This window comes from uncultured Maricaulis sp., from assembly GCF_947259345.1.
Lineage (GTDB): Bacteria > Pseudomonadota > Alphaproteobacteria > Caulobacterales > Maricaulaceae > Maricaulis.
On record NZ_CAMYLS010000007.1, the window covers coordinates 114631 to 168829 of the forward strand.

A 54199-nucleotide genomic window follows, 5' to 3' on the forward strand; every position below is an offset into this window, starting at 1 on the left:
TCGGCTCCTTGGTTACATCCACACCCGCAAAGACGCGGGCGCTTTCGGAAATGCCGGGCAGGCGCTCGGCCAGGATGTCCGGATCGAGGTGATCGAGGTGAAGGTGGATATGGTCGCCATTGGCGCCAACACCCCGGCCTTCGCGAATTTCCATCGTCATCGAGCGTGAAACGACGTCGCGGGAGGCTAGGTCCTTGGCGGACGGGGCATAGCGCTCCATGAAACGCTCGCCATTGGAATTGGTCAGATAGCCGCCTTCACCGCGGGCACCCTCGGTGATCAGGCAGCCGGCGCCGTAAATCCCGGTCGGGTGGAATTGCACGAATTCCATGTCCTGCAGCGGCAGGCCGGCGCGCAGCACCATGGCATTGCCGTCACCAGTACAGGTGTGAGCCGAGGTGGCGGAGAAATAGGCGCGGCCATAACCACCGGTCGCCAGGACGACCGTCTGGGCGCGGAAACGGTGCAGCGTGCCATCGTCCAGCTTCCAGGCGGTGATACCGCGGCAGACACCGTCATCATCCATGATCAGGTCGAGCGCGAAATACTCGATGAAGAATTCGGTCTCATTGCGGACCGACTGGCCATAGAGCGTGTGCAGGATGGCGTGACCGGTCCGGTCGGCGGCGGCACAGGTCCGCTGGACCGGGCCTTCGCCGTAATTCTTGGTCATGCCGCCAAAGGCGCGCTGATAGATCTTGCCGTCCTCGGTGCGCGAGAAGGGCACGCCCCAGTGCTCGAGCTCGTAAACAGCGTCTGGCGCGTTGCGGCAGAGATATTCAATCGCATCCTGATCGCCCAGCCAGTCCGACCCCTTGACAGTGTCATACATGTGCCAGCGCCAGTCATCCTCGCCCATATTGCCCAGCGAGGCGGAAATCCCGCCCTGGGCCGCAACCGTGTGCGAGCGGGTCGGGAAGACCTTGGTGATGCAGGCGGTCTTCAGACCAGCCTGGGAAGCTCCGAGTGCCGCGCGGAGGCCCGAGCCCCCGGCGCCGACGACGACCACGTCATAGGTGTGATCGATCCAGTTGTATTCGGCCATGTGGTGCGTCCGTTAAAGCGCGAGTTTGAGCAGGGCGAAGGCGGTGACGAGCCACAGCCCCAGCGTCAGGAAGGTATTGCCCAGCATGAGCACCATCTTGGTACCCGACTTGTGGATATAGTCCTCGATGATCACCTGCATACCCAGGCGCATGTGCGACAAACCGGCCGTCAGCGTGAGCAGGGTGATGATCGCTCCGGCCGGGCTGGCAAAGAAGGCGGTGGCATTCGCCGGCGCGCCGGACTTGGCCAGCATCCAGACGAAGACCGGGGCCAGGAAAAAGAGGGCAATCGAGGTCACCCGATGGGTGATCCAGTGACCGGCCGCGTGGCCGGAAGCACCGAGGCCGCGAACCTTGGCGGCAGGCGTGCGATAATCGCTCATGTTCAGATCCCCAGCTCGATCCAGACCAGTGCGGTCGGAATGACAGCGCCGACAATGATCAGCACGGAACGCAGGTTGGAGCCCGCCGGATCATAGCCCTTGCCGGCGTCCCAGACGAGGTGACGCAAACCGTTGAGCCAGTGATAGCTGACCGCATAGGTCAGGGCGATCAGGCCCAGCTGCGTCACCCAGGCCATCCAGCCTTCAAAGAGAAAGCCGACGGCGCCCTCAGCTTCAAAAGCCAGCAGGATCACCCAGACGCTGATCGCGACAGCGCCGATGTAATTCGCCACGCCGGTGGCACGATGCAGAATGGATGACGCCATCGTCGCGTGCCAGCGCCAGACCTGAAGGTGTGGCGACAACGGACGCGGATCAGACCAGTCGGAAGCCATGAGGCAGCCTTTCGCTCTTTTGTCCGGAACCCACGCGGCAGCCCCGCCGACGCGGAAAGTCAGTGTCGAGGCAGCACAATAGGCCTGATGGTGTCAGGGTCAACGCAGGGCGAAGCGCACCGCTGACAACATCCAGACACTTTTTCAGGGATTCGGTACGCGATCCCGTTTGAGAAAGGCCGCGCACGCCCTAGGTTAGGCGTGTCCATCAGGGAGATCGACATGAGCCAAGTCCAGCCCTCCGCCGTCGTGACCGGAGCCTCCACAGGGATCGGCGCCGCCTGCGCCAAACGTCTTGTCGATGAAGGCTGGCGGGTTTTTGCCGGAGTGCGCAAGCCGGAAGATGGCGAGCGCCTGAAAGGTGAGCTGGGCGCGAACCTGGTTCCCGTCATCATCGACGTCACCGACACAACGAGCGTGAATGCCGCCGCCAAGACGGTCCGCGCGGCGCTCGACGGGCAGACGCTGAAGGGCCTGGTCAATAATGCCGGCATCGCGGTGGCCGGCCCGATGCTGGAATTGCCGCTGGAGGACTTCCAGAACCAGATGGACGTCAATGTGACCGGAATTGTCCGCGTCACCCAGGCCTTCGGTCCGCTTCTGGGCGTCGACGAGAGCCTGAAAGGCGAGCCGGGCCGCATCGTCATGATGTCGTCTGTCGCCGGCGAGATGGGCGCACCCTTCCTGGGCCCCTATGCCGCTTCCAAACATGCCGTTGAAGGCATCAGCAAGTCGCTGCGCCGTGAGCTCATGTTATATGGCATCGAGGTCGTCGTGATCGGGCCGGGCGCGGTCGCCACGCCGATCTGGTCCAAGGCCGAAGAGATCGATACGATACCCTATGAAAACAGCCCCTTCTTTGAAGCCATGACCCGCATCCAGGGCTGGATGGCCAAGAACGGGCCCGCCGGTTTCCCACCCTCGAAGATTGCCGATCGTGTCTTCCGGGCCTTCACTGACGCCAAGCCGCGTTTCCGCTATGCCATTGTGCCCCAGCGGCTGACCAATTGGTCGCTGCCCAAGATTCTGCCCGAGCGCCTGGTCAACAACATGGTCGCCAAGCGCGTCGGGCTGGAACGCAAGCACCGCTGACACCGTCTGTCGGCTTGTTAATTTGATCGCTCATCCCGATTGCGCATGAATGCCCCCACTCGGGGAGACAGACATGCTGACGAAATTATTGGGCGCCGCCGGCGCTCTGGCGCTCCAGGCCACGGCCGACACTGACCAACTGGACTACACGCTCGAGATGTCCAGCGAAGTCGGTATGACCTATGTCACGATCGCGCTCACCCTGACCGGCGAAGCGGACGGAGAAACCGGCATCATCCTGCCCGGTAATTGGGGCGGCCAGGATGCGCTCTGGGGTGCCGTCGAGGATATTTCCGTCACCAGCGAAGACGGCACAGTTGCCGTCCTGATCACCGACGACCCATCGCGCCTGACGCTCACCCATGAGCCGGGTGCGGCCCTCACCCTGAGCTATTCGATCACACCGGAACGAACCGGAGAACCGCAGGCATCGGCGGGGGACTACTATCGGCCCTATGTTGAACCGGACTGGGTTCACCTGATCGGTCACACCGTTTTCGCTGTCCCCGATTCCGATGCCGAGTTCGAGGTCTCCATGGCGCTTGATGCGCCGCCGGGCTGGACCCTCGCCTCGGACCTCGAGCAAGGCGAACTGGACGTTGAAGCACTCCTCACCAGCATCACGGTTGCCGGTGATTTCCGTATCCAGGAACAAAGGGTCGATGGCGCGCCTCAGCGGGTGGCCATTCGCGGTGATCATGCCTTCACGGATGCCGACATGGCGCAATCGGTCCAACAAGTCCTGGCCGCCAATGAAGCCTATTGGGGCGCCGAGCCGGAACCCTTCCTCGTGACCGTCCTGCCACTGGAGGCGGAACCGGGGCATATGAGCGTTGGCGGCACCAATCTGGGCGACGCTTTTGCCTTCTTCACCACCAATAATGCGGAAGCCGGCATCCTCCTTCGTATTCTCACTCACGAGCATGTTCACACCTGGATCCCCGGCCGTGTTGGCGGCCCCATCTCAGGCGAGAACGAACCGGCCGGCTACTGGTTTTCCGAAGGCTTCACCGATTTCCTGACCCAGCGCGCCGCGGTCAGGGCTGGCCTGTGGCCAGCGGAAGCCGCGATCACGGCCTGGAATGAAGCGTTGCTGGAGGACTTCAATTCACCGGTACGCGATGCGCCGAACGACGCCATCATCGCCGGCTTCTGGACCGATCCGGATTTTCAGCGCCTGCCCTATCATCGCGGCATGATCTTCGCGGCGCTCGTCGACCACACGATCCGCGCTGAAACCGGCGGCCGACTGGATCTCGACGACGTTTTCGCCGCCATGCGGGACGAACCGCCCGTCGAGCCCGCGCCGCTGGTCTTCGCAGAGATCGTGTTGGACATCACCAATGTCGACATCACGGACCTTTACGAGCGCCACATCATCAATGGCGAACCGATCAGCCTGCCGGCCGAAACCTTTGGTGACTGCGGGCCGGTCGAAACCATCAGCGAACCGGTCTTCGTCTATGGCATGTCCGGCCAACGCGATGAGGCGGGCCGCTTCGAGATCACCGCCGTCGATCCGGACGGGCCGGCCGCACCCGCCGGCTTCCAGCCGGGCATGATCATTCTGGAACGCCTTGAAGGGTCGGTGGGTGACGCCAGGGTCGACAGTGTCCTGCGCGTCCAGACGCCGGAGGGCGAAACCCTGGACCTGCGCTATCGCCCCACCAATGGCGAGATGCAGACCTATCCGCGCATCGCGATAGCGTCGGGTGATCTGGCATCCAATGGCTGTGCGGCACGACTGGCAGGCCTGCCTGAAACCCGCACGGACTGATCGGACCGGCAGGGTGACGGCCCGGCTTGCGGGGCGCTGCCTGCCGGGCCATCCTCTGGCCAACAGGGGAGAGACACATGCCTTTTCAACGACCCACACGCCTTCTTGCCGGCGCCTCGCTGCTCGTTCTGGGTCTGACAGCACCCGCCGCGCTCGCCATGCCGATCGCCTTCCAAACCGCCAAGGCGGGTCTGACCGTCCAGGATGAAACGGCCGCCAGCGCCTTTGCCCAGCTGGTCGAGGACTTCGAAGCCTTCGAGCACGAGAACAGCCCCGGCGCCCGGGCGCGCGACGGGGACCTGGAAGCGGCCGGTGAATGGTTTGATGTCTCACCGGAGAGCCTTGCCGCCCAGGCTGAAGCCGAAGCGGCCTTCTTGGAACGCCTGGAGGCCATCGACGAGAGCGCGCTCGACGCGAATGACGCGACGTCCTACGCCGTGCTCGACTATCTCCTGCGCTTCCGCGTCGAGCTCGCGCCCTTCGACGAGATGCGGGCGCCCTTCCGGAATGATAGCGGCTTCTTCTCGGCCCCCTCCTATGCCTCGTCTTCGACCCGCCCGCGCACGATCGCGCGTGCTGAAGCCTGGGTCACACGCATCAACGCCATCCCGGATTATTTTGACGCCAATATTGCCTGGATGCGACAGGGCCTTGAAGACGGTTTCACCCAGCCGCGCCTGATCGCCGAGCTGGCGGCCTCCCAGGTCGAAGCGTTGAGCGATCCGGACACGCTGACGGAACTCCTGATCGCACCGATCGACCGTTTGCCCGAAGGTCTGCCGCAAGACGAGCGAGACCGCGTCCGCGCCGAGGCGGAGGCCGCGATCCGCGACGCCGCCATCCCGGCTTATGAAAACCTGCTGGCCTTCTTCCAGGACGAATACATTCCGCAAACCCGCGAGAGTCTCGGAATTTCAGAGGTTTCGGCGGGGCGCGAATATTACCAGACCCTGGTCCGCTATCACACGACGCTGGATACCTCGCCGGAAGAGGTCCATCAGCGCGGTCTCAATGAAGTCGCCCGTATCCGTGCTGAAATGGATGAGGTGATCTCCCGGACTGGGTTTGACGGCACATTCGCCGAATTCCTCCACTTCCTGCGCACCGACCCGCAATTCTACGCTGAAACGCCGGAAGAATTGCTGATGCATGCGGCCTGGATTTCCAAGCGTGCTGACGACGCCATGCCACGCTTCTTCGGCAATCTGCCGCGCCTGCCCTATGGCGTGCGCCCCGTGCCGGACACGATGGCGCCGACCTATACAACGGGCCGCTACTGGCCGGGCGATCTCGAGAACGGAGTGGCGGGCGGCTATATGGTCAACACTTACGACCTGACCCAACGTCCGCTCTACACCCTGCCCGCCCTGACCGTGCACGAGGCAGTTCCGGGCCACCACCACCAGATTTCGATCGCCGCCGAACTCGAGGACGTGCCCGAGTTCCGCCGCGACAATTACATCACCGCCTTCGGCGAGGGATGGGGCCTCTATACCGAGACCCTGGCCACCGATATGGGCCTGTATACGACGCCCTATGAAGAGTTCGGCCGCCTGACCTATGAGATGTGGCGCGCCTGCCGGCTCGTGGTTGATACCGGCATCCACTATATGGGCTGGACCCAGGCTCAGGCTGAGGCCTGCCTGCTCGAGAATTCCGCCCTGGCGCCGCACAATGTGCGCACCGAAGTCCAGCGCTACATTTCCTGGCCGGGTCAGGCCCTGGCCTACAAGTCCGGCGAGTTGCTGATGCGTGACCTGCGCGCCCAGGCGGAAGCCCGGCTTGGCGCGGACTTCGACATCCGGGCCTTCCATGACCGCCTTCTGGACGATGGCGCCATGCCGCTGTCAGCGCTGGAAGCCAAGATGCTGGCCTGGATCGACGAGCAGGAAGCGGAGCTGGCGGAGGCGGGCGAATGATTGCCTTTGCCCTGACCGACGCCCTGGTCACGATCGGCGCCATTCTCGGCATCTATCTGCTGTGGCCGCACCGGCGTGACGGCAAGGTGCGCATGATCCGGCTTGGTCTCGGCCTGATGGGCTTTGCGGCCCTGGTCGGGGCCATTCGCTTCGCCTCCGGCCAGGTCGATGACCTCGCCGAGATCCACAGCCTCACCAGTCAGTTTGCGGCGGCGGCGGGCCTGTTGCTGATCGCGATCGGCCTGTTGCTGAAAGCCAATGATGCTCGGCTTGATCCGGGCATTACGCGCTATGTGCGCTACGGCATTCCGATGCTGGTCATCTTCCTGATGATCTTCCCGGGCACGGGCGGCGTTCTCGGCTTCCTGCCGACCCTGGCCTTCATTCTCGGACTGGTCGGCAGCGGCATGCTGATCATGCACGGCCAGCGACCGGCTGGCCTGGCCTGGCTGGCCAGCTTCCTGGTGCTGGGCGTGGCCTCCATCCTGATCGGGGGCAGCCGGACCGAAGCGACATTCGGGATCACCAACTGGCATCTTTACCACGCCCTGCTCGGCATCTGGGCGGTCATGGTGGGGGAAGCGACCAAACGCGTGATGGCCCGGTCCTGACGCTGGAATGACGGAGTGGTTGCCCGCGCCGCTTGACGATGGGCGGCCACTCCACCACTTATCCGCACTCCATGAGTGCGCATGATGACAATCCGGCCGCTTCCGGTGCCGACACCCCGCCGACACGGCCGGTCGGCACCGAAGCCGGGCTCGACATTTTGACCTTTGGCTGCCGGCTCAATGCCTGGGAGAGCGAGGTCATGCGCAAGCATGCGCGCGAGCAGGGCCTGACCAATACCATTCTGGTCAATACCTGCGCCGTGACCAATGAAGCCGTGCGTCAGGCACGTCAGCACATTCGCCGCGCCCGCCGCGACAATCCCGACGCCCAGATCATCGTCACCGGCTGCGCCGCCCAGGTCGATCCGGACATGTTCGGCAAGATGCCGGAAGTGAGCCGCGTCATCGGCAATGACGAGAAGCTCAAGGCGGAGACCTATCGGCCGGCTGACCTGCTGGGCGGTACGGAGAAGGTGCGCGTCAACGACATCATGAGCGTGACCGAAACGGCGGGCCATCTGGTCGAGGGCATGGAGGGCCGGGCCCGCGCCTATGTCCAGGTCCAGAATGGCTGCGACCATCGCTGCACTTTCTGCATCATCCCCTATGGCCGCGGCAATTCGCGTTCGGTCGGCGCCGGCGAAGTGGTCGACCAGATCAAGACACTCGTCGACAGCGGCCATAGCGAAGTCGTCCTGACGGGTGTCGATCTCACCTCCTGGGGTGATGACCTGCCTGGCACGCCGCCGCTGGGCCGACTGGTCCAGTCCATCCTCAAACATGTGCCGGACCTGCCGCGCCTGCGCCTGTCCTCGATCGACGCCATCGAGATCGACGACGCCCTGTTCGAAGCGGTGACGGGTGAAGAGCGGATCGCGCCCTATCTTCACCTGTCGCTTCAGGCCGGTGATGACATGATCCTCAAACGCATGAAGCGGCGCCATCTGCGCGACGACGCCATCGCCTTGTGTGACCGCCTGAAATCCGCCCGGCCGGAGATTGCCTTCGGCGCCGACATGATTGCCGGCTTTCCGACCGAGACCGAGGCCATGTTCGAGAACTCGATCCGGCTCGTCGACGAGTGCCGGCTCGCCTATCTGCACGTCTTCCCCTATTCGCCGCGCCCCGGCACGCCGGCAGCGCGCATGCCGCAGCTCGAACGGTCCGTGATCAAGGAGCGCGCCACCCAGCTGAGGGCCAAGGCTGACGAGGCGCTTGCCGCCCATCTCGACGGCATGATTGGGATTGAGAAGGCCGCCCTGGTTGAAAAGCCCGGCTTTGCACGGGCCGGTAATTTCGCCAGCATCCGCATCCCCGAGGCCGACATCCCGCGGCCCGGTGCGCTTGTCGATATCGCCATATCCGGGCATGACGGACGCGAACTTCAGGGGGTCATCACCGGATGAGCGAAAAGAAACCGGGCTTCTTTTCCCGGCTTGCGCAGGGGCTGAAACGCTCCTCGACCAAGCTCGGCGACAGTGTCAGCGCGATTTTCACCAAGCGAAAGCTCGACCGCGACGCTCTGGACGAGCTGGAAGATGTCCTCATCGCGGCCGATCTCGGCGCGGCGGCGGCCATGCGGGTCACCGACCGTCTGGCCAAGGATCGCTTCGACAAGGAAGTCACGGACGAGGAAGTCCGCGAAGCCCTCGCCGAGGTCGTGGCAGAAACCCTCACTCCGCTGGAACAGGCGCTCGATCTGAGCGGTGCCAAGCCGCAAGTCGTGCTCTTTGTCGGGGTCAATGGCTCCGGCAAGACCACCACGCTGGGCAAGATTGCCGTCAAGCTGAAGCGCGAGGGCCGCAATCCGATCCTGGCTGCCGGCGACACCTTCCGCGCCGCCGCCATCGAACAGGTCACGATCTGGGGCGAGCGGGCCAAATCCCCGGTCATCAAACGCGAAATCGGGGCGGATGCTGCCGGACTGGCCTTTGACGCCATCGACCAGGCCGATCGCGACGGCCATGACGTCGTGCTGATCGACACCGCCGGCCGGCTGCAAAACAAGACCGAATTGATGGACGAGCTGAAAAAAGTCGTGCGCGTCATCAAGAAGCGCATGCCGGACGCACCCCATCATGTCGTGCTGGTGCTCGACGGCACCGTCGGGTCCAATGCCGTCTCCCAGGCCCAGGCCTTCCTGGAAGCCTCGGAAGTCACCGGTGTGGTGATGACCAAGCTGGACGGGACTGCAAAGGGTGGCGCGCTGGTGCAGGTGGCCGAGAAATTCCAGCTGCCCATCCACTATATCGGGATTGGCGAGGGCGAGGCCGACCTCCAGCCCTTCTCGGCCCGGGACTTCTCGCGCGCGCTGGCCGGTCTGGACGACTGACGCGTGGATAACACGCTCGTCCTTGCCACCCTGGCCATGCTGGGTTCGGCGCTGGCGCACGCCATCATGACCCTGCTGACCAAGAAGGCGAATGACCGACTGGTCTTTCGCGGTCTGACCCAGGGCTTCCTGGCCGTTCTCATCCTGCCCTGGCTGCTCTTTCAGCCCATCCCGCCCTGGGAGGTCTGGCGTTTCCTGCTCGCCGGTGCGGTCGTCATCTGGGCCTTCAACATGTTGCTGGTCGCCGCCTTCAACGAGGGCGAGATGAATCTGGCCTATCCGGTGATGCGCGGCGCCGCGCCGGCGTTGGCCGCGATTGCCGCCTTTGTTTTCCTGCGGGAGACCGTCAGCCCTGGGCAAATGGCGGGTCTCGGTGTTGCCACCGCCGCGCTGATCGGTTTTGCCTGGCCGGAGAAGAATGGTCGCCCCAAGCTGAAACTCATCCTGCTGGCCCTCGCGGCCGCCAGCATGACCGCCAGCTATACCGTCATCGACGCGGCGGGTGTGCGCACCTCCGGCCAGCTCTTCATCTATCTGGGCTGGTTCTTCGTCCTGTCCGGCGTGACCATCCTGCCGACAGCCATCGCACGGCGCGGCGGCCGCTTCCTGACCATTGCCCAGCGAGAGACCAAACCGGCCCTGATGTGCATGGGTTTCAACCTCGCCACTTACGGCCTCGCGCTTTATGCCTACGCCAACGCACCGGTTGCGCCAATGGCGGCCTTGCGCGAGCTGTCCATCGTCCTGGGAGCGCTGCTCGCCGCGCTCGTACTGAAGGAACCCTTCGGCGGACGGCGCATCGCACTTGCAATCTGCCTTGCTGCCGGGCTCGTATTGCTTCAGGTGATGTAAACCGCAAACGGAGTGCCGATCTTGGCCCAGACCCAGAACACGTCCGAGCAGAGCTCGCGCCTCCTCATCGATGCCGGCCCCATCGGGGTGTGGATTGTCGTCTACAATGTCGCCCGCATGTTTGCCGCCGATCAGGCGATCTATATCGGTACCGGCGCCTACATGATCGCGGCGACCATTGCGCTGGTGATGTCGATCCGGATCGAAAAACGCATTCCGCCCATGCTGGTCTTCACGACGATCATTGTGCTTTTCTTCGGTGCGCTGGGGATCTTCCTGCAGGACCCCATCTTCATCTACGCCAAGCCGACCATCATCAATCTCTTCCTGTCCTATCTGATCCTGGTCAGCCTCGCCTTCGGCCAGAATATCTGGAAGATCTTCTTCAAGCATATTTTCGAGCTGACCGACCGCGCCTGGATGCTGCTGGCGATCCGCTGGGCGCTCTGGTTCCAGTTTCTCGCCTTCCTCAACGAGGTCATGTGGCGCCACATCACCGACAGCGTCGTTCCAGAGAGCGCCCGCTGGTTTGCCGGCCTGGAATTGAGCGAGGCCTTCTGGTCCAATGCCAAGCTGGGCGTGATGGTCTTGTCGATCGGCTTTGCGGCCTCGCAGATGCCACTCGTGCTGAAAAACCAGCCCAAAGGCGCGGACGAGCCGAGGCTCTGAAAGCGACACTCCGTGTTCGGACATTTGTCATTTTCACGTTATAAATCCGCCCTAGGATAAATTCCCGAACAGCCGGGGGGCGTCATGGCGCACGATGAGCACGACACCGAGAGCTTCCACCTTTCGGACTCTCCGGGACACCTTCTTCATCGGGCCCAGCAATTTGCGGCAGAACGCTTCACCAAAGCCATGGCCGGAGCCAAACTGACCCAGCGTCAATTCGCCGTCCTGCATGCGACGGCAGAAGCGGAAGGGCTGAGCCAGACCCGATTGGTCAAATCGACCGGAATTGATCGCTCAACGCTTGCCGAGCTGGTTGCCCGCATGGTCAAGAACGGTCTGCTGGCACGCGAGAAGCTCGCGGACGACGCCCGCGCCAATGCCGTCAAACTGACGCCCAGCGGTCGCGATTTGCTGAACACTGCCATGCTCGGCGCGATGGAGGCCGACAAGGCCATTCTCTCTGCCCTGCCCAAGAATAAGCGGGCCAGCTTCCTCGAGACCTTGCGCCGTATCGCCGTAACGCTCGAAAAGGGCGAGGAAGCCGCCAAGGCCGCCAAGCAGAAAGCCAAGGAAAAGAAGAAAAAGGCCAAGAAGAAGGCCAAGGAAAAAGCCAAGGCCAAGGCCAAGAAGGCTGAAAAGAAAGCCAAAAAGGCCAAGGACGCCAAGACCGCCCACAAGGTCGACGCCGCCTAGTCGCGGCTTGCGCGCTCGAGGGCCGGATAGATCGCATTGCGCAGCGCGTCGGCCGTCAGCGGCCCTGGCCAGCGTGCATGAATTTCACCATCACGGATGACGAGCGTTTCCGGTGCTCCGCTGATCCCCAGCGCCGTGACAGAGGCATTATCGACATCCTGCATGACGCCGATGAAGGGATTGCCGAGATCGTCGAGGAATTGCCGGGCGTCTTCCGGCGTATCACGCCAATTGAGCCCGTAGATAGCAATACCCTCACTCCGCAGCGCCATCAGGACCGGGTGTTCGGCATGGCAGGGCGCGCACCAGCTACCCCAGACATTGAGCAGCCATACACCCTCGATGGCATTCGGATCAAACTCGGCGCGGCCCTCGAGCGACGCCATTTCGAGGCCCGGCAAAGGCTCGGTGGGCGCCGGAGCCGGATCGGCGAGGTAGCGCCACCCGAGGACGGAGACGAGGCCGAGAACGGCCAACCAGGCGATGAAACGCGCCCCTCTCATCACGCTTCGTCGTCTTCCAGACGCCGCAAGGCCGCCCGGGCCGCACGGCGCTCCAGCACCGCATGCAGGATCAAGCCTGCCAGAGCCGCAAACGAAACGCCCCAGGTCGGCCAGACGAAGGCGGCATAGCCCCCCATGTCGAAAAACGCACTCATGACACCGCCTCCTCACGCGCCCGGGCCGCCTGTTCGCGTTTGCGCTGCAGGGTCCGGGCCCGGCGACGCAAGGCTTGGCTGCGCAAGCGATAGAGAATCAGCCAGCCAGCCAGGAAGGTGTATCCCACTGCCATGATGGCGAGTGGCCAGAGTTGGCTGGAATGGATGGTCGGCCCGTCAAACCGGATCACCGAGGCCGGCTGGTGCAGGCTGGACCACCAGTCGACCGAGAATTTCACGATCACCAGATTGATGATCCCCGCCATCGCGAGTATGGCACCAGTCCGGGCAGCCTGCTGGGCATCCTCTAGCGCCGCGCGCAGTGCCATATAGCCCAGATAGACGAGCAGCAGGACCAGCACCGAGGTCATCCGCGCATCCCACTCCCACCAGGTCCCCCACATCGGCTTGCCCCACAACGAGCCGGTGAACAGGGCCAGCACGGTGAAAACGGCGCCGATCGGCGCGATCACCTCGGCAGCCGTATCCGCCAGCGCGTGACGCCAGACAAAATAGACAAAACTCGCCACTGCCAGCGCCGCATAGAGCGCCATCGCCATATAGGCGGCGGGCACGTGCACATACATGATCCGGATCGTCTCGCCCTGCTGGTAGTCCGGCGGCGAGCCGAAGAAGGAGAGATAGACGCCCACGCCAAGCAGGATCGCGGCCAACGCCCCGAAAATCGGGATCAGGGTCCGGGCCAGCTGGTCGAAACGCTGCGGGTTGGAGAAATAGGACAGCATGTCAGCTGATTACTTTGCCCGCGCCGACGGGGCAACTGCGACGGAATCGCCATTTTCGCGCAGTCGCATCCGTTCCGGCCTTCCGGTGCATCCAATCGCCAGGGAGGACTTCCATGATCTTGCAGATTATCGCCGCTGGCCTTTTGACCCTTCAATCCACTACGCCGCTTCTCGAAGAGCCGGTCAGGCCTCGAAATGAGGTCGGGCAGATCGATGGGTCCCGCACGGAGATCGCCGTGCTCGGCACACCCCATCTGAGCAGTATTGACGGCTTTGACCCGGTCTGGGCCGACGCCGTTGTGTCGCGTCTGGCAGACTGGCAGCCTGATCTCGTGCTGATCGAGCAGTTGCCGGCCCCCGAAATCGAGATGATGCGGGCAGACGCCGACTATTCGGATGTCATTGCTCAATTCGCAGCGCGCACGATCGAGATTTCCGATGAGGCCCTGATATCTCTGGATATCACCCGGTCCGAGGCGCGCAACGCGCTGGAAACCCCTTTGCCAGAGATGCCCTCGCCGGAACAACAGCGTGAGCGGGCGGCGCTTTTTCTTGCCAATATGGAGCCCACATCCGCGCTCGTTCAGTGGCAGAGATTGCCGGCTGCGGAACGGCGGGTCGGTGATGGTTTGACCGAGACATTGGTGGAGCAGCTGGAAACCGAGGCGGCCCGCATCAATGAAACCACACTCTTCGCAGCAGCCATCGCCAACGCGACTGGCCTTGACCGCATCCATCCCTTCGACAGCCATGCGGAAAAGCGGGCTTTCCTGTCCGACATTGACGTGGTGATGCAGGCCTTCCAGGCCAGCCGCGTGATGCAGGACGTCATGCAGGGCGAAGCCGCCGCAGCGCTCCGCGCCGCAACAGTCGGCATCGATAGTGCGGACGCACTTCTGGCTGTCCTGCGGCGCGTCAATGGCCCCGGCCACCAACGCCTCGACATCGCCGTCCAGTGGACCTCTTTCACCAGTGCAGACATGAACGGTCTGGGTCGGCAGCGCGTGGCCTATTGGGAAAGCCGAAATCTGCGCATGGCAGCGAATATCCGCGAGATCACGGCCCGCTATCCGGGCGCTCGTGTGCTGGTCATTGTCGGATCGGCCCACAAACCCTATCTCGACGACCTATTGGGCCGTGCGATGGACGTCGCGCTGGTCGATACTGTCGGCCTGCTCGAATAGGGCCTAGCTCAGTCGGCTCCGAATCGCCGCCGCAATTCCGAACGGCGCCAGCGCGGTCGTCCCCAGCGATACCGCCAGCGTCAACAGAAGATTGGCGACCGCCCGTTCATCGCCCTCGAAGGCCGAGCGTCCCGCGCCCGCTGCAAAAATCAGGACTGGCACCATCATCGGTGTGGCGATCAGCGCAATCAGCAGTCCGCTGCGCCGAATGCCTGCGGCCAGCGCGCCGGCGAAACCGGCAATCAGGGACAGGGCCGGAATGGCGGCAAGCAAGGCCAGCGCTCCAATGAGTGCGGGCTGGACGGGCACGCCATACATCATCGCCCCCAGACAGCCGATCACCGGCAGGGGCCAAAGCGTCGCGGCGGCCTGTCCCATTACCTTGGCCAGGACCAGCCAGGCCGGGGACACGCCACTGAGCAGATAGAGCTCGGCGGTCCCGTCGCCATGATCGTCTCCGAACAGGCGATCCGCCGATTGCAGGACGGAGAGGAGCGCGGCAAAGCCCATGATCCCGGGACCGACCGCCGAAAGGAGGTCCGCTGCGGGGCCGATGGCCAGCGGTGCCAGGGTAATCGCAGCCAGGAAGAATGCGGCCGGACCCGCCGCACCACCACCGCCGGACCAGGCCAGACGGGCTTCTCGCGCGAAGACAGCGCCCAGCGCGTTCATCGGTGCGCTCCCAGATCGATCCGCTTGGCCTCGGGCCAGTCGAGCAGCTGATGGGTCGCCGCGATCACACTGCCGCCGCGGGCGCGATGCCAGGCCACAAGCGCCGCCAGACGCGCGCGACCACCGCCATCGAGCGGGCCGGCCGGCTCGTCGAGCAGCCAGATCGGACGATTGGACAGGGCGACGCGGACCAGGGCGGTGCGCCTCTGCTGCCCGCGGGAGAGACGCGAAGCGGGGCGATCGATCAGGCTTTCCACGGCCATCCCCCGCATCAGCGGCAGAATGGCCTTGCGGCTCTGCCCGGTCAGGTCGGCCCAGAAGCGCAGCGCGGACCGGGGCGTCTCATTGTGTTTGAGGCCATCGGCATGCCCAAGCCAGCCCAGATAGTCCGCGGCAGCCTCACCCGGCGGCAAATCGCCAAAGCGGATCTCACCGGCATCGGGTCGGATGAAACCGGCGAGCGCGCGAAGCAGGGTCGTCTTGCCGGTCCCGTTCGGGCCGCTCATCAGCACCGCGTCACCGGGGGCCAGTTCCAGGGAGAAATCGCGCACCAGCTCGATCCCGCCGCGCGCCAGAGACAAACCGGAAACCCGAAGTGTTTCGGTCGCAAGGGCCGGCATGTCCGGAGCAATTTCGGTCGCGCTTTGCATGGTGATGCATGTCGCCCGACAGCGCCCCATCCGTCAACGCACGGAACGCCGCATTGCAGCAAACCGAATGTCCGGCTAAAACCCCGCCAAAACATGTGGCCGTAATCTGCGGCCCGCCTCCCCACCGGGTATTTTACCCCTGACCCCATGAGGACGACGCATATGGCCTCTCTCGACAGTTTTTCCTGTAAACGCACCCTCACCGCTGCCGGTGAAACCTATGTCTATTACGACCTGAAGGTCGCCGAAGCGAATGGCCTGGCCGGGGTGTCCCGCCTGCCGGGATCGCTGAAAGTGCTCCTGGAAAACCTGCTGCGCTTTGAAGACGGCAAGACTGTCACCAAGGCCGATATCGAGGCGATGGCCGAATGGCTGACGACCCGCAAGTCTACCCATGAGATCGCCTACCGCCCGGCGCGCGTCGTGATGCAGGACTTCACTGGCGTTCCGGCCGTGGTCGACCTTGCTGCCATGCGCGATGCCGCGACCAAGCTTGGCGCCGACCCGGACCGTATCAACCCGCAAGTCCCGGTCGACCTGGTCATTGACCACTCGGTGATGGTCGATAATTTCGGCCAGGCCAACAGCTTCGCCAAAAATGTCGAACGCGAATACGAGCGCAATGGCGAGCGCTACAAATTCCTCAAATGGGGCGCCAAGGCGTTCGACAATTTCCGCGTCGTTCCGCCGGGCACGGGCATCATTCACCAGGTCAATCTGGAGAATCTCGCCCAGGCGGTCTGGACCAAAGAAGAAAACGGCGAAACCGTCGCCTATCCGGACACCTGTGTCGGCACGGACAGCCACACCACCATGATCAACGGCCTTGCCGTTCTGGGCTGGGGTGTCGGCGGCATTGAAGCCGAAGCGGCCATGCTCGGCCAGCCGGTCTCCATGCTCATCCCGGAAGTCATCGGCTTCGAGCTGACCGGCAAGCTGCCGGAGGGCGCGACCGCCACCGACCTGGTCCTGAAAGTCGTGGAAATGCTGCGCCAGAAAGGCGTGGTCGGCAAATTCGTGGAGTTCTACGGCACCGGTCTCGACCATCTCTCTCTGGAAGACGAAGCCACCATCGCCAACATGGCCCCGGAATACGGCGCCACTTGCGGCTTTTTCCCGGTCGACAATGAAACACTCGCCTATCTCAAGGCGACCGGCCGTGACGACAAGCGCGTCGCGCTGGTGGAGGCCTATTCCAAGGCCCAGGGCATGTTCCGCCCGGAGTATGACGCTGACCCGATCTTCACGGACACGCTGCATCTCGACATGTCGACCGTCGTCCCGGCCGTCTCAGGTCCCAAGCGCCCGCAGGACTGGATCGAACTGTCCAACGCCGCCGCTGGATTTTCGCGCATCATGGAAAGCGAGTACGGCAAGGGTAATGAGCTGGACAAATCCGCACCGGTCGAGGGCGAAGACTATGCCTTCACCAATGGCGATGTCGCGATCGCGGCCATCACCTCCTGCACCAACACGTCCAATCCGTCCGTCATGCTCGGCGCCGGCCTTCTGGCCCGCAATGCCGTGGCCAAGGGCCTCAAGACCAAGCCCTGGGTGAAGACCTCGCTGGCCCCGGGCTCGCAGGTTGTCACCGATTACCTGCTGCGCGCCGGCCTGAATGACGATCTCGACGCGCTCGGCTTCGATCTCGTCGGCTATGGCTGCACGACCTGTATCGGTAATTCCGGACCGCTGCCGCCGGCGATTTCCAAGACCATCAACGAGAATGACCTCGTCGCGACCTCCGTCCTGTCGGGCAATCGCAATTTTGAAGGCCGCATCTCCCCGGATGTGCGCGCCAACTACCTGGCCTCGCCGCCGCTGGTTGTCGCCTACGCCCTGGCCGGCTCGATGAAGGTCAATCTGGTGACCGACCCGCTGGGTCAGGACCAGGATGGCAATGACGTCTATCTCAAGGACATCTGGCCGAGCTCGGCCGAGATTGCCGAAATGGTTCGCACCTCGGTCACGCCGGACATGTTTGCCAAGCGCTATGCCGACGTGTTCAAGGGCGATGACGCCTGGGCCGGTATCGAGGTTTCCGGCGGCCTGACCTATGCCTGGGACCACACCTCCACCTATGTGCAGAACCCGCCCTATTTCGAAGGCATGACGATGGATCCGGAAAGCCCGGGCGATGTCATCAATGCCAAGATCATGGGTCTGTTCGGCGACTCGATCACGACCGACCACATTTCACCGGCCGGCTCTATCAAGGCCGACAGCCCGGCCGGTCGCTATCTGCAGGAACGCCAGGTGCCGGTGCTGGAGTTCAACTCCTACGGCTCGCGTCGCGGCAATCACGAAGTGATGATGCGCGGCACGTTCGCCAATATCCGCATCAAGAACAAGATGCTGGATGGCGTCGAAGGCGGCTACACGCTGAAAGACGGCAAGCAGGTCGATATCTTTGACGCCTGCATGGAGCACCAGGCCAACGGCACGCCACTGGTCGTGTTCGGTGGCAAGGAATACGGCACGGGATCCTCGCGTGACTGGGCTGCCAAGGGCACACGCCTTCTCGGCGTCAAGGCCGTGATCGCCGAGAGCTTCGAACGCATCCACCGCTCCAACCTGATCGGCATGGGCGTTCTGCCCCTGCAGTTCGAGGATGGCGGCAGCTGGGAAGCGCTGGGCATGACCGGCGACGAAACGGTCACGATCAAGGGCATTGAAAGCCTCGAGCCGCGCGCCGTGATGACCGTCGAGATCACCTTCCCGGACGGTACGGTGAAAACCGCTTCGGCCCGCGCCCGGATCGATACCGAGAACGAGCTGGAATATTTCCGCCATGGCGGCATCCTGCACTACGTGCTGCGCAATCTCGCAGCCTCCTAGTCGGGCCGACAACAAGCTCCCGCCCGCGTCACGCCCATTTGATTGGATGATGCGGGCGGGCATGCTTATCTAGATGCCATGAAATGGCTCTTCCCCCTTCTGCTCCTGACGTTCAGCGGATTGTCCCTGCCGGTTGCCTCCGCGCAGGAAGACGCCGGGATGCCGGGCGAAGAGCGTCCGGTCCTGGTTGAGCTCTTCACCAGCCAGGGCTGTGGGCTGTGTCCGGAAGCCAATCGCTATCTCGGTGAACTGGACCAGCGCGAGAATGTTTTCGTGCTCGCCTACGCCGTGTCCTACTGGGACATGTATGGCTGGACCGACACCTATGCCCGACCGGAATATGTCCAGCGTCAGCGGACCTATCTGCCGCGGCTCGACGTACCCCGCCTCTACACCCCCCATTTCGTGGTCGATGGTGTCGCCGACGCCCCGGGCTGGGAACGCGATGCGGTGGCCGATGCCGTGGAAGCGCGACTCACCGCCATGCCGGATAGCCCTGTTATTACAGTTTCCGATGGGCCGTTCGGCTCCTTCCAGGTCACACTGGACGGTCATGCGCCCGAAGAGGAGCTCGACGTCTGGCTCGTCGCCTATGCGCCGGGATGGGCGACGGTCGAGGTCCGCGCAGGCGAGAATGACGGCCTCGACATGCTTCACTACAACATGGTCAAGAGCATGACCTATCTGGGTAATTGGTCCGGCGGACCAGCCACTTTCACCGGCGAAAGCTTCCGCCGCTATGGCACGGTCGCGATCGTCCAGGGCGCCAATGGCGGCCCCGTCTATGGCTATGCCCGGGTTGCCCCCAGCGAAACCGGCACGCGCTAACGCGGGGCAACTTGCAGCTTGAACGACCCGCAGTTCACCCCCTAGAGTTACTGCAACTTGGGGGAGTTGTGTGATGTTGTTACGCGTCTTGATCGGAGCCGGCCTGGCTCTGGTTTCATCGATCAGTGCACTTTGGCTGTATCATCAGGTCACGCCTTCAGACGCGACACCTTCGACTCCGCCGCTGCACGAGCCCATCCGCTTCGCACCGTCGGTCGAGCCCGAGATCACATTCCAACCCCGACCGGATTATGTCCGCGTTGTCGATGTCCCGCCCCCTGACGCAGTCGACAAGCCGGCGCAAAACGGGCTGAGGCCTGTTTTATTCGACTATCAATCCCGGGCCGGTGCCCGGTCCATGGCGCACTACTACCGGCAAGTCTTCGATGCCACCACTCAGGCCGGCGCGACGGGCCTGTCACAGGTTTTCATACCATTTGACCCCACGACCCAAACTGTTGCCTTGCACAGCGTCATGCTCCTGCGAGACGACGAGACCCTGGATGTCACAGGGGAAGTGCGCGTCGAATTCGTACGCCCGGATGGCGCCGTCCAGATGCGCATTTTCAACGGCAGTGTGACCGGTCTTGTCCGCGTGCCGGGGACCCGGTCCGGCGATCGCCTCGATATTGAATACTCGATTACGGATCATTCGACCGTGACCGGCTTTCGCCACTCGCAGGTGATCAGCTTGGGCGCACCGCTCAATCAATTCATGCAGGTTCACCTGCGCTCTGCCTGGCTCGGTGACCCGCCGCAGCATGCGGTTTTCGGTGGCGCACCGGACATGACGGAAGTTCGCGAAGGCAATTATACCGTCCTGGAATTCGGGCCCGAGACCATGCCGGTCGCCGAGCGGGAAGTTCTGACCCCTTATTGGCACTTTCCCGCCCCTCTATTCCTGGCATCTCAGTTCGAGACCTGGCACGAAGTCGCCAGCTGGGGCGAAAGCTTCTACACTCCCGTCGATGACCCGCTGATCACCGAGCTGGCATCTGCCATCCAGTCTGAATACCCGAACGAGGAGGCCCGCATCCTCGCGGCCCTGAGGCACGTTCAGAACGAGATCAGCTATTTTGCCATCCTCCTCGGTGAGGGCGGCTACCGGCCGGTCCATCCGGCCGAAACGCTGCGCTTTTCCGAAGGCGACTGCAAAGCCAAGGCATTGCTCCTGATCTCACTCCTGGATGCGATGGGGATCGAGGCGCAAGCCGCGTTCGTCCACACCGAATCCGGACGCGGAATTGACAATCTTCCGCCCACACCCTTCGCCTTCAATCATGTGATTGTTGAAATCGGGTTCGGAAATCGCCGCCACCTTGTCGATCCGACGGACATTGAAAGGTCCGGCGGGCTGGCGGAGCAAACCCGACGAGACTGGGGCTTTGTGCTCGTTGCAGACTCGGATCGCGGCGTCCTTGAACGTGTGTCCGTCCGGCCCTCCCGTGTGCCATTGGCCGACATTGATGAGCAATTCTCGATTGCCAGCGCCGACCGGGATGACCACCGCGCAGTCCTGAGGACGCGCTGGATATATCGCGGCGAAATGGCTGACACCATTCGACAGGAAATTCGTCTCAACGGCATGGAGGCGACGCTCGCAAACTACGAGCGCTTTTACGCAAGTCGCTCAGCAAGCATGACTGTGATCGGTGCGGCTGAGCTTGCCGATGATCCGGAGACCGGACACCTCGTCTACACAGCAGAGATGCAACTGGATTTGTTCGACTTCAGTCATCCGGATTCGGACATGCCGAGCTACATGTTTATCGCGCACGGGGCCTCACGAGCAATTCTGGGCGCGCCTCTGGAGGCGCGCGAAAACCCGCTCGCCTTGCCCTACCCTTACGACTTCCGACATCGCATCACGCTGAACCTGCCCGAGGGTAGCTCGCACTGGGTTCCCGATGACCCGAGCTATCATCAATACATGGACTCGCTGACCGTCGAGAACGCCGCATTCGAGCTGACCGACAGCCGGGATTTCGGCGAAAATCGCGTTGTCCTGACCGCCCGGACACGCATTCTTGCGCCGGAGGTCAGGCCGGAACTCTTCACACGCGTCGAGAACGACCTGCAGGGGTCGGACTTGATGTCCTATCTCGTGATTGGCGAACACATGAATGTTCAAGTTGATCCCGGGCGAATGCAGAGCCTGTTGATTCCCAGCCACGCGCCCAGCCTGCCGGAATATACAGCGGTCCGCTAACGCGGGGCGCGCTTGGCCAGGATACGCTGCAGGGTGCGACGGTGCATGTTCAGACGACGCGCTGTTTCCGAGACATTGTGATCACAAAGCTCGAAGACGCGCTGGATGTGTTCCCAGCGCACGCGGTCAGCCGACATCGGGTTTTCCGGCGGCTCGGGCTTGTCTTCCGGGTGGGCCAGCAGGGCCTTGATGATGTCATCGGCATCGGCCGGCTTGGACAGATAGTCCACCGCTCCGGCTTTCACCGCAGCAACCGCGGTGGCGATATTGCCATAGCCGGTCAGCATGACGACACGGCAATCGGCGCGCGACGCGTGCAGCGCCTTGACCACGTCGAGACCATCTCCGTCCTGAAGGCGCAGGTCCAGCACGGCAAAGGCCGGCGGGTTGGACCTGGCCACTTCCTTGGCCTCGTCGACACTGGCAACAGCCGAGACGACGAAGCCGCGACCGGTCATGGCGCGGCCGAGACGGGTCCGGAAGGGCGCGTCATCGTCCAGGATGAGAAGGGATTTGTCCTCGGGAAGCTCGTATTCGATCTCGCTCACGCGTCGGTCCTCGCGAATTCTTGGTCTTTGTTCATCTCTAACCCAGTGCGGGCGGCGCCTCTACCCGTTTGCGCGGCCAGCGGATGGAAACCACCGCCCCGCCCGGCGCGGGCACGTTGTCGAAGCGCACAACACCGCCGCTCTTCTCGATCATGGTCTTGGCGATGAAGACGCCGAGACCCAGACCGCCCTGGCCGGGTGTTCCCGACCGGGTTGTGACATAAGGCTCGCCAATCTTGGACAGGATTTCCGAGCTGAAACCCGGCCCGTCATCGAGGACCCGGACATAAATGTTGGTGCGGTCCCAGCGCCCTTCCACAACAACCCGCGAAGCCGCGAAATCGACGGAGTTCTCTATGAAATTCCCTATCCCGTAGAGCAGTTCGGGGATGCGTTTGAGCACGGGCGGATCGCCACTACCAGCCTCCGTCACTTCCACCGTCACCACCGGTCCGAGACCCCGCAAGGGCGCACTGGCTTCCTCGAGGGCCGCGTGAAATTCGATCCGGTCATGACGTACGTCGGAGGCCTCCTGAACCTCGCCCAACCGCTTCAGTATGTCGCGGCAACGGCGGGCCTGGGTAACCAGGAGATCGGCATCCTCGGCGAGAGGTGAGCCGGCCTCGATCTCGCGGAGCATTTCCTTGGCGGTGAGCTGAATGGTTGCGAGCGGTGTCCCCAACTCGTGCGCGGCGGCGGCCGACAGCGCGCCCAGAGCCGACAAGCGCTGCTCGCGTGACAGGACGCTCTGGGTTGCCGCGAGCGCCGTGGCCATGCGTTTGCCCTCCTGGCTAACGCGCCAAGAATAAACCGCAGTGAACGCCACCGCGATGAAAATGGCGGCCCACAGGCCGAAGACATACATGCCTGGCAGGTCGAGCGCGTCGCCGCCATACCAGGGCAGGGGCAGGCTCCACAGCCACATCGCGCCGGTTCCGGCGATCGCAATGGCTGCGACCCCGCCTGACCAGCGTGCGGGCAGGGCGGCGACGGCGATGATGATGGGCGCGGCCAGCATCACCACGAAGGGGTTTTGCAGTCCGCCGGTCAGGGTCAGCAGCGCGCACATCTGGAGAACGTCGAAACCCAGCTGGGCGAAGGCCTCCCAGTCACGGGCGAATTTCTGCGGCGGCACGGCGAGGGTCAGCCAGGTATTCACCAGCGCGCTCATGGCAATAAGGCCGAGGCAGAAGCCGATCGGGAGCTCGAACCCGACCAGGAAATGCACGATCAGGATGGTCAGGGTCTGGCCGCCAACCGCCAGCCATCTCAACATGACCAGCGTGCGCAGACGCAAACGGCCGAAGACCGGCGTCAGATGGGCATCACCGCCATAGGGGTCCCAATCGCTCTCACTCATTGCCTAACCGCCTCCTGAATGCGTGACCGCGTCCGGTGATGGACAGCGAGAAGGCTTGGCCCTACCTTCGCACTCGCAGCAAAATCGATGCATCCTGACTAGCATGCTTCGTTCGCGCCCGGATAGATCGGGGGCTTCGCCAAGGAGTGACAATGCCGCGTCCATTGCTCTGGCTGCTGATCGCAGCGCCCACAGTCTTGTTGATTGCGTTTTTCACCCTCCTCCTGACCCAACCGGATCAGGTCGAAGAGCGCCGCGCCGGCGTGCGCACAACCGGTGAGGCCCAGGTGGGCGGTCCTTTCGAGCTCGTCGACCAGACTGGCACAACCGTCACCCAGGATGCCTATGCCGGCAAGGTCATGCTGATCTATTTCGGCTATACCTACTGCCCCGATGTCTGCCCCTTCTCACTGCAGATCATGGCCGCCGCGATGGATCAGCTCGATGCGGATCAACAAGCCCGTATCCAACCCATTCTGATCACGGTTGACCCGGAGCGCGACACGCCGGAGCAAATGGCGCGCTATGTCAGTTCACCAGCCTTCCCGGATGGCCTCGTTGGCCTGACAGGCAGCGAAGAGCAGATCGCCGCGGTCGCGCGCGCCTATCGGGTCGTCTACCAGCGCGCCGAAGACGACACTAGCGCTGACTATCTGATGGACCACTCCTCGATTATCTATGTGATGGATGGCGAAGGCCGTTTCGTCGACCTCTTTACCTCAGGCGTGAACCCGCGCGATCTCGCACTGCGCCTGCAAGACTTCCTTGAGGAAAATCCCGGATAGTCGTCCGGAACAGTGCCGGCGCCCGGCGCCGACGCCAGGAGAGCTCATGCTTTACAGCGTCTATGAATTCAATCGTATCGCCATGACACCATGGCGTGCCGCGGCCAATGCCACCCGGCAGGCCCTCCGCTCGCCCATGAACCCGATGGCGGACACCATTGCCGGGCGCTCGATGGCCGCCGCCGCCGAGCTCTTTGAATCGGTGACGCGGCGCTATGCCAAGCCGGAATGGATGCTGGATCACACGACGGTCAACGGCAAATGCGTGGGCGTCAGTGAGGAAATCGTCTGGACCAAACCCTGGTGCTCGCTGCTGCATTTCGAGCGCGACCATGACGCACTCATCGCGGCCCGCGGCGACACGAAACCGGACCGGAAAGTCCTCTTTGTCGCGCCGATGTCGGGCCACTATGCGACCCTGCTGCGCGGCACGGTCGAAGCCTTTTTGCCCGACAGCGACGTCTACATCACGGACTGGCAGGATGCGCGCATGGTGCCGGTCACGGATGGTCGCTTCGACCTTGATGACTTCACCAGCTATATCCGCGAAATGATCAGCCTGCTTGGCCCAGACGTTCATGTCGTTGCTGTCTGCCAGCCTGGTCCACCCACACTCGCCTCGATCGCCTTGATGGCCCAGGATGATGATCCCAAGCGGCCCGCCTCGATGACCTATATGGGCTCGCCGATCGACACACGCCTGTCGCCGACCGTGCCGAACAAATTGGCGGAAGAGAAACCGTTCGACTGGTTTGCCAGCAATCTGATTCACACCGTGCCGGCCCCGAATCCGGGTGCCTTCCGGCGCGTCTATCCGGGCTTCCTGCAGCTGGCCGGCTTCATGAACATGAATCTGGAACGCCATGTCGATGCGCATTGGGATTTCTTCACCCACCTTGTCGACGGCGATGGCGACAGCGCCGACAAGCACCGTACCTTCTACGACGAGTATCTCGCCGTCATGGACCTGTCCGAGGAATTTTACCTGCAGACCATCACGGACGTCTTCCAGGAGCACAAGCTGGCCAAGGGCACGCAGATGCATGGCGACCGCAAGGTCGACCCGGCCGCGATCAAGGATGTCGCCCTGCTGACGGTGGAAGGCGAGAATGACGATATTTCCGGGATTGGTCAGACCCAGGCCGCTCACACACTGTGCTCGGGGCTGCCGGACGCGCTGCAACAGGACTGGATCCAGCCCGATGTCGGCCATTACGGCGTGTTCAATGGTCGCCGTTTCCGCGAGCAGATTGCGCCGCGCATGAAAGCCTTCATGGACGAAACTGGCGAGGCTGCACTCGCAAGTCGCTAGGCTGCTGCGGCCGGGACGAACAAAAAAAGGCGCTGGTCGAGCCCGACCAGCGCCTTTCTTGTGTGGCATCCGCGATCGATCAGGGCGCTTCGGAGGTGAAGCTCAGCCCCAGCGCGTTGTAGTCAAACGTACCGGCCTCGATATCGACCATCATCTGACCGATGCTGAGCGGCTCGGGCGGCGTCATATCGACGGTCAGGCTCCCACCCTGATTGACGAAGTTCGTCAGGGCGGAGGACAATTCAGCCAGCACCGGGCGCGGGATTTCCGGCGGTGCCGCCATCAGACCCATGCCCATCATCGCGCCGGCCTGAACCCGCAACTCGTCCTTGGTGACGCCCTGGGCAGCTGCCCCGGCCTCAAGCGCCCGATCGAGCAGCGACAGGTCGACGAAGCGCATCGACATGTTGTTGATGAGAAGCGGTCCCATCAGATTGACCATGGCATCCATCTGGGCAGCCGTGTCGGACTCATCGACAGTGGACAGCGTTTCCATCGCATCTGGCATGTTGGCGAGATACTCGTTGAAGCCGGACATGTCCTGGCCCATCTCGATGCGCAGGCCATCGGTCAGTTCGATATAATTCTCGCCCGTCGTATAGGACCGGCCCGTGTCTTCGTCATAAACCGAATTGGCCTGCATGCGCAGTTCAAGCTGCTCATAGCCAAGCATACCCAATCCCATGGCAAGCTGTGCGCCGGCCGGTTTGGACGGATCCGGGATCAGCATGGCGGAGCCGAGCTCGGCCGTGCTGGTAATGCGCGAACCGCTGCGCTCCATGGCCGCCGTCAGGTGATCCATGGAGAAGTGAACGCCCGACGCCTCGACCAGGATGTCGCGCACCGCGAAACGGTCATAGATGTCGACCGGCGAGAGGAAGGCACTCTGATAATAGGCCTGCATCACAGCGTCTTCGTCAGCACCGGCCGCCGCCGCATCCATCATGTCGGCATAGGCCGCCGTCTGGAAACCGATGATCGACATTTCGCCAAGATTGACGGTGACATCCTCGCCGGTCTCGTCAGCGCCGGAGAAGGCGAAGCCCAGCATGGCAAGGCGGCCCAGCTCAACGCGCGAATACTGCTCGACGACGAATTGGGCCAGGCTGAACTCGAACGGATTGCCGTCCTCTTCGCCATTGCCCGTCAGGCCTTCGATCGCGAAGCCCTCAAACTCGTACAGATTCCAGTCTGGCTCGTAATCATCGCCATTTTCACCGGCGACAGCGCGTCCGAAGTCATGGGTCATGACGGCGTTCGGGCCATCGAGGCTGATGCGGTCGAGGCGGATCACCGTGCCGTCCGTCTCGTCGGTCGCGATGATGCCTTCGAGCGCGAGTCCGTCAAACAGGACTTCGCCGTCGGAGTCGAGACGCAGCGTGTCGAAGATCATGCGATCAACCTGCACCGAGTCCGGACCGCCATCGCCTTCATCATTGATATCGCTGAAGGTGACATCATTCAGAATGTAGCGACCGCCACGAAAGCTGGCACTGTCATAGGTGAAGCCGTCCTGGTCGCCATCAAGTCCCATCCGCTCCATGGCGGCTTCCGCCGCAGCACGGCTCTGGGCCTCAACACTCCCGGCCGGCAGCATGTAAACGGCGACACTCGCCGCGGCCGCGGCAGTAAGCAGGCTATATCTCATAATGACCCCCTCATGGATCGGTGTTTCTAGGTCCCTCAAGCGGGAGTTTAACACCACGAATGCGACACGTCCTTGAAACAATGTGCCTCTTTGGGGGGATTTTGGGTCAGTCGCGTCCCCCCAGACCGGCGAGAAATGCGCCAATGGCGTCTTCATCGCGGTCGGGGTCAGGTGCCTCCGGGGTGGGGGCGGGCCGGGTCTCGGGCGCCGGCTCAAGACTTGCGGCCAAAACGTCCGCCAATGCATCCGCAGCGGCGATCTGGGCGGCACCGAGGCCCTGGCGGGGGGCAGATTCCAAATAGGCCTGGAAAATCCTGGCTGGCGGACCGCCGCCAGTCGCCCGATCTGTCGGCGAATTATCGTCATTGCCAGTCCAGACAACCGTCACCAACTCGCTGTTGAAGCCGGCAAACCAGGCGTCACGGAAGTCATTGGTGGTCCCGGTCTTGCCGCCAATCGTCAAGCCGGAGACGGCGGCACGACGCCCCGTGCCTTGTTGGACATTTGCCAGGAAGAGGTCGCGCATGCGACGTCCCGTACGCGCGTCCAGCACCAGCTCTCCACCCGTCGGTGCGGCTGCATAGAGAAGCGCCCCGTCGGCGCTTTCGATACGATCAATGCCATAGGGCGAGGCCCGCAGGCCGCCATTGGCGAAGGGCGCATAGGCGGACGCCAATTCCAGGGGGGTCACCTCGAACACGCCAAGCGCCAGCGAGCGGTCGACCCGCATCGGGCTTTCAATGCCCAGCCGGCGGGCCAGACGGGCCACATGACCCCGGCCGGTTTCCTCGGCGATCTGGACGGCGATGGAATTGGATGAACGAATGAAGCCTTCTCGCAGACTCATCTCTCCGCGATACTCGTCATTGTAATTCTGTGGCGCCCAATCGCCGATCCGCACCGGGGCATCATTGCGGCGATCTTCCGGCGTCAAGCCGGCCTCGAAAGCCGAGGCATAGACGAAGGGTTTGAAGGCCGATCCGGGCTGGCGCTGAGCCAGGACCGCGCGATTGAATTGCGAACGCGCGTAGGAACGCCCGCCAACCATGGCCCGGACAGCGCCGTCATGCGCCAGTGAGACCAGTGCGCCCTCGCCGGCGCCGGAGGCCAGCTCGTCATTGTCGAGAATGCCACTCAGCGCCCGTTCGGCCGCGCGCTGGGCGTCGACATCCAGCGTGGTGTGTACGACCAGATCGCCATGATCGAGACCGGCAATTTCACGCACCTGATCCGCCGCCCAGTCGACAAAGTATTGCGCGCCCTGGCTCGAGGCGCCGCGTGAGACACGGATCGGGATCGAAGCCGCCTCAAGGCGTTCAGTATCAGTGATACGGCCGGTCTGCGTCATCAGGTCCAGAACAACAGTGGCGCGCGCCGCCGCGCGTTGGGCGTCATTGACCGGGCTGTAGCGCGAGGGCGCCTTGAGCAGGCCTGCGAGCAAGGCCGCTTCGCCCAGACCCAGCTCGCTTGCCGGGCGAGAAAAATACCGCAGCGATGCGGCTTCTACGCCATAGGCGCCGCCGCCGAAATAGACCCGGTTTAGATAGAGTTCGAGAATCTCGTCCTTGCTGAACCGGCTTTCCAGCCAGAAGGCCAGCATCATTTCCTGCACTTTGCGGCGCAGGGTTCGCTCGGGCGACAGAAAGAGGTTCTTGGCCAATTGCTGGGTCAGGGTCGAGCCGCCCTGCACCACACGGCCCGCGCGCAGATTGGCTAGCATGGCCCGGCCGAGGCCAATTACATCAATACCGGGGTGGCTGTAGAAGCGCCGATCCTCGACCGCGAGGACCGCATCCACCAGATAGGGCGGCAGCTCGTCAATCGTCACCTCATGACCATGCGCCGATCCCCGTCGGGCGATCAGCGCGCCATCATGATCGAGAAAGGTGATAGTCGCGGTACGCTCGACAGCTTCGAGACCGCTGGTATCCGGCAGGTCGCGTGCAATCGAAACCAGCCAGCCGCCGATGAGGAGCGAGACGATGATGAGCAGACAGGCCGCCGTGCGAAACCAGGGAAAGCCGCCGCCGCTGTTTCGCTTTCGCCGGGGCGAACGCCGACGTCCGCGCGAAGGCGCGGCGGAACGGGCGCGCTGCGCCGCCTGGGATTTGCTGGGCCGACGGGCCATGCTCGATCCTTGTCGCATAACCGGATGTTTCATCTGCGCGCAGCGGGGTTAATTCCCCATGAAGGCACGCCCGTAAAGGCTTGCACTGGGGACAGGCTGACGTCACGATATGGCCGAAGAGGGGCCTCATCATGTCAGTCAAGCGTTCACTTATTGTCCTTGTCGTGCTTTTGGGCGCGGCCAGCCTGTCTGGCTGCATCGCGATCTATGAAGGCCGGGATGCGGTTTGCCCGAATGGCGACCCCAATGCCGACAATTGGCCCTATTGCGGTGGCGCCGCGCCAGGTGGGTCGCAACCCTACGACGACTGATCGTCCGATTGACCGGTCGTTGCGCCCGCCTCGGGCGGCGCGAAACGGATCAGGATTGTTCCCGCCTGACTGGGGGCCTCGCGGCCGGATCCCAGAAGGTGGAAGCTTCCATTGGGCAATCGGGCCATGATCAGATCCGGGCTGTCACCGATTTCCGCGAGATAGGACTCGAGCGTATAGGTGTCGGTGAGGCGGGTATTGCGGAATCGCCATCCCTGCCACCAATCCCGCGCCAGGCTGTCATAGCCACGACCGCGCCGGATCAGGGTCCGGCCGCGCGCCGTGAAGGCGATGGCACGCGGGTCATCCTCGACCTTCTCGGCATCCACAGGCCCGTCAAAACCGGAGAGCTGGAAAACCCGGCTACGCCCCATATCCGGCCCGTATTCGATACAGACCAGAGCGTTATAGGCATCATTGGGAGAGGCCGCGAGCAGCGCCGAGAAGCGGGCCGGCTCCAGCCGATGGTCGGCGGCTTCCGACAGGACCTCGCCATAATGGATTTCATGTCCGGCCAGGCGCGCGGCCCGCAAGCGCCGCCAGCTGGTATCCGCGATCGTGACCGGGACCTCGGCTTTCTTCAGCGCATCCGCCAGCCCCAGACTCCAGGGATTGGCGCCGACGAGAAGCAGACGCTCCGGGCCTGACTGGGACAGGCCCAGCAGCTTGGCCAGCGGTGACACCGCAAACCCGCATCCGAACACGCTGATGAAAATGGTCACGAAAACCAGCGGGGCGAGAATGGCCGCGTCCTCGCGCCCCACCTCGACCAGGCTGGCCGCCAGATGCCCCGCCGCCGCCGCGGCAACGACCCCGCGCGGTCCGATAATGCCGACAAAGGCCGTTTCCTTGAGGTTCAGACCGGATCCGAATGTCGCGAGCACGACGGAGATCGGCCGGACCACCAGGATGAAGACACCGACGAATGCCAGATGCCAGCCATTGAGCGCCAACAGGTCAGCCGGGGCGAGATCAGCTGCAAGCACTACGAAGACGCTGGCCACGAGGATGGACGCAATGCCCTCCTTGAAACGCCGCATTTCCTCGATCGAGGCGAGACGGGAATTGGCAACGACGAGGCCAAACAGGGTGACCGCGACGAGGCCGGTTTCACTGGCCAGCGCATCAGCCACGGAGAAGCAGACCAGCACAGCCGCCAGGATGAGCGGCGCCTTCATCGGTTCCGGCACCCAGCCGCGCCGGAAGGCGCGCGAAAGACCCGCTCCGAAGGCAAAGCCCATGGCGGCACCGATCAGCGCGCCAAACCCAAGCGCCATGCCGGCCTCGACCCAGTCCTGACCCAGCGCGGTCTGGCGAATGGCCTCAAAGACGAAGACGGCAGACAGGGCACCGATGGGGTCATTGACGATGCCTTCCCATTTCAGCACCGAGGCTATTCGCCCGGGCAGCTTGGCCTGTCGCAATAGCGGCAGAACAACGGTCGGGCCGGTCGTGGTCAGCAGCGCCCCGATCATGGCGGAGAGATCCCAGGCCAGGCCGGCGACATAATGCAGGGCCAGCACTGCGCCAGCCCAGCCGAGCGGATATCCAAGAAAGACCATGCGCCGCACGGGGCCGGACGCGTCACGCAGCTCGCGAAAATTGAGCGTGATCCCTCCCTCGAACAGGATGACGGCCACCGCCAGCGCAATCATCGGGCGCAGGTAATCACCGAAGACAGCGCTCGGGTGGACCAGAGGTTCACCGGCCGCAAAGGCCCAGATGGGGCCGAGAATGAGACCCGCGCCCATCATCAGCACGATGGAGGGCCAGCGCAGGCGCCAGGCCAGCCATTGGGCGGCGACACCTGAACCGGCGATGAGCGCAATGGTCAGGGTGAGGTCAGGTCCGGTCTCTATCATGCGATCCTGTTAGCGCGTTTCGTTCCATTCGTCGCCCCGGAGGCGACAGACCTGGGGAGGCAAAAATGGACACTCTGCCACACGAGGCCCAACTGGCCCTGACTTCCTTCATCGCGGCCCTGCTTGTCGGCGGTCCCATCGCCCTGATCGGCGCCGGCAATGCCATTGCCATCGCCCGCTGGACCGGGACATTCATGTTGCGCCGTCGCCTCGCAACCAGCATCCTTTTCGGACTGGTCGGCAGCGCCGGACTGTTCGGATCCAGCCTGCTGGACAATCCGGGCCCTGACCTGGCGGCGCTGATCGGCCAGACCTTCTCCTAGAGCGACCCCTCTTCGGAGTGCACCAGGTCGAAGCCGATCGCGCGCCCGCCATAATCACCATTCTCGTAGAGGTCCGCATGGTCGCTGAACCAGCCGATCAGATGCGCGTGCAAACGTTCAAACACAACCGTCAGCGCAGACGCGTCGAGCGGCAGATCGAGATCGAAAACCGGCCCATTCGCGATCGCGATCTCGACATGATGACCCTTCTTCGCACAGGACAGGACGAGACGCGTCCAATCGCCGGTGCGTGACACCTTCACCGCCAGGCCGAAGCTGATGACCCCCAACGGCAAGAAACCCTTCCCCGATACGGAGAAAGCCCCGGACCTGTACGGTTGCGGCGACCATGCCCCCTCGGGGGGAACCAGGTGCACACACACGCTATCACCCGTCCCCAGAAATCGACAAAACCCGGTCGAGACATTCTCGGCCACCGAACGGATCACGGCGTAATTGTCCAGCGAGCAAGCGCCATAGCGTTCCGCCGCATCGGCAAGCTCATCAAACCGGCTCTTGTCGCGCATTTGTCACTCCCGTGCGATACCGGCTCAGGCTAGTGTGCAAATCGGCAAAGCGGGAGGGGGCGATGCGACAAATCTTTACGGGGATTGGGATTCTGCTCGGGCTCGCGTCCTGTGGGCCCGCGACAGAGAGCCCGCAGCCGCATGTCTGGACAACGCTGAATGGTCAGCCACCCCTGATCATCGCCCATCGCGGCGCCTCGGGCGACCGGCCTGAACACACACTTGAAGCCTATGCACTCGCGATCGAACAGGGCGCGGACGTGATCGAACCGGATCTGGTCATGACCGCCGACGGTGTTCTGGTGGTGCGGCATGATCATTATCTCTCGACGACGACCGACGTCGCGGACCATCCCGAATTCGCAGACCGCCGCCGCACCCAAGGGGATCGCGAGGATTGGTGGATCGAGGATTTCACCCTCGCCGAAATCCGAACCTTGCGTGCGCGCCAACCCTGGCCGCAACGGGATGCCGGCTTCAATGATCAATTCGGGATTCCCACGTTCGAGGAGGTGCTTGACCTGGCCGCCGAGCACGGCGTCCGCACGGAGCCTGAGGTGAAGGCGCCGGGTCACTTCACGGCCATCGGCCTCGACCCGCTGCCGATTTTGGTCGAAATCCTGCGCGCCCGCGGCCTGGATAGGGCTGACGCGCCGACCGCCATCCAGTGTTTCGAGCCGGGCTTTCTCGCGCGCCTCGATGAAGAGGTCGACACCCAGCTCCTGATGCTGGTTTTCCCGATGATTGAGCTGGACCCGGAAGCCGATCCACTCACGCCGACCGTCTCACTGGAAGACGCGGCCGCCTTTGCCGACGGGGTCGGCCCCTCGAAGGCCCTGCTGATTGCGGCGGACGGCTCTGATACCGGCTTCGTGGCACGCGCCCATGAGCTGGGGCTCGCGGTTCATCCCTGGACTTTCCGCGATGATATCCCGGTCTCCGAGGACATCGATATCGAGGCCGAGCTGCGGCGCATCTACGCGCTTGGTGTGGATGGTGTCTTCACCGACTTCCCGGCGACGGCGGTTCAAGTCCGCGATGCAATGACGGCCGGCTGATCCTGTTCAGCTCACGAGAGTCCGCGCAAAGAAAAACGGCGTGGAGCTGCAGCTCCACGCCGTTTCCCTTAGATCTTGCGATCCCTGAACTGCCTTAGTCGGCCAGCTGCAGGTCAACCGCCTTCGGACCCTTGCCGCGACGATCCGGCTCGGTTTCGAAGGAGACTTTCTGGCCATCTTCCAGACCCGGCAGGCCAGACGCCTGGACAGCCGAGATGTGCACGAAGACGTCATTGCCGCCCTCGTCCGGAGTGATGAAGCCAAAGCCTTTGCTCTGGTTGAAGAATTTAACGACACCTGTAGCCATTAGAGGGAACCTTCCCAGTATGCATGCCCCGCGTCCGGGCAAAAAATAAAGTCAGCATCAGCGTCCTGACACCGGTATTACGGACGTAGAAAGTCGGGGAAGGCTGAAGTCTCTGGGCCCGATGGGACCCTGCTTTTGAGGCAGGCACCGGGTAGGCGATCAGTTTTCCGTCCGGCCAGTTCGGCCGCCCGTTGCCAAACTTATGCGCATGAAATCGCGCCCAACGCAAATGAAACTCCTGTGGCGCGACGCGATTGGAGCGGCATAATCGAGCCTAGGGAGACCGTGTCCATGACCGAGCATGACCGCAACCAATACGTCCTGTCTTTTGGCGCCGTCGCCATGTCAGCTGTCGCCCTGCTTTTCGCCTTCCTGGAATTGCGGTCTTCCGATCGCCAGCTCGACGCCTCGGTCTGGCCCTATGTCGATGCCACATTCGCGCTCAACTCAGATGCCGGCAGCCTGACCTTGTCCAACAAGGGGCTCGGACCGGCCCTCATCCACGAATTCCGGATTTTGTACGAGGGCGAGGAAATCCGTCATCCGATGGAGTTGCCGCAGTTTGATGCCCTGGTCGGAGCGTACTCGGTGACGACCGCATCCGCGCCGAGCTCCGTCCTGTCAGTGGGCGAGGATCTGGTCGTGTTCGACATTCGCGGCGATGATGTCGGTGAACGCATGCAGGCCGCCCTGCGCGGCCTGGAGCTTGAAATCTGCTATTGCTCGCTGAACGGTGCCTGCTGGAGTAATGCGTCCGAAGCCAATTTCCGTCAGCCAATCGCAGCATGCGCGGTCCAGGATGTCGACATTGACGACGCGCTGGATATTTTCCGCGATATCAATGCGCCCGCTGCCGGCACGCCGGAGGATGAAGGATGAGCCGCCGCCGTTTTCTCGAACGCACCCGACGCAATCGCGAGGAGCAATCCCGGGCCCGGCGCAGCTTCAATCCGGCGACAATGATCAGGCTCGCCTTCTTCGGCGTGGCGATCGTGGTCGGCGCCGCGGTCTATGTGGGTTTCTGGCGTCAGGGTGAGACCATCTATGACGGCCCCTGGGGCATGCTCCAACGCCTGATCACGCCGCTCTTTTTCGGCATCAACGCCCTCGAGCTGATCGTGATCGCGCTGGGCGGCCTGGTCGCCTGGCGCATCTGGCTGCGGATGAAGCGACCGCGCCAGCGCTAGAAATTGTTCGAATTATTGATCGTGTTCATGGCGTCAGCAGCCTTGTTGCCCTGGTCCGGCATGTCGGAATTGGGCTTGGACTTGCCCTTGTAGACAAGCGACATGACCACCACGAACAAGACCATGAAAACCACGGCCCCGCCGAAAAACAATCCGATCATCATTATCGGGTCCATAGCATCCTCCCAGCTGAACCGGCCGCAAGATTAGAAATTTTTGCCCGCCCGGTCCAGAAGAGCGACGCCATACCGCAAAATCAGCCTAGCCAGTGCCCTATTGCGGGTTTATGTGCACCCGTTCGGCATGGATAAACCCCTGGGCAAGTGAAAGGTCATCACGCAATGGGCGTCAAAATAGCAGTATTCGGAGCCACCGGAGCCGTGGGCAAGGAAATGCTCACCATTCTCGCGGAGCGCCTTTTCCCGGCAGACGAAGTCCATGCCCTGGCCAGCCGAAAATCCATGGGAGTCGAGCTCTCCTATGGCGACACCACTTTGCGCTGCAAGAATGCCGAGAGCTTTGATTTTTCCAGCGTCGATCTTGTCCTGATGTCGGCCGGCGGGGACGTGTCGAAAGAGTGGACACCGAAGATCACCAAGGCCGGCGCCATCGTGGTCGATAATTCCTCGGCCTGGCGCATGGATCCGGACGTCCCGCTCGTGGTGCCGGAGGTCAATCTGGACGCGCTCGACGGGGTGAAGAAGAAGCGGATCGTCGCCAACCCGAACTGCTCGACCATTCAGCTTGTTGTGGCCCTGAAGCCGATCCATGACCGCGTCGGCATCAAGCGCGTCAATTGCGCGACCTACCAGTCCGTGTCCGGCGGCGGCCAGGCCGCCATGGACGAGCTGTGGACCCAGACCAAGGGGATCTATGTCAACGATCCGATCGAGCCCCAGGTCTTCACCAAGCAGATCGCCTTCAATGTCATCCCCCATATCGACAGCTTCATGGAGGATGGTTCCACCAAGGAAGAGTGGAAGATGATGGTGGAGACGAAGAAGATCCTCGACACCAAGATCAAGCTCTTCGCCACCTGCGCCCGCGTCCCGGTCTTTGTCGGCCACTCCATCGCCGCCCATCTCGAACTGAACGCCCCGATGTCGTCGGGCGAAGCGCGCGACTTGCTGCGCGAAAGCCCGGGCCTGATGGTGATCGACAAGCGTGAGGACGAGGGTTACGTGACCCCGGTCGAATGCGTCGGCGAGTTCGCCACCTTCGTGTCCCGCGTCCGCGAAGACCCGACCGTGGATAATGGTCTGGCGCTGTGGATCGTCTCTGACAATCTGCGCAAGGGTGCGGCCCTCAATGCCGTACAGATCGCGGAAGGCCTGCTCAACAAGGGTCTGATTGGCCGCTGAAAACTGCGCGCAGGCTGACGCAGACCGGCCATGCGCAAGAAGCGGGTCGTCATCGACAGGCGGGCTCCCTATGTGCGATGCACGACATCGACCAAGGAGCCCGCATGTCCACCGAGACTTCCACCGATATGCGGCGCGCCCTGGCGGCCGGTCTCTCCGGATATCTTATCTGGGGTGTGTCGCCGCTTTTCTTCCAGACGCTCGGCTTTGCCAGCGCGGTCGAGATCATCCTCCATCGCGTCGTCTGGGCGGTTCCGCTCCTCGCAGCGACCCTGCTCGTGTCTGGCCGCCTGCGGGCCGCGCTGGGTGTGCTGTCCGACCGGCGAATCCTGCTGACCCTGCTCGCGACCTCGGCCCTGATCTCGGTCAATTGGTGGGGCTTCATCTTTGCGGTCAATAGCGGCCAGGTCCTGCAGGCCTCGCTGGGCTATTACATCAATCCGCTGATGAGCGTCGCGGTCGGCGTTGTCATCCTGCGCGAGCCGCTCGGCCCGTGGCGGATCGCCGCCATCTCGCTGGCCGCGCTCGGCGTCATCAACCAGATCCTCACCGTTGGTGAAGTGCCCTGGATTTCGCTGATGCTGGCAACGACCTTCACGGCCTACGGCTATCTGCGCAAGGTCGCCGCCGTGGACGGCCGGGTCGGGCTGTTGTGGGAAACGCTCTTCCTCCTGCCCTTTGCCATTATCGGCCTGATCTGGCTTCAGGCGACCGGCGCCGGGCATTTCCTTGAATCACCGCTCCAGGCCGGCCTGCTCATTGCGGCCGGTGCGGTCACCGTGGTTCCGCTCCTGCTTTATACGATCGGCGTGCGGGGCCTGCGCCTGTCGACCATGGGACTGATGCAATTCCTCGCCCCCTCCATCCAGTTCGGGATCGGAATTGCGAGCGGTGAGCCCTTCGAGACCGGCCACATGATCACCTTTGCGCTGATCTGGTCCGGCGTGGCCTGTTTTGCCTGGAGCCAGATCCGCCGTGATCGCAAGCTTGACGCGCTGGCAGAGGATGCCTGAGACCTCCGCGTCACGCTTGACCCATGCCGGTCGCTGCTCTCTCCTGCCGCCAACCCGCAATGATTTGATCCCGCTGACCAATCGGGACCGTGACGAGGCTGCCGCATGACTGATTTTCCGACACCGCAACGGATCGCCACCAACGGGATCGAGCTCTCTGTCCATCTGGCGGGACCCGAGACCGGGCAGCCGCTTCTGCTCGTCCACGGCTGGCCCGAGCTGGCCTATTCCTGGAAAAACCAGATCAGCGTCCTCGCCGAAGCCGGCTACCGGGTGATCGCGCCGGACCTGCGCGGGATTGGCGGTTCGGACTGCCCGAGCGGGGTCGAGGCCTACGACATCGACACAATGATCGCCGACCTGACGGGCCTGCTCGATGCGCTGGGCCATAACAAGGCGGTCTGGGTCGGCCATGACTGGGGCGGGATCATCACCTGGCATGCGGCCATGCTGGCTGCAGACCGGTTTGACGGCGTGATCGGGGTCAATACGCCTCACCTGCCGCGCGGCGCCCAGCCGCCAACCGAAGCCTTCCGCGAGATTGGCGGCGAGGATCACTATATCCTGCGCTTCCAGGAGCCCGGCTATGCGGAAAGCGTGTTCGAGGGCAAGGAGGACGACTTCTTCGCCTTCATCTTCGGCGCCCCGCCGAAAATCGGAAAGCTTGAAGACTATTTCCCGGACATCACCCATATTCCGGCGCAGTTCGAGACATTCGAGGGCCGACCGGAAAAGCGGATCGTCGTCAAACCCGAAGATCGCGCCGTCTATGCCGAGGCTTATCGCAAGACGGGTTTCGGACCGGGCATCAATCTCTACCGGAATTTCGACGCCAACTGGCAGCGCATGGGCGGTGTCGACCACCGGATTTCCCTGCCCTGCCTGATGGTCTCGGCCGAGCTCGACTTCATGCTGCCGCCCAAGCTGGCCGGATGGATGCCGGCACTGTGCAAGGACAGCGAGTTTGCCGTGATCGAAGGCTGCGGCCACTGGACGATGTGGGAAGCCCCGGACGAGCTGAATGCCTACCTTCTGGAATGGCTGGAGCGTCGCTTCCCGGCCTGATCAAGCGTGCCGCGAAGAAAGCTGGCGCGCCGGTCCACGAACATGTCTAGAATACCCCCATTCAACTCCGGGGAGCCAAATGGGCAAGGCACACTGGATACTTCATCGCGACCTCAAGATCGCCGAACTCGTTTTCGGCGCCGACACATCGATGTTGAATTTGCGACATTCCATCGCAGAATTGCCCGGCATGCCGGGCTGGCAGCCAGACTTCAATATGTTGCTGATCATCGGTGACTTTGCTTCGCTCGAGACATTTACGCCAACCGCCATGAAGGACCACCAGACCTTCATGCGGGACTGGAATGAGCGTTACCGCGCCGGCCACTCACCAAAGACAGCGCTGGTGTGCGCCGATGATCTCAAACGCATCATCCCGGAGCTCTGGTCCGCCATGACCCGGGAAGGCTGGAAAACGAAGATCGAGGTTTTCACCAATCGCCCCGAAGCGTTGGACTGGCTGGCCGCCGACGAGGCGTAACCACACAACTGCGCTTCGTGATCGCCGACTAAAGACAGCCGTAAACCGCCTCGATGATCCGAACCGGGCGCGGATCGCCGGCCAGATAGTGATGCTGTCGGTTCATGACATAGGCGCCGGTCAGATTGCGCACCGGATCGGCAAAGGCGCAGGATCCGCCCCAGCCGGAATGACCGACCGTTTCCGGCGTCTGTCCGTAGAAGCCTGGCGATACATTGCGCATGATGCCGGCACCCCAGGAGAGGTCGAAGGGCAGGACCTTGTCAGGCCCGTGGACGCGTTCCCTGACCAGCTCGGCCAGGGTCGCCTCCGAAATGAAGCGTTTGCCCTCCAGCTTTCCGCCATCGGCATAGGCGGTCATCAAGCGGGCGAGCGACCGGGCGGTGGCGTGGGCGTTGGCCGCCGGGAATTCGGCCTTGCGCCACTCGGTGGCGCCGCGCCGACCCGGCGAGGACCAGGGTTTGAGAAAGGCCAGCTTGCGCGGTGTATTCAGCTCACCCAGATCGGGCACCTGACGCGGCATGGCATGCTCGGCCGTGCGAGCATGCTCGCTCTCGGGCAGGCCGACATGAAAATTGATCTCGCGCGGACCGCAGACTTCCTCGCGCAGGATGGCACCGATCGACCGGCCATCCGTGCGGCGCGCCAAAGCATCGGCAATGAAGCCAAACGTGACCGGATGATAGCCCGATCCTGTTCCCAGCTCCCAGAGCGGGACCTGACGCGCCAGCCTGTCCTCGATTTTGGCCGCATCAAACCAGTCGCCGGCATCCATTTCCTCAGCAATTCCGGACAGACCGGCCTGGTGGGACAGGGCTTCAGCCACTGTCACCGCGGATTTGCCGCCAGCACCGAATTCGGGCCAGTAATCGGAGACCGGCGCGTCATAACGCAGCAGACCCCGATCCACGAGGCGGGCCATCACCAGCGCCGCGATCGCCTTGCCGGTGGAATAGACCGGAACCAGCGTATCGGCTTGCCAGTCCCGCGATCTCTTGCGGTCGGCCCAACCGGCATGGATATCAACCACCATTTCGCCATCGACGGACAGTGCGAAACCGGCGCCGATCTCGTCCTGGTCTTTCCAGTTGGCGAGGAAGGCATCGGCCACAGGTTCGAAACCGGTGGCGACATGGCCATGGAGGGCGGGCAAAGTGTCTGTGCTCATGACAAACTGGCTAACGCGCGCCGCGGCAGCGATCAAGCGAGCTAAACCGCCTCGGCTTCAAGCGCGATCAAAGGCGCCGTCAGAACATCGGCTGCGGCGACCAACGGCAGCTCGGGCGCAGACCATTCGTGCGCCCGCATGACGAGGCTGACGGTCGACGCCACGGACTGCTCCAGCGCGGTGCGGGCATCATCGCCGGCCAGCAGATGATTGATGAAGGCGGCGGTGAGCGCATCGCCGGTTCCGTTGGGCGCCTTGGGAAGGCGGTCATGGGTCACCAGCCAGGCCTCATCAGAGTCGACGTACAGCACGCCGATTTGCCCGTGTCGCGGCAGGGAAGAAACCAGGACGGGCCGCTCCATGGCCCGCGCGGCCCGAACCATCGAGGCCAGGTCGGTCAGCGGTCGTCCGGTGATATGCCCCAGCTCAAACAGGTTGGGTGTGACCAGGTCAGCGCGGGTGATCAGCTGGTCCTTGATGGCCGCCGCGATGGCTGGCGACACATAGAGTCCCCCCGGCGCATCGCCCATGATCGGGTCGACAACGATAATCGGCTTTGGCAAAGCCGCCTTGACGCCCTTGTTGACGCGCCGACCCTTGCGCACCACATCAATGACGGAGGCCGTGTCGAAGACCTGTCCCACATCGGCGAAATAGCCGGTCAGGACGATATCGGTGATGTCGAGCAAACCCTGGTCGGCAATACCGGAGAGAACCCCCTCGAACTGGTCCTGCTCGACCGGACCGCCACCGGGTTCACCCCAACCGGGATGCCGCCCGTACAGCACGGTCGGAACAAGCATGGTGTCGGTCCCGGCGGAATTGAGCACACGCTGAGAGACCCCGCCTCCAACCATGGAAGCGGCCACATGACTGGAAAGGATCAGCGCCATCGGCATGGAAAACATGCTATATCCAAAACCTCACCGAGCAGAAGCCCCGGAAACGACTTGATGCGCCGACTGATCCGTTCAGCCCTTTTTGTGCCTGCCTCCAAGCCACGCGCCATCGAGAAGGCCGCCCATGTCGGCGCGGACTTGCTGATCCTTGATCTGGAAGATGCGGTCGGACCGGAAGAAAAGACCGATGCACGCGCCGTGGTCGACGATGCCTTGCGCAGCTGGGAGTCTTCCGGTGCGATACGGGCTATCCGTATCAATGCGCTCGAGACCGAATGGGGCGCGGCCGATCTGCGCAGCGCGGCCCGGGCCGATGCCGTTATCCTTCCCAAGGTGGAGCAGGTCGGCGACCTCCACGCCGCGCGCTCGGCCCTGAGCTCGCACGGCTCCTCCATTCCGATCTGGGCAATGATCGAGACCCCCCGCGCGCTGCTCGCGCTCAACGCGATCGCCAGCGCGGTCGGCACAGGCCTGGCCGGACTGATTGCCGGGACCAATGATCTCAGCAAGGAGTTGCGCTGCTCGCTCGAGCATGACCGGCTCGCCCTGGTGCCCCATCTGGTGAATATGGTCTGCGCCGCCCGCGCGCGTGGTCTCTATGTTCTGGATGGCGTGTATAACCATTTCCGTGACCCCAAGGGCTTCCGGTCCGAAGCTGAACAGGGACGCGCGCTGGGCTTTGACGGCAAGACCCTGATCCATCCTGGGCAGGTGGACCTGGCCCATCTCTATTTCGGACCAACTTCACGGGATCTGGAGCAGGCGGCCAAAGTCGTTGCGGCCTTCGCTGATCCGGAAAATGCCGGAAAAGGCGTGATTTCACTGGATGGCGACATGGTCGAACGGCTTCATCTGGACGCCGCGCGGGCCCTGCTTTCAACCGCCGGCGAAAATGATTCCTGACCACAGAAATGCAGATGAAACGCAGGCGAAGACTTGATGTTGCAGCACAAGACCGGCTTTCATGGCTGCTCTTGAGGGACCTTAAATGACCGATTCGACGATTATCTGGCACAATCCGCGCTGTTCGAAATCCCGGCAGACGCTGGCCCTGCTCGAAGCCCGCGGCGGCGAGCTTGAGGTCCGCGACTATATGGATGACACGCCTAGCGTGGCCGAACTGAAGGCCGTGATGAAGAAGCTTGGCTTCGTCTCCGCCCATGAGTGGCTGCGCAAGGCAGAAGCCGACTATCGCGAGCTCGGCCTCAAGGCGGTCGAGGACGAAGAAGCTCTCTTCAAGGCGATGACTGAATACCCAAAACTGATTGAACGTCCGGTCGTCATTTACGGCGACAAGGCCATGATCGGTCGTCCGCCGGAGCAGGTCCTCGAACTGTTCTGAGGCGAGTCGTTAATCGACCGCTACTTCCAGACGCCCCTGATATCTCACCACACGCCCGATCAGCGGCATGCAGAGCGCGACGTCGAAGAGATGTGCGTGTCCGTCGGCGCGTTCACGGGCCCGGATTCGCGGCCACAGCGCACGCGGCAGGGCCAGTGACCACAGCTTCACGCCGACCTGGTCGAATACCAGCTCACCCTCATCATGTCGCAGGCCGAATGCGAGGCTGAACGGACCGAAACGCTCTGTCAGACGCCCCGCCAAGCGCCCCTGGCGCGTCGCGAAATGGCGACCGTCATACCACCGCTCCAGCAATTCTCCGCCGTCGATGCGACTGACCCGAACCAGCGCAGGCAAGTCGCGGCCGGGCTTTGGCAAGCCCAGAATGGCAGCGAACATAGTGGCGAAAGGGTTTCGACCGCGGACAATATCAACCCGACCTTCAAAAAGAGCCACGGGGTCGGGGCTGTGCAGCCGCTGCGTTACCGCCGCGAGTTTGTCCCAGTCCTGGCCCAGCAAGGCCTGGTAAAGGTGTGTCATGGCGCGCCTCACCCACCGACAAAGCGGGCAATTCGGCTGCCCATTTCCATCAGCTTGATCAGGGTCCCCTGCGGAAGTTTGCGGATCTGCGCATACCAGCTGGTCAGATTGGTCACAAAGCCTTCCATGCGCCGCAGACGCTGGACCGCCAGCTTCGGCGTGTCCGGGTCCGCCTCCGCGGCATCGGCACACTCGCGCAGGATTTCGATCATCGGATCGATCTCGCGCTGCTTGCGCGCTTCGGCAATCGCCATCAGCATGTCCCAGGGTTCATGGGTCGCGGTGAAATGGTCGCGGCGATCGCCCAGCACATGCTCGCGTTTCACAAGTCCCAGTGCCTGCAGTTCTTTCAGCGAGTTGGAAACATTCGAGCGGGCGATCTGGAGCACCTCGGTGATCTCCTCTGCGTGCAAGGGCGCCTCCGCGAGATAGAGGAGGGCGTGGATCTGGGCGATTGACCGGTTCACGCCCCAACGGGCGCCCATCTCGCCCCAGTGAAGGACGAAACGCTGCATGGGGGCCGAGAGCTTCAAGGGGTCTACCTTTCCTCAATTTCTGTCGTGACAGAAACTAACAGGGTGCAGGCGCCCTGTCCCGTGTCCCCATGACGCAGCGCACCGGAATGCTAGGATCCGCCGCTTGGCGCGGTCTGCAGGATGTCGCGGATCGCATCGCCGAGCTGGATTGCTTCATCCGAGCGGGCTGAGCCCTTGCGCCAGGCCACACCGATCTCCCGGCCAACCACGGGCGGATCAAAGGGCCGGACTTCGAGGCCCATGCGATCAACCAGGCCCGCATCGACGGCCATTCGCGGCAGGAGAGTCGCGCCAAGGCCCGACTTCACCATGTGAACCAGCGTGTGCAGGCTGGTGGCGGCAAAATCCGAGCGTGCGGAGCCCGTTGCACAGGCCGCCAGCGCATGGTCGCGCAGGCAATGCCCGTCTTCGAGCAGAAGCAGAGGCTCCTCCGACAGGTCAGACGGTGCGAGTGTCTTCTTCCGGGCCAGCGCATGATCCGGCGGTGCGGCGAACAGGAATTCATCAGCCCAAACCGCATGCGTTTCGATCATCGGCGCGTCATAGGGCAGCGCAATCAGGGCCGCATCGATCCGACGCTCGCGCAGCGCATCGAACAAGCGATCTGTCAGGTCTTCCCTCAGAAAGAGTTCGATATCGGGGAAGCGCTCCCGCAGTGCCGGCAGGACGCGCGGCAGCAGGAAGGGCGCGATGGTCGGTATCACCCCCAGCTTGAAAGGGCCGGAGAGCGGTTCGCCGGCGGCCTGGGCGGCAATGACCAGATCCTCGGCTTCGGTCATGACCCGGCGCGCCCGCTCCAGCACGGCCTCGCCGGCGGGCGTCAGCACGGCGCCGCGCGCACCGCGCTCGACCAGGACAGTGCCGAGAATGGCTTCCAGCTCCTTGATGGCGGCGCTAAGTGTCGGCTGTGTCACGAACACCGCCTCGGCTGCGCGCGAGAAACTTCCGTGCTCGGCGAGGGCGATAATAAACTGCAGCTGGCGAAGAGTCGGGAGTTGGGACATGGGTATAGATATTACCTATGACTTCTCCAAATACAATCCATTGGATTTATCCTGAAACGCTCGCCATATCGACATCATTCTAAACGCCGGCGCTCAAGCCGGCCCGTCCAAATGGAGAGACTCAATGCTGGGTATCGGCGAAAAACTTCCGGAATTTGAAATCGTTGGCGTGAAGCCGGGCTTCAACGCTCACGAGGAAAATGGCGAGTCGGCATTCGAGCCGATCAACCAGGACAGCTTTGACGGCAAGTGGAAGGTCATCTTCTTCTATCCGAAGGACTTCACCTTCGTCTGCCCGACCGAAATCGTCGCCTTCGCCAATCTCGCCGAAGAGTTTGCCGATCGCGACGCGGTCGTGATGGGCGGTTCCTCGGACAATGAGTTCTGCAAGCTGGCCTGGCGCCGCGAGCATCCGGATCTGGACAAGCTCGGCATGTGGCAATTTGCCGACACCACCGGCTCGCTGATCGACAGCCTCGGCATCCGTTCCGAGGAAGGCGTCGCCTATCGCGCCACCTTCGTGGTCGACCCGCACAATGTGATCCAGCACGTCTACGTCACCAATCTCAATGTCGGCCGCAACCCGGAAGACACGCTGCGCGTCCTCGACGCCCTGCAGACGGACGAGCTGTGCCCGTGCAACCGCCCGGTTGGCGGTGACACGCTGTAATCCAGCTGGACTGACGGCGGCCCGCCTCGCGCGGGCTGCCACCTGCCCTGGAGCCGCCCTCCTGTGTCGGCTCATGACTGGACCGGTGCACGGCTCCAGGGCGCTTCTCCCCCCCGATCACAGACCGCACCAGATGGGAGCGAATGATGTCGCTTGACGCCTTGAAGAACGAATTGCCGGACTACGCCAAGGACCTGAAGCTGAACCTGTCCTCGCTTGGCCGTGAAACCGAACTCGACACGCAAAAGAAGTGGGGCTGCTTCCTCGCCTCTGCCCATGCGGTCGGCGAGCCCAAGACCCTGGCGGCCATCAGCGCAGCCGCCGAATCCGAGCTGAGCCCGGAAGCCATCAATGCGGCCAAAGCCGCGTCGGCAATCATGGGTATGAATAATGTCTATTACCGCTTCGTCCACCTGGCGAAGAACAAGGAATACGGCACGCTTCCGGCCAAGCTGCGGATGAATATCCTGGCCAATCCGGGCGTCGACAAGGCCGACTTCGAGCTGTGGTCGCTGGCCGTGTCCGCCATCAATGGCTGCGGCCTGTGCATTGACAGCCACGAAGCCGAGCTGCGCAAGCACGGCCTGACCACAAGCCAGATCCAGGCCGCCGTGAGGATCGCCGCCACGGTGAACGCAGTCGCGGCGGTTATCACGGCTGAAGGCTGAATTGCGGGGTTTTCCGCAGTGCGGGAGCGTGACTGAAAATCCGCTCCCAAAATGCTGAAAAACTGCCTCAAAACCGGCTTTTGCACAGGCCAGTTGCATTAGAAAAAATAAGTCCGTATAATGAGTGTATGTCGATGATAGATCATACACTCGATCCGCTGCCGAGGCGGACCACACGCACGGACCATGACGTCCGCGGCGGCCGTATCTGGTTCTCCCGCGAGACGATCAACAAGGCGCGCAGCTATGACGATGTGTCCTGGCTTCAGGTTTCCCGCACAGCCCAGATTGGCGTCGGCCTTGCGGCCGCCGGCCTTCTGCTCGGCATGGGCGGCGCCAGCTCCCTGCTGATCCTGTCCGGCGTTGCGGCCATTGCCATCAACATGCCGGCCCTGATCCTCAAGGCTGCCTACGCCGCCAAGGCGGGCTGAGCGACACCACCCCCTAAAGATTGACCCCGACCGCGCACCCACTAGTGTGCGACCGCATCACCGCGTCGGCTCGACGCGCCTGGATCGGGGAGAGACTTCATGGGCTGGTGGTTCAAGATCAAGCTGTGGCAGCGTGTGCTGGCGGCGCTGGTGCTGGGCGTCGCATTCGGACTGATCGCTTCCAACGTCATGGGGCAGGACGCGGCGACAAACTGGATCGACAGCTATATTCGCCCGGTCGGCCTGCTCTTCATCAACTTGATCCGCATGCTCATCGTGCCCTTGATCTTCACCACCCTGGTGGCCGGCGTCATCGCAATGGGCAAACCGTCGAAACTGGGTTCGCTCGGCCTCAAGACCATCGCCCTTTATCTCGTCACCACCTTCTTCGCTAACGTGATCGGCCTCACCTTCGGTGCCTTCTTCCGCCCCGGCGCAGGCGTCAATCTCGAGGGTGTCGAAGCCGTCCCGGTCAGCACCGATCCGCCTTCGGTGACCGAGCGCCTGCTCGAGATCGTCCCCACCAATCCCATCGCGGCCCTCGCGGACGGCGATGTGCTGGCGATTATCTTCTTCTCGCTCTTCCTGGGTGTGGCCATCCTGTCGACCGGTGCGGCCGGCAAGCCGCTGGGCGACCTGTTCAACTCGGCATCCGAAGTCGTTCTGAAAATTACCCATTACGTGATGGAAGTGGCGCCTTTCGGGGTCTTCGCCCTGGTCAGCTACACCGCTGCCAGCCAGGGACTGGAAGCGCTACAAGCGATCCTGACCCTGATCGTAGCCGTTTATCTGGGCCTCATCGCGCATGCGGTGATCACCTACGGCATTCTTGTCCGCTTCGTGCTCAACCTGCCCCTGATTCGATTCTTCCGGGGCATGACCGACCCGATTGCCGTCGCCTACTCCACGGCCTCCTCCTCGGCGACCCTGCCGGTCACCATTGCGGCGGCCTCGGATAATCTGGGCGTCAAAAAGTCAGTTGCCGGTTCGGTCCTGCCGCTGGGCGCCACTATCAATATGGACGGCACGGCGCTTTACCTCGGCATCCTGGCGCTCTTCACTGCGCAGGCCTTCGGTTATGATCTGACCTTCATGAATTATGTGATGATCGCCTTTACGGCCGCGATTGTCTCGATCGGCGCCGCCGGCATCCCGTCAGCCTCGCTCTTCCTGCTGGCCATCGTGCTCGAAACCTTCGGCGTGACACCGGAGCATACGGCGATCATTGTTGGCTTCATCCTGCCGGTTGACCGGATCATGGACATGGCCCGCACGGCCGTGAATGTGACCGGCGATGCCGCTGTCGCGACCGCTGTGGCCAAATGGGAAGGCGAGCTGGACGAGGAACGCTTCCGCAGCCCGGCTGTCATCTAGCAACTGCCATGCGTGTTTAACCGGATCAGAGCGGCCCTCCACCTGTCCTTCCAATGGCCAGATGGAGGGCCGTTTTGCCATGAAGATTGCCATTCACACCTTCGGCACGCGCGGTGACGTCCAGCGCTGTCTCGCGCTCGCTCTGGTACTGCGCCGCGGGAATGGCTTTGCCAAAGCGGCCGATCCGGTTGAGCGCGATGCGGAACGATGGGCCGGACGGGCGAGCGCTGGAAACGCGCCGAAATCAGGCTAGGCTGGAGCTTCGCGCGGATCGGGGAGTCGCCATCATGAAACTGCATCATCGCCTGATCGAGCTTGTCGTGGCCGTGAGCGTGGTCGTCATCTCGCTCGCCTCCCTCTTCGTCGCGGTTTACCAGGGCATTGTCATGGACCGGACGATGAAAGCCTCGGTGATGCCGGTGGTCCAGGTCGACAGCGGCAATATCGATGATGACCGCGAGACCTGGGTGATGACGATCAACGTCAAGAATACCGGTCTCGGCCCGGCTGAAATCCGCTATTTCAACATGTATTGGAACGGCGAGATCATCCGTGACACCTCGGCGCTCATGGCGCGCTGCTGCCTGCCGGAAACCGTCCCGGCCGACGAGCGCCTGCCCTATGTGTATGACGCTTTCCGGGACGGTCAGCTGAGTCTCGTCTTCGACAATGTCCAGCGGCGCTTCCTCGCGCCCCAGGAGGATATTGACTACATCGCCTTCGACCGACCGGATGCCGACACCCAGCCGCGCGGCCGGGCGCTCTGGGACGCGCTCGATGATGTGCGCCACGACATCACCTATGAGGTTTGCTACTGCTCGGTCTTTGATGATTGCTGGCGGGCCCGCTTCCCCGAGCATAGCCGCGAACCGGTCCGCCAATGCGTCGGACCGGACGAGGCGCGCTGATCCAGCGCCGGTCCGCTGCCGTAAGAGCCGCATGACCCGCACAGCCTCCCGCTTGACACTCGCTCTCATTCGCCTGGCTGCGCTTGCCGGCACAACCGGTCTGACCGGCCTGATCATCTGGGCGATCCAGTCCGATGATTTTGGCGCGGCTGGCGCCTGGCTGACAGGCCACCCTTGGGGAATGGTCACGCTTGGCGACCTTTATTTCGGCTTCCTGATCGCGGCAATTTTCATCGCCAATATCGAGCGCGACTGGCGTTGGTCGCTTTTCTGGATCCTGCCCCTTCCCCTGTTGGGCAATGTCTGGGCAGGGCTGTGGCTGTGCCTCAGGGCCGGTCGAGTGTGGGATGCCCTGCACGGCAGGAATGCCGGTACAGCAAAATAACCTCGGTTCACGTCATCCAGTTCCAGCCGAGCCGCGTATCTTTTTATGTCCCCGAGCGGCGCACGGGCTGACCCTCCAAACACCGTGCCCGCTCAACTCGCGCCGGTCCTGCCCGCCTCATGTCCCCGGCGGGCAGGTCGGCGCACCCACCGGGACAAGCCAATGCGAGACGTTACAGGCCCTCTTGAACACATCGAGCGGCCTCCCATATTCAGGCCACATTCATTGGATACGCCGAGAAGACAGTTTGAGGCGTGTTTTACTTGTCTTAACGATAAACCCGCTTCAAAGGCCGCCGGTAGGGTCCCGTTAACGGACTCGGCGCTCAAATCAGTACGCGTAAGCACGGGCAATTCCGCCCCGAGGACATCATGGCCAAGGCACAATTCGCAATCAGCATGCTCGCCAAGACAGCCCTACTGTGGCTGACGGCAGCGCTGATCTTTGCGTCCCTGTTCGGCGCCATGCTCTCGGCCCGCCCGGACCGCCCCGGCCTGCGCTTCACGAGCTCTGACTCGGTCATGCTTGCCAGCGAAGCCGACGCCGTCGCCGAGACGCGCTGACGGACCGTTGGCCTCACGCGCGCGGCTTGACTCTTTTCCGCACGACACGTACTAGCCCCGCTTCATCTTGCAAGCATCACGCTTGTCTTACCGGCACATCCGCACCAACTGGTCGGGGGAGGTCGGCGAGAACCCTGCTCGGCGAAGGTTTCGCTCAGCGGGGCTGCTTTGCTTTGTGATGATGGCGACGGATTGAGGTTTTGATGTTCGACACTCTGACAGAACGACTTGGCGGCGTTTTCGACAAGCTCACCGGCCGTGGTGTGCTGTCCGAAAAGGATGTCGATGCGGCGCTGCGCGAAATCCGCGTTGCCTTGCTCGAGGCCGATGTCGCTCTGGACGTTGTGAAGGCCGCGACCAAGCAGATCCGCGAGCGCGCTGTCGGTGAAGATGTCATCCGCGCGGTCTCGCCGGGCCAGCAAGTCATCAAGATTGTCCATGACGCCCTGGTCGACCTTCTGGGCGGTGACGGCGAACCGGTCGGCCTGTCCCTGGACGGCGAACCGCCGGTCGCCATCCTGATGGCCGGCCTGCAGGGCTCCGGTAAAACGACAACTTCGGCCAAGCTCGCCAAGCGCATCCAGGAGATGCACAAGAAGAAGGTCCTGCTGGCCTCACTCGACACCCGTCGCCCGGCGGCCATGGAACAGCTGCAGCAGCTGGCCGGCCAGATCAATGTCGCCTTCCTGCCGATTGTTCCCAATCAGCGCGCCGTTGACATTGCCAAGCGCGCGATGAGCGCCGGCCGCCTGCAGGGCTTTGACGTCGTCATCCTCGATACCGCCGGCCGCACCTCGATCGACGAAGACATGATGGCCGAGGCGCACGAGATCGCCCGCGTCACCAATCCGCACGAGACCCTGCTGGTCGCCGATGCCCTGACCGGTCAGGACGCCGTCGAGACCGCCCGCCGCTTCCATGAGCGCCTGCCGCTCTCCGGCCTCGTTCTGACACGGATGGATGGCGATGGCCGTGGCGGCGCTGCGCTGTCGATGCGCCATGTCACCGGCCTGCCGATCAAATTCCTTGGCGTCTCGGAAAAGCCCGACGGGCTCGACGCCTTCGACGCCAAGCGTGTTGCCGGCCGCATCCTGGGTCGCGGTGACATCATCTCGCTGGTCGAGAAAGCCGCCCAGAATGTCGATGAGGAAAAAGCCGCCCGCATGGCCAGGAAAATGGCCAAGGGCAAGTTTGATCTCGACGATCTGCGTGAGCAGTTCAGCCAGCTCAAAACCATGGGCGGCCTCGGCGGGATCATGGGCATGCTCCCGGGCATGAACAAGAAGATGCAGGCCCAGGCGGCCGCGGCCGGCATGGACGACAAGATGCTGACCCGCCAGGAAGCCATCATCCAGTCGATGACGCGCCAGGAGCGCGCCAAGCCGGAAATCCTCAAGGCCAGCCGCAAGAAGCGCATCGCCGCCGGTTCCGGCGTCACCGTCGCCGATGTCAACAAGCTGCTCAAAATGCACCGCCAGATGGCGGACATGATGAAGAAGGTCTCCAAGGGTGGCCGCGGCGGTCTGGCCGGCATGATGGGTGGAATGCCCGGTGGCATGCCGCCCGGCATGAAGGGTATGAACCCGGCCGATATGGGCAAGGCCACCCAGGACCTGCTCGGTGGCAAGGCACCGTCCGGCGCGCAACTGCCCGGCCTTGGAAATTCAAGCACCAGCAAGCCGGCGAGCCTGCCGGGTTTGGGCGGCGCGCCGCTCGGTCCGGACGGGTTGCCCCTCGGTTTGCCGAAGAAATGATCCGCGCGCTCGTCATAACCCTGCTCCTGGCCAGTGGCTCCGCGATAGCCGACGACTGGGCGGATGAGCTAAGCGCGACGACCCGGGTCGAGCCCTCATATCCCTATCTCGCCGCAGCGATGGGCATGACCGCCGTGTGCCGGGCGTCCTACGGAATTGATGATGTTGGGCGCGCCTTTGATGTTTGCGTGGCCTGCAATACAGGCCTGGAACGACCAACGCCGCCACGCGCGCAGGCCTTGGCGTCACAACAATTCGTGCAGGCTGTCGAAGTCGCCATCAGCCAATGGACCTACTCAGTCGATCTGGCTGGCTATATTGGCGTGCGCACCGAAATTCGGTTTTTGCTCGCAGACCAAAGCCCGGATCTCCTGCCGGACCCACCCGGAATGGATGAGTGCCGCGGCCCTCAAATCACCTGATCTCCCCATACGACTCTAGAAGGAATACCTCATGTCTCTGAAAATCCGTCTCGCCCGTGGTGGCGCCAAGAAACGTCCTTACTACCGCATCGTCGTTGCTGACAGCCGTTCGCCGCGCGATGGCCGCTTCATCGAAAAGATCGGTTCCTACAACCCGATGCTGCCGAAAGACGGTCAGCGCGTCGAGCTGGACATGGAAAAAGTGAAGGCCTGGCTCGCCAAGGGCGCCAAGCCGACCGATCGCGTGGGTCGCTTCATCCACGACATCGAAGCCGAGACCTGGAAGTGGGAAGCCGGCAATAACCCGAAGAAGGGTGAGCCGGGCCAGAAAGCCAAGGAACTCGCTGCCGAAAAGGCGGAGAAGGAAGCCGAGCGCAAGGCTGCTGCCGAAGAAGCCAAGGCCGCTGCCGAGGCACCTGCCGCTGAAGAAGCACCGGCCGAGGAAGCCGCTGCTGAAGCCCCGGCTGAAGACGCTGCTGCTGAAGAAGAAAAGTCCGAATAGGATTTTTCCCGTGATTGGCCCCCTCCGCACGGAGGGGGCCGCTCCGACCGGACATCGCCCCATGACCACGCCCGCCGACGATCTCGTCTTCATTGCCGCCCTCGCCGGGGCACATGGCGTGAAGGGCGAATGCAAGGCCAAGAGCTTTGCCGGCAATCCGGCCGATGCCTTCACCTATGGCCCCTTTCTGGATGCCGACGGCAAGCCCTTCCTGACCCCGAAATCCGCGCGTCCGGTCAAGGACGGCTTCATTGTCCGCTTTGCCGAACCGCTCGACCGCGACCAGGCCCAGGCGCTCAAAGGCACGCGCCTCTACGTCCCGCGCGCGGCCCTGCCGGCGCTCGAGGATGACGAATTCTACCATGCCGACCTCTTGGGTCTGAAAGTCCAGGCGCTCGACGGTGCTCCCATGGGCACGCTCAAGGCGGTCCATGATTTCGGCTCCGGCGACCTGCTGGAGATAGCCGGCACGCCCGACCGCAACGGCAGCTGGATGCTCCCCTTCACCCGCGAATTCGTGCCGCATGTCTCGATTGCCGACGGTGTGGTGACCATCGATCCGCCGGAAGATGTCGGTTCGAAGGCTGAGGAAGAGGCGGGCGGAGCGTCGGATGATTGACGCCACCAGCCCTTCCCTGCCTTGGACCGCGACCGCGCTCACCCTCTTCCCGGATGCCTTTCCGGGACCCTTGGGTGTTTCGCTGATTGCAACAGCTGCGAATCATGGGTTGTGGGCGCTTGAAACTGTGGACATCCGGGATTTTTCCCGTCATAAGCACCGCTCCGTGGACGACACCCCAGCTGGCGGAGGCGCCGGTATGGTGCTCAGGCCGGATGTCGCGACGGAGGCGATTGATGCGGTGCAGTCTCGCTGGCAAGGCGGGAAACGACCGTTGATCTATTTGACGCCGCGCGGAAAACCGCTGACCCAGTCCCGGGTTCGGGAATGGGCGACGGGTCCGGGCGTTGTCGTGTTTTGCGGACGCTTCGAAGGCCTCGACCAGAGGGTGATCGAAAGCCGCGAGATGGAAGAGGTCAGTGTTGGCGATGCCGTGCTGGCCGGGGGCGAAGCGCCCGCGCAGGTTCTCATCGAGGCCTGTGTGAGACTTCTCCCCGGCGTGCTGGGCGACCCGATGTCGGCCGAGGATGAAAGTTTCGAGGGTGATCTCCTCGAATATCCTCACTACACGCGACCGCGCGTGTTTGAGGATCGGGAGATCCCGGAGGTCCTGTTGTCGGGGCATCATGGTCGCATCGCGGCGTGGCGCCAGGAGCAGGCTGAGGAAATTACGAAGGCGCGTCGCCCCGACCTCTGGACGAGGTACAAGGCCCGCAAGGAGAATGCACGATGAACATGATCGAGCAGCTTGAACAAGAAGAAGCCGCCCGCGTCCTGGGTGACAAGAATATTCCTGATTTCAGCGCCGGCGACACGCTGCGCGTCCATGTTCGCATCAAGGAAGGCGAACGTGAGCGGATTCAGGTCTTCGAAGGCGTCTGCATCGCCCGCAATGGCGGTGGCCTGAACGAGAGCTACACCGTTCGCAAGATCTCCTTCGGTGAAGGCGTCGAGCGCGTTTTCCCGCTCTACTCGCCGAATGTCGAGCAGATCGAGATCAAGCGTAAGGGCAAGGTCCGTCGCGCGAAGCTCTACTATCTGCGTGATCGTCGCGGCAAATCGGCCCGTATCGCCGAGCGCGTCACTGGTCGTGGGATCGAAAAGCGCGAGCCGAAGAAGAAGGGCTAGTCCCTCCCTCTTCGCGATAGCGACACGAAAAACCCCGTCAGCCTGGCTGGCGGGGTTTTTTCTGTGTTACTCGCCAGGGCATTGCGCCGCGAGACGCTCGGCTACGACGATGCGAGCCTCCGCGATCGAAGACCGGGCCGCATCAAAGTCTGTCGCCGGGTCATTGTTATAATCCATCATCCGATGCGCATAATCGCGTCCCGCACTCCGGTCCTGAATGATGAAGCGGACTTCCTGCAAGGCGGTCCGCCGGTGCTCATACCCGCCGGACACCGCGATCGAAGCCTGATGCAAGGCGCAAAAGATCGACCAGCTTGTATCGTCGGCGCTGCATTCGCGATCATCAGCCCGGTCCCAGGCCGCTTCGCCGTGCAGGATGGAAAGCGCACGGTCGAGAATGTCCAGGTCAAGCTGTGACACCGGACGGTCGCGCGCGGCAAGCAAAGTCATCGT

General features: G+C 63.0%; 62 protein-coding genes (2 of these 62 running past the window's edge). 40 read left to right on the top strand and 22 right to left on the bottom strand.

The window, feature by feature from the left end; all coding sequences use genetic code 11:
- The 3 genes in view from sdhA to sdhC are tightly spaced (at most 12 nt apart) and all read right to left on the bottom strand, a layout consistent with a single transcriptional unit that may run on beyond the window.
- A protein-coding gene (gene sdhA, locus Q0X62_RS04180; protein WP_297732009.1) for a succinate dehydrogenase flavoprotein subunit crosses the window boundary here: on the bottom strand, positions 1-1045 show its 5' portion. 743 nt of this gene lie to the left of the window's left edge; only the first 1045 of its 1788 coding nucleotides appear in the window; the start codon lies at positions 1043-1045; its stop codon lies beyond the left edge, outside the window.
- 12 nt (positions 1046-1057) lie between these two features.
- On the bottom strand, positions 1058-1429 hold the full coding sequence (gene sdhD / locus Q0X62_RS04185; protein ID WP_297732011.1) for a succinate dehydrogenase, hydrophobic membrane anchor protein: 372 nt from the start codon (positions 1427-1429) through the stop codon (positions 1058-1060).
- A gap of 2 nt (positions 1430-1431) precedes the next feature.
- Entirely contained in the window at positions 1432-1824 is a 393-nt protein-coding gene (gene sdhC / locus Q0X62_RS04190; RefSeq protein ID WP_297732013.1) for a succinate dehydrogenase, cytochrome b556 subunit, read from the bottom strand.
- 222 nt (positions 1825-2046) lie between these two features.
- Here sdhC and Q0X62_RS04195 point away from each other — a divergent pair, with 222 nt between their 5' ends.
- The 9 genes from Q0X62_RS04195 (at position 2047) to Q0X62_RS04235 (ending at position 11772) form a co-directional block, all read left to right on the top strand.
- Positions 2047-2916 (top strand): SDR family oxidoreductase, encoded by an 870-nt coding sequence (locus Q0X62_RS04195; RefSeq protein ID WP_297732015.1) that lies wholly within the window; start codon positions 2047-2049, stop codon positions 2914-2916.
- A gap of 73 nt (positions 2917-2989) precedes the next feature.
- A complete protein-coding gene (locus Q0X62_RS04200; protein ID WP_297732017.1) occupies positions 2990-4693 on the top strand; it encodes a hypothetical protein in 1704 nt (567 codons plus the stop codon).
- A 77-nt stretch (positions 4694-4770) separates the two neighbouring features.
- Positions 4771-6612, top strand: coding sequence for a DUF885 family protein (locus tag Q0X62_RS04205; protein ID WP_297732019.1), 1842 nt, complete (start codon positions 4771-4773; stop codon positions 6610-6612).
- A complete protein-coding gene (locus Q0X62_RS04210; protein WP_297732021.1) occupies positions 6609-7223 on the top strand; it encodes a hypothetical protein in 615 nt (204 codons plus the stop codon). The genes Q0X62_RS04205 and Q0X62_RS04210 overlap by 4 nt, the downstream gene beginning before the upstream one ends.
- Positions 7224-7294: 71 nt before the next feature.
- On the top strand, positions 7295-8629 hold the full coding sequence (mtaB, locus tag Q0X62_RS04215) for a tRNA (N(6)-L-threonylcarbamoyladenosine(37)-C(2))-methylthiotransferase MtaB (protein WP_297732023.1): 1335 nt from the start codon (positions 7295-7297) through the stop codon (positions 8627-8629).
- On the top strand, positions 8626-9555 hold the full coding sequence (ftsY, locus tag Q0X62_RS04220; protein WP_297732025.1) for a signal recognition particle-docking protein FtsY: 930 nt from the start codon (positions 8626-8628) through the stop codon (positions 9553-9555). The genes mtaB and ftsY overlap by 4 nt, the downstream gene beginning before the upstream one ends.
- Before the next feature lie 3 nt (positions 9556-9558).
- Positions 9559-10407 (top strand): EamA family transporter, encoded by an 849-nt coding sequence (locus Q0X62_RS04225; RefSeq protein WP_297732027.1) that lies wholly within the window; start codon positions 9559-9561, stop codon positions 10405-10407.
- Between the two features lie 21 nt (positions 10408-10428).
- A complete protein-coding gene (locus Q0X62_RS04230) occupies positions 10429-11076 on the top strand; it encodes a septation protein IspZ (RefSeq protein ID WP_297732029.1) in 648 nt (215 codons plus the stop codon).
- 84 nt (positions 11077-11160) lie between these two features.
- On the top strand, positions 11161-11772 hold the full coding sequence (locus Q0X62_RS04235; RefSeq protein WP_297732032.1) for a MarR family winged helix-turn-helix transcriptional regulator: 612 nt from the start codon (positions 11161-11163) through the stop codon (positions 11770-11772).
- On the opposite strand, the gene Q0X62_RS04240 is transcribed toward Q0X62_RS04235, so the two are convergent.
- From Q0X62_RS04240 to ccmC, 3 genes are read right to left on the bottom strand one after another with little or no spacing between them, the layout of a single operon-like run.
- Positions 11769-12275 (bottom strand): thiol:disulfide interchange protein, encoded by a 507-nt coding sequence (locus Q0X62_RS04240; protein ID WP_297732034.1) that lies wholly within the window; start codon positions 12273-12275, stop codon positions 11769-11771. The genes Q0X62_RS04235 and Q0X62_RS04240 overlap by 4 nt on opposite strands.
- Positions 12275-12430 carry a heme exporter protein CcmD gene (gene ccmD, locus Q0X62_RS04245; protein WP_297732036.1) on the bottom strand — a complete coding sequence of 52 codons (156 nt, stop codon included), beginning with the start codon at positions 12428-12430 and terminating at the stop codon, positions 12275-12277. The genes Q0X62_RS04240 and ccmD overlap by 1 nt, the downstream gene beginning before the upstream one ends.
- Positions 12427-13176 (bottom strand): heme ABC transporter permease CcmC, encoded by a 750-nt coding sequence (ccmC, locus tag Q0X62_RS04250; RefSeq protein WP_297732038.1) that lies wholly within the window; start codon positions 13174-13176, stop codon positions 12427-12429. Before ccmC ends, ccmD begins: the two co-directional genes overlap by 4 nt.
- Positions 13177-13289: 113 nt before the next feature.
- Between ccmC and Q0X62_RS04255 the strand changes: the two genes are divergently transcribed.
- Entirely contained in the window at positions 13290-14360 is a 1071-nt protein-coding gene (locus Q0X62_RS04255; RefSeq protein WP_297732040.1) for a DUF5694 domain-containing protein, read from the top strand.
- 3 nt (positions 14361-14363) lie between these two features.
- Here the strand turns inward: Q0X62_RS04255 and Q0X62_RS04260 are convergent, their stop codons facing one another.
- Both Q0X62_RS04260 and ccmA read right to left on the bottom strand, forming a co-directional pair.
- On the bottom strand, positions 14364-15032 hold the full coding sequence (locus tag Q0X62_RS04260) for a heme exporter protein CcmB (RefSeq protein WP_297732043.1): 669 nt from the start codon (positions 15030-15032) through the stop codon (positions 14364-14366).
- Positions 15029-15682, bottom strand: coding sequence for a heme ABC exporter ATP-binding protein CcmA (gene ccmA, locus Q0X62_RS04265; protein ID WP_297732046.1), 654 nt, complete (start codon positions 15680-15682; stop codon positions 15029-15031). Before ccmA ends, Q0X62_RS04260 begins: the two co-directional genes overlap by 4 nt.
- Positions 15683-15844: 162 nt before the next feature.
- On the opposite strand from ccmA, the gene acnA reads away from it, so the two are divergent.
- From acnA to Q0X62_RS04280, 3 genes are all read left to right on the top strand, one after another.
- On the top strand, positions 15845-18520 hold the full coding sequence (gene acnA, locus Q0X62_RS04270; protein WP_297732048.1) for an aconitate hydratase AcnA: 2676 nt from the start codon (positions 15845-15847) through the stop codon (positions 18518-18520).
- Positions 18521-18598: 78 nt separating this feature from the next.
- Positions 18599-19348 carry a DUF1223 domain-containing protein gene (locus tag Q0X62_RS04275; protein WP_297732049.1) on the top strand — a complete coding sequence of 250 codons (750 nt, stop codon included), beginning with the start codon at positions 18599-18601 and terminating at the stop codon, positions 19346-19348.
- Between the two features lie 73 nt (positions 19349-19421).
- Positions 19422-21557 (top strand): DUF3857 domain-containing transglutaminase family protein, encoded by a 2136-nt coding sequence (locus Q0X62_RS04280; protein ID WP_297732052.1) that lies wholly within the window; start codon positions 19422-19424, stop codon positions 21555-21557.
- Here the strand turns inward: Q0X62_RS04280 and Q0X62_RS04285 are convergent.
- Together Q0X62_RS04285 and Q0X62_RS04290 are read right to left on the bottom strand one after the other, a co-directional pair.
- Entirely contained in the window at positions 21554-22105 is a 552-nt protein-coding gene (locus tag Q0X62_RS04285) for an ActR/PrrA/RegA family redox response regulator transcription factor (protein WP_297732055.1), read from the bottom strand. The two genes, Q0X62_RS04280 and Q0X62_RS04285, sit on opposite strands and share 4 nt — an antisense overlap.
- 37 nt (positions 22106-22142) lie before the next feature.
- On the bottom strand, positions 22143-23465 hold the full coding sequence (locus Q0X62_RS04290; RefSeq protein WP_297732058.1) for an ActS/PrrB/RegB family redox-sensitive histidine kinase: 1323 nt from the start codon (positions 23463-23465) through the stop codon (positions 22143-22145).
- A gap of 152 nt (positions 23466-23617) precedes the next feature.
- Here Q0X62_RS04290 and Q0X62_RS04295 point away from each other — a divergent pair, with 152 nt between their 5' ends.
- Together Q0X62_RS04295 and phaZ are read left to right on the top strand one after the other, a co-directional pair.
- The gene (locus Q0X62_RS04295) at positions 23618-24250 is read left to right on the top strand and encodes an SCO family protein (RefSeq protein ID WP_297732061.1); all 633 of its coding nucleotides are present in this window, start codon (positions 23618-23620) and stop codon (positions 24248-24250) included.
- Positions 24251-24296: 46 nt separating this feature from the next.
- The gene (gene phaZ / locus Q0X62_RS04300) at positions 24297-25562 is read left to right on the top strand and encodes a polyhydroxyalkanoate depolymerase (RefSeq protein WP_297732063.1); all 1266 of its coding nucleotides are present in this window, start codon (positions 24297-24299) and stop codon (positions 25560-25562) included.
- Between the two features lie 79 nt (positions 25563-25641).
- On the opposite strand, the gene Q0X62_RS04305 is transcribed toward phaZ, so the two are convergent.
- Together Q0X62_RS04305 and Q0X62_RS04310 are read right to left on the bottom strand one after the other, a co-directional pair.
- Entirely contained in the window at positions 25642-27210 is a 1569-nt protein-coding gene (locus Q0X62_RS04305; RefSeq protein ID WP_297732065.1) for a hypothetical protein, read from the bottom strand.
- A 106-nt stretch (positions 27211-27316) separates the two neighbouring features.
- Complete coding sequence (locus Q0X62_RS04310; RefSeq protein WP_297732067.1) at positions 27317-29338, bottom strand: transglycosylase domain-containing protein; 2022 nt, start codon at positions 29336-29338, stop codon at positions 27317-27319.
- Between the two features lie 131 nt (positions 29339-29469).
- On the opposite strand from Q0X62_RS04310, the gene Q0X62_RS04315 reads away from it, so the two are divergent.
- Positions 29470-29649 carry a hypothetical protein gene (locus tag Q0X62_RS04315; protein ID WP_297732069.1) on the top strand — a complete coding sequence of 60 codons (180 nt, stop codon included), beginning with the start codon at positions 29470-29472 and terminating at the stop codon, positions 29647-29649.
- Here Q0X62_RS04315 and Q0X62_RS04320 read toward each other — a convergent pair.
- Entirely contained in the window at positions 29637-31511 is a 1875-nt protein-coding gene (locus Q0X62_RS04320; RefSeq protein WP_297732071.1) for a sodium:proton antiporter, read from the bottom strand. The two genes, Q0X62_RS04315 and Q0X62_RS04320, sit on opposite strands and share 13 nt — an antisense overlap.
- A 65-nt stretch (positions 31512-31576) precedes the next feature.
- On the opposite strand from Q0X62_RS04320, the gene Q0X62_RS04325 reads away from it, so the two are divergent.
- Entirely contained in the window at positions 31577-31834 is a 258-nt protein-coding gene (locus Q0X62_RS04325) for a hypothetical protein (RefSeq protein ID WP_297732073.1), read from the top strand.
- Here Q0X62_RS04325 and Q0X62_RS04330 read toward each other — a convergent pair.
- Positions 31831-32361, bottom strand: coding sequence for a hypothetical protein (locus Q0X62_RS04330; protein ID WP_297732076.1), 531 nt, complete (start codon positions 32359-32361; stop codon positions 31831-31833). The genes Q0X62_RS04325 and Q0X62_RS04330 overlap by 4 nt on opposite strands.
- A gap of 62 nt (positions 32362-32423) precedes the next feature.
- Here Q0X62_RS04330 and Q0X62_RS04335 point away from each other — a divergent pair, with 62 nt between their 5' ends.
- The gene (locus Q0X62_RS04335) at positions 32424-33419 is read left to right on the top strand and encodes a glycerophosphodiester phosphodiesterase family protein (protein WP_297732079.1); all 996 of its coding nucleotides are present in this window, start codon (positions 32424-32426) and stop codon (positions 33417-33419) included.
- Positions 33420-33513: 94 nt separating this feature from the next.
- Here Q0X62_RS04335 and Q0X62_RS04340 read toward each other — a convergent pair whose 3' ends face one another.
- Positions 33514-33726, bottom strand: a complete 213-nt coding sequence (locus Q0X62_RS04340) for a cold-shock protein (protein ID WP_075190102.1) — start codon at positions 33724-33726, stop codon at positions 33514-33516.
- A 291-nt stretch (positions 33727-34017) separates the two neighbouring features.
- On the opposite strand from Q0X62_RS04340, the gene Q0X62_RS04345 reads away from it, so the two are divergent.
- Together Q0X62_RS04345 and Q0X62_RS04350 are read left to right on the top strand one after the other, a co-directional pair.
- Positions 34018-34605 (top strand): hypothetical protein, encoded by a 588-nt coding sequence (locus Q0X62_RS04345; RefSeq protein ID WP_297732091.1) that lies wholly within the window; start codon positions 34018-34020, stop codon positions 34603-34605.
- The gene (locus Q0X62_RS04350) at positions 34602-34913 is read left to right on the top strand and encodes a hypothetical protein (RefSeq protein WP_297732094.1); all 312 of its coding nucleotides are present in this window, start codon (positions 34602-34604) and stop codon (positions 34911-34913) included. The genes Q0X62_RS04345 and Q0X62_RS04350 overlap by 4 nt, the downstream gene beginning before the upstream one ends.
- Here Q0X62_RS04350 and Q0X62_RS04355 read toward each other — a convergent pair.
- On the bottom strand, positions 34910-35089 hold the full coding sequence (locus Q0X62_RS04355) for a hypothetical protein (protein WP_297732097.1): 180 nt from the start codon (positions 35087-35089) through the stop codon (positions 34910-34912). The two genes, Q0X62_RS04350 and Q0X62_RS04355, sit on opposite strands and share 4 nt — an antisense overlap.
- A gap of 165 nt (positions 35090-35254) precedes the next feature.
- On the opposite strand from Q0X62_RS04355, the gene Q0X62_RS04360 reads away from it, so the two are divergent.
- The 4 genes from Q0X62_RS04360 (at position 35255) to Q0X62_RS04375 (ending at position 38833) form a co-directional block, all read left to right on the top strand.
- A complete protein-coding gene (locus Q0X62_RS04360; protein ID WP_297732100.1) occupies positions 35255-36274 on the top strand; it encodes an aspartate-semialdehyde dehydrogenase in 1020 nt (339 codons plus the stop codon).
- 104 nt (positions 36275-36378) lie between these two features.
- The gene (gene rarD / locus Q0X62_RS04365; protein WP_297732102.1) at positions 36379-37287 is read left to right on the top strand and encodes an EamA family transporter RarD; all 909 of its coding nucleotides are present in this window, start codon (positions 36379-36381) and stop codon (positions 37285-37287) included.
- A 105-nt stretch (positions 37288-37392) separates the two neighbouring features.
- On the top strand, positions 37393-38352 hold the full coding sequence (locus Q0X62_RS04370) for an alpha/beta hydrolase (RefSeq protein WP_297732106.1): 960 nt from the start codon (positions 37393-37395) through the stop codon (positions 38350-38352).
- A gap of 79 nt (positions 38353-38431) precedes the next feature.
- Positions 38432-38833, top strand: coding sequence for a hypothetical protein (locus Q0X62_RS04375; protein WP_297732110.1), 402 nt, complete (start codon positions 38432-38434; stop codon positions 38831-38833).
- Positions 38834-38861: 28 nt separating this feature from the next.
- Here the strand turns inward: Q0X62_RS04375 and Q0X62_RS04380 are convergent, their stop codons facing one another.
- Positions 38862-40001: a serine hydrolase domain-containing protein gene (locus tag Q0X62_RS04380; protein ID WP_297732113.1), complete on the bottom strand. Its 1140-nt coding sequence runs from the start codon at positions 39999-40001 to the stop codon at positions 38862-38864.
- A gap of 41 nt (positions 40002-40042) precedes the next feature.
- Entirely contained in the window at positions 40043-40909 is an 867-nt protein-coding gene (locus Q0X62_RS04385; RefSeq protein WP_297732115.1) for a PfkB family carbohydrate kinase, read from the bottom strand.
- A gap of 45 nt (positions 40910-40954) precedes the next feature.
- Between Q0X62_RS04385 and Q0X62_RS04390 the strand changes: the two genes are divergently transcribed.
- Both Q0X62_RS04390 and arsC read left to right on the top strand, forming a co-directional pair.
- Positions 40955-41803: a CoA ester lyase gene (locus Q0X62_RS04390; RefSeq protein WP_297732116.1), complete on the top strand. Its 849-nt coding sequence runs from the start codon at positions 40955-40957 to the stop codon at positions 41801-41803.
- An 85-nt stretch (positions 41804-41888) separates the two neighbouring features.
- Positions 41889-42242 (top strand): arsenate reductase (glutaredoxin), encoded by a 354-nt coding sequence (gene arsC, locus Q0X62_RS04395; RefSeq protein WP_297732118.1) that lies wholly within the window; start codon positions 41889-41891, stop codon positions 42240-42242.
- A 9-nt stretch (positions 42243-42251) separates the two neighbouring features.
- Here arsC and Q0X62_RS04400 read toward each other — a convergent pair whose 3' ends face one another.
- From Q0X62_RS04400 to Q0X62_RS04410, 3 genes are all read right to left on the bottom strand, one after another.
- On the bottom strand, positions 42252-42782 hold the full coding sequence (locus Q0X62_RS04400; protein WP_297732120.1) for a DUF4166 domain-containing protein: 531 nt from the start codon (positions 42780-42782) through the stop codon (positions 42252-42254).
- Between the two features lie 8 nt (positions 42783-42790).
- Entirely contained in the window at positions 42791-43315 is a 525-nt protein-coding gene (locus tag Q0X62_RS04405; protein ID WP_297732122.1) for a MarR family transcriptional regulator, read from the bottom strand.
- Between the two features lie 92 nt (positions 43316-43407).
- On the bottom strand, positions 43408-44322 hold the full coding sequence (locus tag Q0X62_RS04410) for a hydrogen peroxide-inducible genes activator (RefSeq protein ID WP_297732125.1): 915 nt from the start codon (positions 44320-44322) through the stop codon (positions 43408-43410).
- Positions 44323-44446: 124 nt separating this feature from the next.
- On the opposite strand from Q0X62_RS04410, the gene Q0X62_RS04415 reads away from it, so the two are divergent.
- From Q0X62_RS04415 to rplS, 14 genes are all read left to right on the top strand, one after another.
- Positions 44447-44992, top strand: a complete 546-nt coding sequence (locus tag Q0X62_RS04415) for a peroxiredoxin (protein ID WP_297732127.1) — start codon at positions 44447-44449, stop codon at positions 44990-44992.
- 146 nt (positions 44993-45138) lie between these two features.
- A complete protein-coding gene (locus Q0X62_RS04420; RefSeq protein WP_297732130.1) occupies positions 45139-45660 on the top strand; it encodes a carboxymuconolactone decarboxylase family protein in 522 nt (173 codons plus the stop codon).
- A 134-nt stretch (positions 45661-45794) separates the two neighbouring features.
- A complete protein-coding gene (locus Q0X62_RS04425) occupies positions 45795-46091 on the top strand; it encodes a hypothetical protein (RefSeq protein WP_297732132.1) in 297 nt (98 codons plus the stop codon).
- Positions 46092-46190: 99 nt separating this feature from the next.
- A complete protein-coding gene (locus Q0X62_RS04430; protein WP_297732135.1) occupies positions 46191-47465 on the top strand; it encodes a dicarboxylate/amino acid:cation symporter in 1275 nt (424 codons plus the stop codon).
- Positions 47466-47544: 79 nt separating this feature from the next.
- Positions 47545-47718 carry a hypothetical protein gene (locus tag Q0X62_RS04435; RefSeq protein ID WP_297732137.1) on the top strand — a complete coding sequence of 58 codons (174 nt, stop codon included), beginning with the start codon at positions 47545-47547 and terminating at the stop codon, positions 47716-47718.
- Positions 47719-47752: 34 nt separating this feature from the next.
- A complete protein-coding gene (locus Q0X62_RS04440) occupies positions 47753-48373 on the top strand; it encodes a hypothetical protein (protein ID WP_297732139.1) in 621 nt (206 codons plus the stop codon).
- Positions 48374-48404: 31 nt separating this feature from the next.
- Positions 48405-48758 (top strand): hypothetical protein, encoded by a 354-nt coding sequence (locus Q0X62_RS04445; RefSeq protein WP_297732141.1) that lies wholly within the window; start codon positions 48405-48407, stop codon positions 48756-48758.
- A gap of 371 nt (positions 48759-49129) precedes the next feature.
- Positions 49130-49321: a hypothetical protein gene (locus Q0X62_RS04450; RefSeq protein ID WP_297732143.1), complete on the top strand. Its 192-nt coding sequence runs from the start codon at positions 49130-49132 to the stop codon at positions 49319-49321.
- A 203-nt stretch (positions 49322-49524) separates the two neighbouring features.
- The gene (ffh, locus tag Q0X62_RS04455) at positions 49525-51075 is read left to right on the top strand and encodes a signal recognition particle protein (protein ID WP_297732146.1); all 1551 of its coding nucleotides are present in this window, start codon (positions 49525-49527) and stop codon (positions 51073-51075) included.
- The gene (locus Q0X62_RS04460; protein ID WP_297732149.1) at positions 51072-51497 is read left to right on the top strand and encodes a hypothetical protein; all 426 of its coding nucleotides are present in this window, start codon (positions 51072-51074) and stop codon (positions 51495-51497) included. The genes ffh and Q0X62_RS04460 overlap by 4 nt, the downstream gene beginning before the upstream one ends.
- Before the next feature lie 31 nt (positions 51498-51528).
- Positions 51529-51999, top strand: coding sequence for a 30S ribosomal protein S16 (gene rpsP, locus Q0X62_RS15655; RefSeq protein ID WP_366946104.1), 471 nt, complete (start codon positions 51529-51531; stop codon positions 51997-51999).
- 61 nt (positions 52000-52060) lie between these two features.
- Complete coding sequence (gene rimM, locus Q0X62_RS04470; protein WP_297732150.1) at positions 52061-52618, top strand: ribosome maturation factor RimM; 558 nt, start codon at positions 52061-52063, stop codon at positions 52616-52618.
- A complete protein-coding gene (gene trmD / locus Q0X62_RS04475) occupies positions 52611-53351 on the top strand; it encodes a tRNA (guanosine(37)-N1)-methyltransferase TrmD (RefSeq protein WP_297732154.1) in 741 nt (246 codons plus the stop codon). The genes rimM and trmD overlap by 8 nt, the downstream gene beginning before the upstream one ends.
- Positions 53348-53746, top strand: a complete 399-nt coding sequence (gene rplS, locus Q0X62_RS04480; RefSeq protein WP_297732156.1) for a 50S ribosomal protein L19 — start codon at positions 53348-53350, stop codon at positions 53744-53746. The genes trmD and rplS overlap by 4 nt, the downstream gene beginning before the upstream one ends.
- Positions 53747-53812: 66 nt before the next feature.
- Here rplS and Q0X62_RS04485 read toward each other — a convergent pair whose 3' ends face one another.
- Positions 53813-54199: the 3' portion of a hypothetical protein gene (locus Q0X62_RS04485; protein ID WP_297732160.1), read on the bottom strand. The gene runs 177 nt beyond the window's last position; 387 of the gene's 564 nt are visible here — the last part of the coding sequence; its start codon lies off the right edge, out of view — the gene reads right to left on this strand; the stop codon is at positions 53813-53815.

Bases quoted from the DNA above. Each gene is read 5' to 3' on its own strand.
- Q0X62_RS04200 (WP_297732017.1), top strand. From the start codon at position 2,990: ATGCTGACGAAATTATTGGGCGCCGCCGGCGCTCTGGCGCTCCAGGCC.
- Q0X62_RS04380 (WP_297732113.1), bottom strand. From the start codon at position 40,001: ATGAGCACAGACACTTTGCCCGCCCTCCATGGCCATGTCGCCACCGGT.
- Q0X62_RS04390 (WP_297732116.1), top strand. From the start codon at position 40,955: ATGCGCCGACTGATCCGTTCAGCCCTTTTTGTGCCTGCCTCCAAGCCA.
- Q0X62_RS04240 (WP_297732034.1), bottom strand. From the start codon at position 12,275: ATGAGAGGGGCGCGTTTCATCGCCTGGTTGGCCGTTCTCGGCCTCGTC.
- Q0X62_RS04460 (WP_297732149.1), top strand. From the start codon at position 51,072: ATGATCCGCGCGCTCGTCATAACCCTGCTCCTGGCCAGTGGCTCCGCG.
- Q0X62_RS04445 (WP_297732141.1), top strand. From the start codon at position 48,405: ATGACCCGCACAGCCTCCCGCTTGACACTCGCTCTCATTCGCCTGGCT.
- Q0X62_RS04345 (WP_297732091.1), top strand. From the start codon at position 34,018: ATGACCGAGCATGACCGCAACCAATACGTCCTGTCTTTTGGCGCCGTC.
- Q0X62_RS04370 (WP_297732106.1), top strand. From the start codon at position 37,393: ATGACTGATTTTCCGACACCGCAACGGATCGCCACCAACGGGATCGAG.
- mtaB (WP_297732023.1), top strand. From the start codon at position 7,295: ATGAGTGCGCATGATGACAATCCGGCCGCTTCCGGTGCCGACACCCCG.
- sdhD (WP_297732011.1), bottom strand. From the start codon at position 1,429: ATGAGCGATTATCGCACGCCTGCCGCCAAGGTTCGCGGCCTCGGTGCT.
- Q0X62_RS04295 (WP_297732061.1), top strand. From the start codon at position 23,618: ATGCCGCGTCCATTGCTCTGGCTGCTGATCGCAGCGCCCACAGTCTTG.
- Q0X62_RS04210 (WP_297732021.1), top strand. From the start codon at position 6,609: ATGATTGCCTTTGCCCTGACCGACGCCCTGGTCACGATCGGCGCCATT.
- sdhC (WP_297732013.1), bottom strand. From the start codon at position 1,824: ATGGCTTCCGACTGGTCTGATCCGCGTCCGTTGTCGCCACACCTTCAG.
- Q0X62_RS04425 (WP_297732132.1), top strand. From the start codon at position 45,795: ATGATAGATCATACACTCGATCCGCTGCCGAGGCGGACCACACGCACG.
- Q0X62_RS04255 (WP_297732040.1), top strand. From the start codon at position 13,290: ATGATCTTGCAGATTATCGCCGCTGGCCTTTTGACCCTTCAATCCACT.
- Q0X62_RS04340 (WP_075190102.1), bottom strand. From the start codon at position 33,726: ATGGCTACAGGTGTCGTTAAATTCTTCAACCAGAGCAAAGGCTTTGGC.
- Q0X62_RS04450 (WP_297732143.1), top strand. From the start codon at position 49,130: ATGGCCAAGGCACAATTCGCAATCAGCATGCTCGCCAAGACAGCCCTA.
- Q0X62_RS04435 (WP_297732137.1), top strand. From the start codon at position 47,545: ATGAAGATTGCCATTCACACCTTCGGCACGCGCGGTGACGTCCAGCGC.
- Q0X62_RS04420 (WP_297732130.1), top strand. From the start codon at position 45,139: ATGTCGCTTGACGCCTTGAAGAACGAATTGCCGGACTACGCCAAGGAC.
- Q0X62_RS04360 (WP_297732100.1), top strand. From the start codon at position 35,255: ATGGGCGTCAAAATAGCAGTATTCGGAGCCACCGGAGCCGTGGGCAAG.
- ccmA (WP_297732046.1), bottom strand. From the start codon at position 15,682: ATGCAAAGCGCGACCGAAATTGCTCCGGACATGCCGGCCCTTGCGACC.
- Q0X62_RS04440 (WP_297732139.1), top strand. From the start codon at position 47,753: ATGAAACTGCATCATCGCCTGATCGAGCTTGTCGTGGCCGTGAGCGTG.
- Q0X62_RS04400 (WP_297732120.1), bottom strand. From the start codon at position 42,782: ATGACACACCTTTACCAGGCCTTGCTGGGCCAGGACTGGGACAAACTC.
- Q0X62_RS04275 (WP_297732049.1), top strand. From the start codon at position 18,599: ATGAAATGGCTCTTCCCCCTTCTGCTCCTGACGTTCAGCGGATTGTCC.
- Q0X62_RS04205 (WP_297732019.1), top strand. From the start codon at position 4,771: ATGCCTTTTCAACGACCCACACGCCTTCTTGCCGGCGCCTCGCTGCTC.
- rplS (WP_297732156.1), top strand. From the start codon at position 53,348: ATGAACATGATCGAGCAGCTTGAACAAGAAGAAGCCGCCCGCGTCCTG.
- Q0X62_RS04320 (WP_297732071.1), bottom strand. From the start codon at position 31,511: ATGATAGAGACCGGACCTGACCTCACCCTGACCATTGCGCTCATCGCC.
- Q0X62_RS04430 (WP_297732135.1), top strand. From the start codon at position 46,191: ATGGGCTGGTGGTTCAAGATCAAGCTGTGGCAGCGTGTGCTGGCGGCG.
- phaZ (WP_297732063.1), top strand. From the start codon at position 24,297: ATGCTTTACAGCGTCTATGAATTCAATCGTATCGCCATGACACCATGG.
- rimM (WP_297732150.1), top strand. From the start codon at position 52,061: ATGACCACGCCCGCCGACGATCTCGTCTTCATTGCCGCCCTCGCCGGG.
- rarD (WP_297732102.1), top strand. From the start codon at position 36,379: ATGTCCACCGAGACTTCCACCGATATGCGGCGCGCCCTGGCGGCCGGT.
- Q0X62_RS04375 (WP_297732110.1), top strand. From the start codon at position 38,432: ATGGGCAAGGCACACTGGATACTTCATCGCGACCTCAAGATCGCCGAA.
- Q0X62_RS04305 (WP_297732065.1), bottom strand. From the start codon at position 27,210: ATGAGATATAGCCTGCTTACTGCCGCGGCCGCGGCGAGTGTCGCCGTT.
- arsC (WP_297732118.1), top strand. From the start codon at position 41,889: ATGACCGATTCGACGATTATCTGGCACAATCCGCGCTGTTCGAAATCC.
- ccmD (WP_297732036.1), bottom strand. From the start codon at position 12,430: ATGAGTGCGTTTTTCGACATGGGGGGCTATGCCGCCTTCGTCTGGCCG.
- Q0X62_RS04335 (WP_297732079.1), top strand. From the start codon at position 32,424: ATGCGACAAATCTTTACGGGGATTGGGATTCTGCTCGGGCTCGCGTCC.
- Q0X62_RS04415 (WP_297732127.1), top strand. From the start codon at position 44,447: ATGCTGGGTATCGGCGAAAAACTTCCGGAATTTGAAATCGTTGGCGTG.
- Q0X62_RS04385 (WP_297732115.1), bottom strand. From the start codon at position 40,909: ATGTTTTCCATGCCGATGGCGCTGATCCTTTCCAGTCATGTGGCCGCT.
- ftsY (WP_297732025.1), top strand. From the start codon at position 8,626: ATGAGCGAAAAGAAACCGGGCTTCTTTTCCCGGCTTGCGCAGGGGCTG.
- Q0X62_RS04325 (WP_297732073.1), top strand. From the start codon at position 31,577: ATGGACACTCTGCCACACGAGGCCCAACTGGCCCTGACTTCCTTCATC.
- Q0X62_RS04310 (WP_297732067.1), bottom strand. From the start codon at position 29,338: ATGGCCCGTCGGCCCAGCAAATCCCAGGCGGCGCAGCGCGCCCGTTCC.
- ffh (WP_297732146.1), top strand. From the start codon at position 49,525: ATGTTCGACACTCTGACAGAACGACTTGGCGGCGTTTTCGACAAGCTC.
- trmD (WP_297732154.1), top strand. From the start codon at position 52,611: ATGATTGACGCCACCAGCCCTTCCCTGCCTTGGACCGCGACCGCGCTC.
- rpsP (WP_366946104.1), top strand. From the start codon at position 51,529: ATGTCTCTGAAAATCCGTCTCGCCCGTGGTGGCGCCAAGAAACGTCCT.
- ccmC (WP_297732038.1), bottom strand. From the start codon at position 13,176: ATGCTGTCCTATTTCTCCAACCCGCAGCGTTTCGACCAGCTGGCCCGG.
- acnA (WP_297732048.1), top strand. From the start codon at position 15,845: ATGGCCTCTCTCGACAGTTTTTCCTGTAAACGCACCCTCACCGCTGCC.
- Q0X62_RS04330 (WP_297732076.1), bottom strand. From the start codon at position 32,361: ATGCGCGACAAGAGCCGGTTTGATGAGCTTGCCGATGCGGCGGAACGC.
- Q0X62_RS04235 (WP_297732032.1), top strand. From the start codon at position 11,161: ATGGCGCACGATGAGCACGACACCGAGAGCTTCCACCTTTCGGACTCT.
- Q0X62_RS04280 (WP_297732052.1), top strand. From the start codon at position 19,422: ATGTTGTTACGCGTCTTGATCGGAGCCGGCCTGGCTCTGGTTTCATCG.
- Q0X62_RS04195 (WP_297732015.1), top strand. From the start codon at position 2,047: ATGAGCCAAGTCCAGCCCTCCGCCGTCGTGACCGGAGCCTCCACAGGG.
- Q0X62_RS04410 (WP_297732125.1), bottom strand. From the start codon at position 44,322: ATGTCCCAACTCCCGACTCTTCGCCAGCTGCAGTTTATTATCGCCCTC.
- Q0X62_RS04315 (WP_297732069.1), top strand. From the start codon at position 29,470: ATGTCAGTCAAGCGTTCACTTATTGTCCTTGTCGTGCTTTTGGGCGCG.
- Q0X62_RS04350 (WP_297732094.1), top strand. From the start codon at position 34,602: ATGAGCCGCCGCCGTTTTCTCGAACGCACCCGACGCAATCGCGAGGAG.
- Q0X62_RS04355 (WP_297732097.1), bottom strand. From the start codon at position 35,089: ATGGACCCGATAATGATGATCGGATTGTTTTTCGGCGGGGCCGTGGTT.
- Q0X62_RS04260 (WP_297732043.1), bottom strand. From the start codon at position 15,032: ATGAACGCGCTGGGCGCTGTCTTCGCGCGAGAAGCCCGTCTGGCCTGG.
- Q0X62_RS04290 (WP_297732058.1), bottom strand. From the start codon at position 23,465: ATGAGTGAGAGCGATTGGGACCCCTATGGCGGTGATGCCCATCTGACG.